The organism is Pseudomonas taiwanensis DSM 21245, assembly GCF_000425785.1.
Taxonomy (GTDB): domain Bacteria; phylum Pseudomonadota; class Gammaproteobacteria; order Pseudomonadales; family Pseudomonadaceae; genus Aquipseudomonas; species Aquipseudomonas taiwanensis.
This window is the reverse complement of sequence record NZ_AUEC01000014.1, coordinates 115,343-171,946: the sequence shown is the minus strand read 5'-3', so window position 1 is coordinate 171,946 and position 56,604 is coordinate 115,343. Positions and strand designations below refer to the sequence as shown.

Genomic DNA, 56,604 nt, shown 5'->3' with positions numbered 1-56,604 from the left:
GTGTTTTGCATATAGGTAATATGTCTGGATGCCCTGCGCCCTTAAAGCGTCTCCTACGCCCTCTACAGTCCGCCTTGAGCGGCCTTTCCTTTATATGGTATTCTTTAATATCAACAACAAGGAGTCGTTATGCCATATCTACCTTTGCCAAGTTTAGAAGTGATTCGTGCAGGCAGTACCTATCTTAAAGCTGCTCTTCTCATTGAGCAGTCTAATGACACTGAGCTTTATCGCCCTGCCTGTGTGCTATCAGGGCTGGCGATTGAACTGTTTATAAAGTCATTCTTGGCAAAAGATGATAGCACGCTGATAGCAACGATTAACGGAATTGATATGTACAGTGGTGCAGTGGCCTCTGAGCATGGTCATTTCTTAGACAAACTATTCAGTAAGATTGAGCCTAGTTTGCGTCAAGCTATCTTAGATACATCGGAGCGCCTGTATCCCGGTTATCCGCTTGAGCAGAAGCTGAAAGATTTTGCGGGCTACTTCTTCAAGGGTCGTTACGATTATGAGTCTGGTTCACTCGGCATTATGCGGATGGAAGTGTTAGACACTGCCGAACACATGGAGCGGATTTGTACAGAGCTGCTACCACAAGTAGTGAAAGCTTCTGAGTTGTAATCTATCTGACAGCCCACAGCCCAGCCCTAACAAGCTGGGCTTTCGTTTGCCCTCAAGATAGGGAGAGTAGTAGACGTTCTATTGAGACAGATTCGCCCCTAGCCCAGTAGCCATAAGGCTTACAGCCCGTTTTGAGTGACGGATTGCACATACGTGGTAGAGTCGAGCTTTGTCAGTTCTGAGGTGAAATCCATGACGTGTATTCTCGTTGCTCATCTGGGTAGTGAAGTGGTGGTAGCTGCTGACAAACGTGCAACCCGATACGAGGCTGACGGCTCACTTACAGTGCATGGAGACGATGAACAGAAGATTGTCAGAACACCTGCAGGAATTGTGACCGGCTGTGGCATGGTCGAAATGTTGAATCCTGTGAAGGATCATCTGGGCACGCAGGGATTCGCCACAACTGATGAAGTGCTTTGGCTGATCCAGCAGGCACGCATCACCTATGCGAAGGCTAACGCCAGCAACCCACAGCTAGAACGCCACTTAGCTAGAACTGGATGGCTGTTCACCTACCCAGCAACGGCTAACGGCCTAGCCGTGACAAGAGCTGTGTTCTTTCACCCGTCACTCAGCACTGAGAACTTTGCTGTTGTGGGTGAGGGCAGGGTGCTGTGTCTTCCCGGTGGCTTTAGCGATGAGCAAGCTGACAAGGTGAGGCACCAATTACAGGGAGTCGTCACATCCTCACTCAGAACAAGTCCTTACGCACAGGCCAAGCAGGAAATCATCAAGCACATGCTGCACCTGATGAATGAGGTGGCAGAGATAAGCTTGTCTGTATCCAGTGTCTGTGACATTGCGGTGATTAACGGCGGTGACGTTGAAATCGAGTATGGTGTGTCAAGCTGTGATCTGTAACGGTGAGCACCTCATAAACTGTACTGGTGTAATTTCACATAACTGTATCTTTACGGGTTTTCGCACATCACGGTATAATGATGTAAGAGCTTCTGCTTTTACCAATGCGTTTAGCATTGAGTGTTACCCAACAGAAACAAACATACAAACAACAACTACTAAGATAATGAAATCTCCTAGAATAGATACTCTCTGAACGGACGTTCAGAAGGGTATAACACTGTATCCTACGGATACGGGCTAACCCAATGACCTAGCGGTCTATCTCTGCACTGTATGAAGCAAGAGCAGGATGCTCTAGGGTATTGGTCTATTGTATGTTGTCTTAGGGTGTAATCTCTTGAACTACGTTCAAGGTGTTATCCCTCTGTGTCGGTACGACACAATATTACCCTCTGTCATTCATCATCGTGCAATCAATACCTTGTGAGGTGTTGAATGTCACCAAGATTGTCACCACTCTATTATCTGTCACCATTCTTGTTGGTGACATTTATGTACTGATTGGTACATACCCCTTGAAAGGCCGAGCAGGGCGAAGTGTTGAGAATACAGGCAGGGTGACACATAGGGGAGTTTCTGCACCTAGGGGTGTTACTAAGCAAAACGCTTTTGCTATTGCAAGATAATTTTCTAAAAATGTGAGAAAACTTAGAAAAGCATCCTGCCAGTACACATCAATACAGCTCTGTCAACCACAAATCACACAGATAGCAGAAGATTTCACCATTGCAGATGATTGCCATTCTTATGTATTGGCCATTTGTAGTGTTTCGCTGAAAGTCTTCAATTCCCTCAGTGCATACGCACTAATTGTGATTCTGCTTGACAGTGCTAGCCATCCAATATAGGTGAACGGTCAGCAACAAACACACACTGTTTTTTGACATTCTCTCAACGTCCGTTGTGTGGTTGTCACACATATATGCATCCGCTACAATGTGCCTACACACAGAATGTCTTGAAGGTGATGTGATGGATGTTGTTGCTTACTACCGTGTATCGACCAAAGGGCAGGGCGAATCAGGCTTAGGCATTGAAGCCCAACGCACCTATGTACAGATGGCAGCTAAGCAACAAGGTTGGAACGTAGTAGCCGAGTACACTGATACAGTATCCGGCTCCATAGCTCCTGTAGAGCGCCCTGAGATGGCTAAAGCGTTAGCCCATGCCCTACCCATCGTTGCTGCCAAGATCGACCGTATAAGCCGCTCTGTGCTGCACATTGCACAGTTGATGGAGAAGGTTGATTTCAAGATTGCCACAATGCCTATGGCTGACAGGTTCCAGCTCCATCTGTATGCAGCACTGGCAGAGCAGGAACGCCAGTTCATCAGCCAACGCACAAAAGACGCCCTAGGGGCACTGCAAGAGCGTGCTGATGGTGGTTGTGTAGAGAGTATTGCTAAGGTGAATCGTCGTTCTGACAACCTTGTATTGGCCCGTAAGGCTAAGCAGGCCAAGGCTGCACAGAATGTGAACAGTCCTAAAGTGCAGGGCCATCAGGCCAAGCTTGCACCATACGTCATGGCAGCTCTCTACAAGGGCGCATCAACGCTTCAAGCACTCGCTGATGTACTGAATGCTCAAGCCCTGTTCACCTCACGTGGTGGTGAATGGAGTCCTACAACTGTACGTCGCCTGATGTTGGCCCTTGATGTGACGTTCAAGAAGGCTTGAGGGTGCACGCCCCATAGTGGCCTCAGTTATTTTAGAAAAGCAAACCGTTCTCGTTTGGGCAGTTGTGTGTGGCTTAACACCTCTCGCTTGAACCCGGCTTTTCCAAAACCCTCTAGCTTATATTTCCTGCCTCAAAACCAACGCTAGCCGAAAGTGCCTCATGCCCACGGCGGGCGGGCGGTTTTTTGTGTCAGAAAAACACTTTCTCTGTTGCTGCGATCATACACTAGTGGCAATATGCCTTTTTCTTGATCAGGGATGTGATATGGCACTCATCGCGTGTAACGAATGCTCTAGAGAAATCAGTGATACGGCTCATGCGTGTCCCGGCTGTGGTGCTCCAGTTAGTTCGTCAAAAGGGGGATTCCGTCCAACGCAATCCCATCATGAGCCTCAACGTATCCCAAGCCTCCCGCTGTTTCTGGGTAACGTGTTTCTTCCATTTATCTTTGTCTGGTTTCTGCTTCGCAAAGGCTACTCGACTCGGGCTAGGGTGATCGGGTTTGGATGGCTCGCCGTTTACTTCCTTTGGCCTTCGTTCACTTCCAATACCACCAACACCTACACATCCTCGTCTACCAGCTCTTCATACTCTGCTGCTCCAGCGGTTGAGTCACGTCCCGAGAGCACAGCCACTTATTCTCAAGTAAATGCTCAGGTAGGCTGCAAGAGCACCTACAGTGATCAGAAGAAAGACGACATATTCAATGCCCAGTATAAAGACCACTGGATGACTTGGAGCGGTAAGATTGTGTTGCTTGAGTCTGATTCGGTTTCACTGAACGTAGATGGTATCGGCACTCAAGACCTACAGGTTGATTTTGCAGATAAGAATGCTGGATATGATCTTGCGAAAGGCGAACAGCTCAAAGTGCGATTCTTGATGAAGAGTGCGGGTGGGTGCTTCCTGCCCTTCGGTGGAAAACAAGCAACTGTAGTAAGATAGTCTTTTTGCAGTCCTAAGAAGCCCGCTAATAGCGGGCTTTTACATAAGAACGCATGGTGAAGTGAATGATCCAAGGAAAGAAGCTTTTTGATCCTAAGCTAACGTTGTCACAGAACGTAAGGAACACTGGTGCCCGCTGGAACCCTTTGAGAAGAATTGATACTCTCGGTCAGTTCGACTTTCCAACTGCCGTGGTAATGCTTGATTCATTGGAGACACACCACGTAAAAGGCGTATCTCTGGCTGATTTAGAGTCCGAAGAAAAGTTTGATTTAGCCACATATACACGCCTTGCAAAGTGCTTGCCATTGGCAGTTCATGAGTACACGCATTTTGTAGATTGCACTTCTACTCTCTGGGGCTTAAGACACCTTAGTATGCTCCACCGTGCATACACATGTGAAACAACAGATGAAAATAAATTTCATGTGATGCGTGCTTGCTACAACCATCTTAAGCGAATCAAGCTTCCAGATTATTACAGTATTGTTAGTGGTCAATATGACGCTTCCTTTCCGTGGAACTGGCGAGCAACTTCTGGTCGAGAATTTCGTCATGACGGTAGACCGGGGGAGCGGCCTATCTTTTTCATTCGCTTCTTCAATGAAACATGGGAGCCGATTGTTCGCTCTCCTATCTCTGCGATTTCATTGCTTGAGACTTGTGCAATGGCTGCGGAGCTGGACGCCCATGCTTCATTGCTAAAAAGAATTGAAGATGATAATGAGCGTCTTATTCAAACAAAAATATTTGAAAAAGAGAGCTTTGAGTCGATCTACAATCCAGAGCTAACGGAATATTCGGTGTGTGTACATTTGGTGGCCAATTGCTTCGGTGCGAAGGAGGCCATGCAGGCTTTCTGGGGCTCAGCGATAATTGCAAGAGTGGTTTTGAACTCTAGCAAGGATGTTTATCGACTAGTCCTCAAGAATATTAAAGTTTTCTTTGATGGCATTGGATTGCTTAATTCACAGCCGGAAGCTAAAGCGATACGTCGGGGGCTAGATAATTTTGATCCGGGTGTTCTTTTTTATGTTCTATGCCTAAGTATGGGTAGGGGGTCTTTGAATTCGCAGTCAGAGTTTGCTCTGTCTCTCATGTCAACCATGCTGCTCAAGTATGGCGTTCATTATGTGCGAGATTATGAGAGGACGATGCTTGAAGAGGCAGGCAACATACTAGCGGAGGTCGGTGCAAGCACAGTTGGTACGCTTGCTACACTCGTCGAGGCAGGACATGCAAACCTAAGCTCGATGGTTGGTAAATATGGTACTATTAATCTTCACAAAATGAACCTGCCGCCTGTCCTGCTTGGCGATAACTCTGAGTATAAATTCCACTCGGTGGATTGGAATAAGCTAAAAGATTTAGATGTTGAATTGTCCTTCCTTGAGATGTTGGATGGACAATCTAAGATGCAAACCTTTGGGGATGCGTGCATCTAATAGTCGAGTATGTAGGGGTGCTGTCTATGCACCCCCATTCTTTAAGACATGATGCTGGCTGGCAATATTGGAGACTTTGTATGGGGGATTTTACTAACAGACTGACAGAGCGGCGTATGCATACTGAGATTAAGCAAGGTTATTGCTTGATTTGTAGCACCTATGGCGGGCTCAGTTGGGATCATGTGCCGCCACGGGGAAGCATTAATATTACTAAGGTAGAACAAGTGCATTTAACTGAGGTGATGGGGGTTGACCCAGTCCCAGTTAAAGGCTTGAAGTCGCCTAACGGCAGCAAATTCAAAACCATTTGCAAAGCCTGTAATAGCAATCATCTGGGTGCTAATGACCAAGAAGTTGCGAGAGTCTATAAGGAACTCACCACACTGGTAACACATCACTTTGCTTACGCAAGCAATCACTTAAACTATGTCACGATTCCATTCGACGCTGTTCGGTTCTGTCGTGCGATGATAGGGCATGTGTTGTCGGCTACATCTGTTAACGAGTGTAAGAGGGTGCCAGTAGATACACCATACTTCACTCCGTTACAGAAGTTTGTGATGGGTGACGATGCAGCCATAGAAAATACCCACGATTTGTACTGTTGGTTCTTTCCCCATCGCCACCATCTGAGTGCTAAGATGTTTGCGTGTTTGAATGAAGGGAATCTATGCACTATCAGTGTGCTCTCTTTCTTTCCACTGGCATTTTCTATCACTGAGAAGGGCAAGGGGATTTACCCATCTGGAGCCACTAAGGTAGAACTCACTGATAATAGGCTCTTTGTAGACCTTTCGTCAGGGCATTTCCCATACTCGGGCTTCCCATTCATTGACCTATCAGGCAACCAGATGTTGGCTATGGCGAGTTCTCAAGCGATTGTCAGCTACCCAATCAAGGATTGAGAGGTTGTGTGAGGTGAGTAGTTCATTGATAATGATCCTACTCTTCTTCTATGGATTCTACACACATGGCCCGCACACATTACACAGATAGCCAGAAGGTGGCGTTCGTTAAAGCTTGGCTTGAATCCAATCAGCCTAAGAGCCGCTGGCACCGTGAGCAGGTTGCAGCGGGCAAGCTTGAGGGCCATTACAACGCCTTCAGCCAGTGGATTGAGAAGTATGAGAACGGTGAGCTTGTGGGGTCTGGGGCGGTTGCGACTGAAAGACAGCAAGCCGCACTGAGAGCAACGGTTGCTCACTTTGCCCCAGCAGCTTCGGCTAAGACCATTGGTAGTAACGCTAGCTTGATGGCAGAGTTTCAACAGTCGCTGCTGCCAGAGGATGTGCAAGCAAGGTACATCGCCTTCCTTGAGCAGAAGGTGACCAGTCTGACCAGTGAGCTTGAGGCCGTACAGGCAGAGAACACAGCACTTGAGTCTGAACTTGCGGCATTGAAGATGCCAGAACCTGAGAGCGAATGAGGAACCCCGATGAGCGACAGTGACCCGTACAACGATCCCGACAACTGGGACGAGTGGGGCTATAAGCCCGCCCAAGGCGATGAGCCAATGTCTGAGGAAGATGACGACGATTAAGGCAACACGCTATCCCCCAAGCCCAGCCTACCCGCTGGGCTTTTCATGCCCGTAAGAAACCTTGCTGAAAGCCTGCCAGTTGGGATAATGGCTCATTGCGACTAGGAAAGCAGGCATGCGAAAGACACTGAAAACACTTGGATGGTGGATGGTTGCCACCGTTGCCGCTGTACCCCTTACCAAGCTTGCTGAAAGCTCTTTGGATGTGTCCATTTTCAGCCCGTACATCATGGGGCTGTGGCATTGGATTCAAGGCTTGTGGAGTGCATTAGGTGATGACGTTTCGGTGTCTCGTTGGGTGATCCTGCTGCTATCTCTCATGAGCATCATGCTGGTGTGCTTCGCGGGTATCGCTGTGTACGTGAATGTGTTCCAAAAGGAAGAGGAAGAGGCGCCCAAGGGGGCACCACTTACGGAGGACCAGCAGAAGGCGTTTGTGGTTGTCGGAAAGGCGATTCAAGCAGGCCACAAGATTGGATTTGATGATGTCCGCCAATTCACTGGGTTGTCCAGAATCGCTACCCAGAACGCCCTTGACCACCTCTACAATGTGGGGCTAATAAAGCCCGTGCGTAGCCGCTATGGCTCAAACTATGCGGACCTTACTCCCTTAGGGCGGGATCACTACCTTGAGCTTGAAAAGCAGTACGGCTGGGAAGCAATGAACTGAGGCTATAGTGATCACTGGGCGGGTATAGCTCGCAATGGCCAAGGAGGCACATCATGCAGCACACAGATGAATTCCTGTCTCAGCGTTTTTTCGACTCCATGCATTACATCAACGATCAGCACCCTAATTGGATGCACAACGTAGCCGTGATCTTGGGCGGACCTACGGGAATAGGGCTGTTTGTTATGTTCAAAGAAGGAGAGTGGCGCCTGACTCCTGACCCACACGCTGCCTTCCCGATCAAGACGCCTGCAATGGAGCTAGCAGTGCGTGAGCAAGCGGCCAAGTTGGTGATGGATGGTGAGTCATTGGAGGTGCATAACTGGGTTTACGCTTGCCTGTTGCTGTGCCCGTCATAAGCCTGCTGAAAGTCTGATAGCCCGCCCTGTGCGGGCTTTTCTATGCGCGATGGAAAGGGAGCTTGGAAGGTGATTTAGGTGGGGGTATTATGGTGACGAACAGCAGGCAGGTCGAGAGGCTACCCCAGGCGATCATCATCGCTGCGATCCAGCGTCGCGGACCGAAGCGGTTGAGCGCCAGGTTGCTGGGCAGTCCGCAAAGGACGTAGCCGATGAAGAATATCCCGGCGCCAAGGCCATAGACGGTTTCGCTGAACTGAAGTGCATCGAGCATCTGCAGCTTGGCGAAGCCGACGTTGACGCGGTCCAGGTAGTTGAACAGGTAGCAGATGAAAATGAACGGAATCAGCCGCAGCGTGATGCGCCGGTACAGCGCATTGCGGGTGGTGTCCGTGCCTTGGTCAAGGGCGGGGCTGTGTGCCATGATTGTGATCTCTGTTGTTATGGTTGTCGCCGCGTCGCCTGTTCCGGCGCTCGCCCTGAGGAGTCTCGGGGAGTGCGAGGCGGCTGTCTTTGTGCTTTTGCACAGTGTCCTGGGCGGGCTGCTGTGCCGTCGAACAAGCGGCCAGGGCGAGAGGATCGGCCAGTGATCATTTCAGCTTGGGGGCAATCAAGGCTAGAATGTAAGAAATCCAGTTTTGCCCGGAAGTGAACAACGGAGGCAACCATGGCGGCAAAAGCCTTAAAGCACGATCTTTCAGAGAAGGCAATTGACAATCTCGAGGTCAGCATCCCTCAAACGGCTGCTTGCGCGACATATGCTGCATATGTTCGTGCCTTGGCTGCAGGCCACACGGTGTTGCGGGTTGAAGGTTCCAACATTGTCGCAGCGAGTGCTGAAGGCGTTGTCCGCGTCGTGAACAAGACCAAGCCGCGCAGGAAAGTGACTGTTGGCGAAGTGGTCAAGGTGCGTCGGTTGGAAGCCAGTGCCTAGACTACGCGTTTTCGCTGGCCCAAACGGTTCGGGCAAATCAACCATAAAGGACCAAGTACCCCCTAACTTGATTTCGACCTATGTGAATGCGGACGATATCGAGAAGGAAGTAAAAGCCAGCGGCTTGCTCGACCTGGCTCAGTTCAACATCACTCCGACCTCCGAAGAGCTCCACGGGTTCTTGGGGCCACACCCGTTGATGCGCAAGGCTGGATTGGCGGGGACAGTGCAGGACATTGAATTGCACGGCCAGAAGGTCGACTTCAGTAAAGTGGAGATGAACTCTTACTACTCCTCGGTGATTTCCGATTTCATCCGGAACAAGCTGTTGGAACTCAAGGAAAGCTTCACTTTTGAAACCGTCATGTCGAGTGCGGACAAGGTCCGCTTTATCGAGTTGGCGCGAGCCAGCGGATATCGCACCTACCTTTATTTCGTCGCAACGGATTCAGTTGACATCAACATCAGTCGTGTAGCCAACCGAGTCAGCGATGGCGGGCACCCTGTCCCCGAAGACAAGATCCGGCAACGCTACGTACGCTCGCTAGAACTTCTGCCTTCCGCGGTTGCCGCTTCTAACCGGGCGTTCATTTTCGATAACTCCAGTGAGCAGTCGATCTTGCTGGCCGAGATCACCCATGGCACCGATCTGCGGTTCAACGTCGAGGAGCTCCCAGACTGGTTCGCGCAAGCGTACGTGGACAAAGTCATCTAGGCCCTCGGCCAAGCCACGCCTAACCTGCTGAGGAGCTGGAATGTTCGAACTGGACCACGACTTGGCTCAGGATATCGTCGACCGGGCGATGGCGATTTTGCCCTGCAACGTCAACGTCATGGACAGTCAGGGGTTGATCCTGGGCAGTGGCGAGTCTGAGCGCATCAATACCCGTCACGAAGGGGCCCAGCTGGTATTGGCCAACGGGCGGATCGTGGAGTTGGACGTGGATGCGGCCAAATGCCTGAAGGGTGTGCAGCCCGGGGTGAACCTGCCACTGATGCTCGATGGGCGGCTGATCGGCGTATTGGGGCTTACGGGTGACCCACGGCAGTTGCGCACCTATGGCGAACTGGTGCGGATGACCGCCGAAATGCTGCTGGCCCAGCGGCACCAGCAGGTGGAGCAGCAATGGCGGCGCCAGCGCTGCGATGACTTGCTGGCGCTGCTGCTGGGCGGCACCGGTGACTCGCCACGGCTTCTGGACGAAGCGCAGCAGTTGGGGCTCAAGCCACAGTTGCCGCGCATACCCTACCTGTTCGAACTCAAGTCAGGCCCGCCTTCGGAGGCACTCTCGGCCTGGCTGATGAGCCGCTACCCGGACAGCTGGTGCGTAAGCCCCGCGCGCCAGTCCTTGCTGTGGTGCCGCCCCGCTGGCGTGGTTGTGGACGAATCCAGGCTGCTGGAGCGTTTGCAGCGCCATGGCTGGGAGGTCGAGCGGATGGCGCTGGGTACCGTGGCGCACAGCCTCGACCAGTTGCGCCGGGGCTACCGCCGCGTGCGGGACCTGCTGGCCTATGGACGCGAAGTCTTGCCCAATGAGCCACTGCTTAGCCTGGCGCGCTACCGGCTTCCTGCTCTGCTTTGGCGACATCGCAACGACGATGCGCTGGATGAGCTGCTGGAACCTTTGCAGCGCATACGGGCCAAGGATGTCAGTGGTCAACTGCTCGCCACGTTGCGGGCATGGTGTGCGCATGATGGGCAGAGCCAGGCCTGCGCCGACGCACTGGGTATCCACCGTAACAGTCTGCGCTACCGGCTGGAGCGCATTGCAGAGCTGAGTGAGGTCGATCCCTTGCGACTGGAAGGCATGCTAAGCCTGTACCTGGGGTTGCAATTGCTGCCCGCGGATTGACCTGGCCTCCAGGGGCAGGCATTTGCCCAATCATCCCTGCGAACGTGTTGTGCATTCGACCGAGGCCAGCCAGGCGGCCACCTGTCAGCATGCCGGTCATCTGGACAGGAGAATCCCCATGAAGATCGTCATCGCCCCCGACTCGTTCAAGGACAGCCTCGACGCGGCTGGCGTCGCCCGTGCCATCGCCGGTGGCCTGGCCGAGGTATGGCCGCATGCCGCGCTGGTTCAGTGCCCGATGGCGGACGGTGGCGAGGGCACCATGGAGGCGATCCTGGCGGCCAGCCATGGCGAGCTTCGTCGCCAGCGCGTGCGCGGCCCCCTGGGGGAACCTGTGGAAGCCGGTTGGGGGTGGTTGGCCGACAGCCGCACGGCGATTATCGAGATGGCACAGGCCAGTGGCTTGCAACTGGTCCCGCCCGGCCAGCGCGATGCCTGCCGCACTAGCACTTGGGGTACCGGCGAGCTGGTTGCCGCTGCCCTGGCAGCCGGTGCCCAGCGGATTGTCCTGGCGATTGGTGGCAGCGCTACCAACGATGGTGGCAGCGGCATGTTGAGGGCACTGGGCTTGCGTTTGCTGGACGCCGACGGCCAGGCGCTGGAGGAGGGCGGCTTGGCCCTTTCCAGGCTGGCGCGTATCGATGCCAGTGGTCTCGACCCGCGCCTGCTGGACGTACAGGTCGAAGTGGCCGCCGACGTCGACAACCCCCTGTGTGGGCCCAATGGGGCTTCGGCGATCTTCGGCCCGCAGAAAGGCGCAAGCCCGGAGCAGGTGCAGGCGCTGGATCTGGCGCTGGGCCATTTTGCCGACCACTGTTCGCGGTTGCTGGGTGAGGATGTGCGTGATCTTCCAGGCTGCGGCGCCGCTGGCGGTATGGGCTTTGCGGCCAAGGCCTTCATGGGGGCGCGGTTTTGCCCTGGCGTGGAGGTGGTAGCCGACCTGGCGGGTCTGGACGCTTTGGTGCAGGGCGCTGACCTGGTCATTACAGGCGAAGGGCGTTTCGACGCCCAGACGCTGCGCGGCAAGACGCCGATGGGCGTCGCTCGGGTCGCCAAACGCCACGGTGTGCCGGTGGTGGTGCTGGCTGGGACCTTGGGTGAAGGCTATCAGCAGCTGTATGTCCACGGTATCGACGCTGCATTCGCCCTGGCCAACGGGCCGATGAGCCTGGAGCATGCCTGTGCCAACGCCCCGGCGCTACTGCATGCCAGAGCACGTGATATCGCCCGGCTGTGGCGTATCGCCCGTCAAGCGGTTGCCCCCTCGGCATAAGCAACACCCCTGATCCGAGCCACTGCGCTGTTTTTCTGTTGGAACGGCCTGGCGCTGCGCGCGAGGCCGCTCTCACAACGACCCCAGAAATACTTAAATCATCTCTGACTGATATCCCTCCGGAAATCGGGGGCCAAACGGTCTTTGTCCATCAGCAAAAGGCACCGTTTGGTACGCAAAAGCCTACTATTTGACCCGCTTTGATACTTTTCAGCGCTCACCGCACTGTTGAATTAAGTATTTTACTTACCCTCCGCGCTCGCCAATTCTCGCCCCTGTTTTTTCCAGAGGGCGAGTCGATGCTAGTTCACAGCGACAAGGATTACGGCGTACTGAAGGACGCAGAACGCGAACTTCAGGTGCACATCGGGCGCATTCCCGACGCCGGTTTTTATGAGCGTAAATTGCAAGCCGCATGGACCAGGGCGCGCCAGAGTGCCCAGTACGCGAACATCGGCCACTACCAATTCTCGGCGTTCCAGCAACTGCCGCCGACCCCAAAAGCCTTGCTCAAAAGCCAACCGCTTCAATTCTGCACGGTGGCACTCAGCGAGGCCGCCAAGTACTACGCCACCACCGGCACCACCGGTGAGCCGACACCCACCCCACGGCTGAAACAGGACATCATCTGGAACGCCGTCAGCGTCGCCGGGCACTGGCGCGCGGTGCTGCAGCCCGGCACGCGGGTCGCCAGCCTGATGCCGTCGGATATCGTCCCGGTAGGCGACCTGATTGCCCATGTCTGTGAGTACCTGGACGTTTCCCATGTACGGCTTTACCCCTTCACCACCGGGATCACCGACTGGGAGCGGGTGTGCAAGACATTCGCCAGCTATCGCCCGACGGTGATGTTCATTGCTCCGGGCGTGCTGGTGCAACTGACACGCTTTCTGAAGCAGCGCGGGCTGCTGGAGGGTTTCGCTGAGTCGGTGCGCACGGTCATGCTGCTGGGTGAGGTCAATACCAGGCCATTGCGCGAACGCCTGGCCCGTGAATGGCGCTGCGATGTGTTCGACGCCAGTTATGGCAGTACCGAAACTGGGACGCTGGCAGTGGTGGGCGAAGATCAGCAGATGCGCCTGGCGACGGCGACCAACTATTTCGAACTGCTGCTGCCCGACGGGCAACTGGTGACGCCGGCCGAAGGCCTGACCGGGCGCTTGGTGGTCACGCCGCTCAACCTGTTCGCCCGCCCACTGTTGCGTCTGGACACCGGCGACAGCGTCACCATCACCGCGCCATGGATACCGGGCCAGGCCAGCCCGAGCGTGCTGGTCAACGGCCGGGACAGCGACACCGTGGTGGTGGCTGGTGCCGACCTGGATATCCGCGCGGTCGAAGAGGTGGTGTACGGCACTTGCAACGCCACCGGCTATGTCATCGAAATCGACCGCCAGGCCGATAGCGCCGCGCTGATCCTGGAACGTGACGTGGACTGGGACAGCGGCGCGGAACAACACCTGCAGGCTCAGTTGCTGGTGCGCTCGCAGCAGCGCATGGGGTTGCGTTGGAGCCGGGTGTTGTTCGTCAACAACCTGTCGGCCGTGAACAAGAGCGGCGCATCGCAAAAGAGTTGGAAGAAGACCAACCTGCGCTTCGTCGGAGGCCAGCCATGATCGGGGCACGGTTCCCCGAAGGGCATGGGCTGGCCAACGGTCAGCCGGACCTGTGGTGCACCTACGCAGCCATTCGCAGCCTCGCCTGGGTCGAGCGGTTGGACGCCGTGGACAGCCTCGCCCTGCAGCGCTACATCCAGTCCCGGCGCAACCGCGATGGCGGCTTTGCCTGGAGCAAAGGCATGCCGTCCGATGCATGGGCCACTTTCTATTGCACCCAGACACTCCAGGACCTGGGCATCGCCGTTGACCGATCCGAGGAAACCGCCCACTGGCTTCACAGCCTGTTCGACGGCGAGGCCTACGCCATGTGCCCAGGACAGACCGCAGACGTTTGGGCCACGCATTACGCCTTGCGCACCTTGATCGAGGTCTGTGCAGGCAAGGTGGCCGAGGTGCAGGCGCTGTACACCTGGCTGGGCGGTTTGCAGTGCGCCAATGGTGGTTTGAGCTGGTCCGCCGATTTCGCCCAACGCAACCACGCCGATACGCGGGCCTGCTTTTACGGGGTGATGGCGGCACGCGCCCTGGCAAGCCAAGGGTTGCCAGCACCTGATTGGAACATCGACAAGTTGATTGGCTGGTTGCAAGCCCAGCAGACGGATAGCGGCGGGTTTCGCTTCAGCGAGGCCGCCGACGTGCCGTGCCTGTGGGCGACCTACCGTGCCACAGCCAGCCTTGCGGTATTGCAGGCCGAGCCCTTGGGTCGCAGCGAATGCATTGCCTGGATCGCGTCCCTGGTAGGCCCGACGGGTGCTTTCGTGCGCTGGTCTGGTTACGACGGCGAGGATGTCTGGGCGGCGTTCTGCGCCGTGGGCACGCTCAAGGCCCTGAATGAACCCTTGGGACACCTTGCAGACGACGTGGCCAGGTTCATTGCCAGCCTGGCCGTGCCTGAAGGCGGCTACACCTACCGCCGTCAGGACGATGCCGCGGATGTGCTGACCACCGCGGCGGCCATACTCGGCGGCGCCTTGCCGCCTGCACGGCAAGCGGAGGCGCTGCGCTGGATCGAAGGCTGCCAGATGCCCAACGAGCCGGGGGTGATGTACATGCCCGGACGGGGTGCCGAAGTGCGTTGCAGCAACTGGGCCCTGGCGGCTGGCGCGTTCGCTGACTTGCCGGCATCGCGCGGGGCCATCGGCCAATGGCTGGCCACGCTGCAGAACCCTGACGGCGGCTTCGGTTTCTGGGAGGGGCGAGGCTCGGACATGGTCTCCACCGCATCGGCGGTGGCGGTGCTGCGGCAGCTGAACGACGACGCAGGCGTCGATCTGGCGCAGTTGGAGGCGTTCGTGGCCAGCTGCCGGAAGTCCGGCGGCCACGCAACCTACCCGCGCGGGCAGGCCACCTTGCGCGCTTCGCTGCAGGCGCTCGGTTGCCTGGCGTTCATTGGCCAGGATGTCAGGCAAGCGGTCATGCCATTGCTGGAGGCACACAAGGTACCCCAGGGCGGCTTCGCCAACCAGGGCCGGCGCATTCCGGACTTGCTCAGCACTTACCAGGCTATGGCGCTGATGAGCGATCTGGACATTACGTGCGACCTTGCGCACCTGCGCTTTTTCCTCGGCAAGATACGCAGCGAGCAGGGCTATGCCTGGTCGCCGCTGTACCTGCCTGGGCATGACGCGCTGTCGACCTGCCTGGGGCGGCTGCTGGAAGCCTTTGCCGAGGGCAAGCGCCAGCGCCTGCCCAACCTGTATTTGTCGTGAGGTGCGGCGATGCCAACCATCACCGTATCGAGCGCTGCGCTGCAACCTGTGGAACGCAAGCGTGTGGCCCTGGCGTGTACCCGGCAGCTCAAGCAGCTCGGGGCTGACCCGGCGCATTGCCTGGTGTTGTTCGAAACGTTGCCCCCGGGCCATGCCTTCAGTGCGGGCATGCCGTTGCCCAGTGCCGATCAGCACGGGGCGCCTTTGCAGTTTCACCTGCGTATCACGCTGTCGGTCGAGCGCGACCTGCAGCAACAACAGCGGTTGGCTCAGGGGCTGCACAGCTGTCTGCGCAGTGTGTACCCGAGCGCCTTCATCTACATCCACATCAACCTGATCGAGCCCGCGCAGGTGTACTACAGCGCTGGCCCGGAACTGATCAATGCCGACCACCGACAAGGAAGCACAGTCTCGTGACACACCACACCCATGAACACCGCATTCGCCAGGCCCTTGCGCAATTGCTCGGCCCGGAAGTCGAACTGATCGGTATGCGCGATAGCTTCCGCGAGTTTCTCGGCGAGCGTTTCGACAGCCTGATGGCGGTCGAGGTCGTTACCGTCATCGAGGCTACCTTTGGCTTCGAAGTGGATTACCTCAGCGACGATATTCGCTTCTGGTTCGAAACCCTGGAAAAGATGGACCAGTTCATCGGCCAGAAACTCGAAGACCAGTTGACCTTGCAGGCCGTCCAATGAGCGCCGACCACCTGTTCACGACCTCCGGCACAACCGCCGCCCCCCGTCAGTGGCTACGTAGCCAGGCGCAGATGGTCAGTGAAGCGGCGCTGATCTACGGCAAGTGGTCGCCAGCCGTTGGCGAGATCATCTCCTTCGCGCCGACCCGCCACAGCTACGGCATGATCCTCGGCCAGGTTGGCGCCCAGGTGATGAACGCACGCTTGCAAGTCTGCTCGCTCGAGCGCCAGCAGTTGCCGACGCTCGAGGGTGAAGGCGCGTGCGTGATCCTCGCCATTGCCAGCACTTGGCGGGTGTTGCCGATGTTGCTCAAGCAACTGGCCGACCGACGCCAGGTGCTGGTGGTGCACAGCGCTTCTGTACTGCCTCCAGGCGCGCTGGCCACGGTGCATCGCTTTGCGGGGCCGCAGGTCGGCTTCGTCGAGTTGTTGGGCTCTACCGAAACCGGTGCCATGGCCTACCGCGAGTTGCAGGGTACTAGCACGCCAGCGCAACCGTGGACGCTGTTGGACGATGTCACATTGTTCAGCCAGATAGGCGAGGTCGGCCCATTGGAGGTCGGCAGCTCGCGCATCGCGCGAGCGCACGGCGCCGATGCAGCCGCCGCCCGACATCGTTGCGATGACCTGGTCCAGCCGCTGGATGCCCGGCGGCTGCTGTGGGTCGGTCGCGCCAGCAGCCTGATCAAGGTCAACGGTCTGCGTCTGGACCTGGCCAGCCTGGCCAGCGACCTCAGCCAGCGCCTGGAGTGCCCGGCCTTGGCCTGCGTACCGCGGCGCGATGCACTGCGCGCCGAAACCTTCGAGGTGCTGTACAGCTCCGGCACGCTCACCGAGCAGGCGGTGCTGAACGCCTTCGATCACCTGGCCCCCGGCCACCCGCGACCGGCCGCCGTACGTCGTGTCGTCGATCTCCCCCTGTCCGCCACCGGCAAGCCCCAGGTATGGGCCGCCTCATCTTCTGTCAAGGAATGCAAGCATGACCCACGCTAATACCCAAGACACCATCGCCCATTACTTCAATCACTGCGGCGCCGATGCCGCCATCGGCCGCGAGCAGCCGGAGTACCTGGCGCTGAGCCTGCGCAAGCGGCTCGAACTGCTGGAGCGCAACCCGGCGCTGGCCGCCGATTGGGCTGCGCAATATGAACAGTGGTGTACACATGCCGACAGCGATTACCGCTGCCTGACCAGCACGCGAGCGGTCATTGCCCCGTGGTTCCGCCTGGGTGTGAAGGACACCGTGGACGTCGCCGGGCTGCCGACCCGCCTTGGCCTGCGCAGCTACCGGCACTACCCCAAGCGCACCGCTCAGGCCCTGGTGTCCCTCGACCCCCGCATCGCACTGACCAGCAAGGTCGCCACCACCGAGCTCAACATCGGCTTCGGCGCGGGTTGTCGCAATCCGCATTTCCCGACGATCGATCCGTCCGGATCGAGCACCGGTTCCGCGGTCTCGGTCGCTGCTCGATTGTGCGACATCTCGCTGGGCACCGATGTGCTTGGTTCGGTGCGCTGGCCCGCGTCCCATTGCGGCATGATCGGCTTACGCATGACGCAGAAGGCCGAAAGCCTTGGCGGGGTGTTCCCGTTGTCGCCGCGCATGGATGCCCTGGGATGGGTCACCCGCAGCGCCGATGACCTGGACCTGCTGTTCCCGTTGCTGGGCCTGGAGCCTCTGCTGGGCGAGCAACTGCCCGTCAAGCCCCGCTACCGCATCGGTGTGCTGGAGCACGCCCTGGACCCGGCGCTGACCAGCACGGCGATGCTCGAGATGCTGGCCAAGGCGTGCAGCGCATTGGCCGACCTGGGCATGCCACCTTGCGAGGTGTCCATGCCTGAACTGTGGGCCCGACGGGGTGATGCCTGGCAGTTGTGCGCGCGTGACGCCTGGTTGGCCTCGGCGGCCTGGGCACGCCAATTCGATTGCGAACTGCACTGGTCGACCAACAGTGCCCTGGCGGTCGGGGCTGGGGTCAGTGACAGCGACTACCAGCGGATTCACCAGCACATGGACCAGGTGCGCGCTGGTATTGGCCCCTGGTTCGACAACGCCAAGGTGGACTTCGTGATCTTTCCCATGGATCCGAACCGGCCCTTCGACCGCCGTAACCCTCAGCCGGGCGACTCGACCATTCCATCGCCGGCCGATGAGGGTTACGCACAGAAAATCGGTTTCACCCCGCTGGCCAGCTTCAGTGGGCTTCCCGCGATCACTGTGCCGATCTGCGTCAGCGCCGACGGCAAGGCGCCGCTGGCCGTGCAGATCATGGGCCGGCGCGATAGCGAGCGGCAGTTGGTGGATATCGCCAAGCGCCTGCAAGCGCTGGTGGGCGCACTACCTACCCGTCGTCCCGTGGTGTAAGGAGTTCGCCTATGTGTGGAATCACAGGCTGGGTGGACTACACCCGCGACCTGACACATCAAACCTGCGTCCTTGGCGCCATGACCGAAACCCTGGCGTTGCGGGGGCCGGACGCCAGTGGCCACTGGCAACACCGCCATGCGCTGCTGGGCCATCGTCGGCTGGCGATCATCGACCTGAGCGGCGGTGTGCAACCGATGACCTACCGCTTCGCCAACGGCCAGGAGGTGGCGTTGGTATACACCGGCGAGGTCTATAACCATGACGCGCTGCGGGACCGTCTGCGCAGGGCGGGTCATGTATTCGTCACACGCAGCGACACCGAAGTGGTGCTACACGCGTACCTGGAGTGGGGCGAGCGCTGCTGCGAGTACTTCAGCGGTATGTTCGCTTTCGCCCTGTTCGACGAGCGCGACGGCCACTGCCTGCTGGTACGTGACCGGCTGGGTGTCAAGCCGCTGTACTACGCGCACCACCAGCAAGGCCTGCTGTTCGGCTCCGAGAGCAAGGCGATCCTTGCCCACCCGGCATTCGAACGCGCGCTGGATGTGGTCGGCCTGGTGGACGCCCTAAGCCTGGCCCGTGGCACGCCCCGCACGGCCTTGCGCGGTATCGTCGAACTGCCGCCGGGGCACCGGTTGTCCTGGCGGCCCAACGGGCAGATGAAGGTCTGCCGCTATTGGCAATTGCAGCGACGCGAGCACCAGGACGACGTGTCGACCACCGTCGAACGCACCCGCGAGCTGCTGGCAAACGCCTTGGGCGAACAATTGCACGCGGACGTCCCGGTGTGCTCCCTGCTGTCCGGTGGGCTGGATTCCACGCTGCTCACCGCCCTGGCTCAGCAGCGCCTTTGGGCAGAGCAGGGCGGCAAGGTCAATTCGTTCTCGGTGGATTTCGTCGGCCAGGCCGAACAGTTCCAGGCCGATGCGTTTCGTCCCGAGCGCGACCAGCCCTACGCGTTGGCTGCCGCTGAGCACATCGGCAGCCGGCACCAGACCATCCTGATCGACAACCGCCAACTGGTCGCCGAGCAAGCACGTCTGGCGGTGTACCGCGCCAACGATTCGGCCGCCACGTTCGGCGACGTCGACACCTCGCTGTACCTGCTGTTCAAGGCGATTCGTGAGCACTCCACAGTGGCCATTTCCGGTGAAGCCGCGGACGAAGTATTCGGTGGTTACGCCTGGTTCCGAGACCCCCAGGCCATTGCCGCGCCGCGCTTGCCGTGGCTGTCACGCATGCAGTTGCTGCAAGCGGAGCTGATCAATCCGGAGTTCGACCGCTTGTGCAACTTCGCTGAACATCAGGACAACGTATACCGCCAGGCGCTGGAGGCGGTCGAGCACCTGACAGCGGATACGCCGCACGAGCGGCGCATGCGCGAGATCTGCCACCTGCACCTGCACCACTGGCTGCCGACTCTGCTCGACCGCAAGGACCGCCTGAGCATGGCGGCAAGCCTGGAAGTGCGTGTGCCGTTCACCGACCATGCCCTGGTGGAATACGTGTACAACGTACCCTGGTCGATCAAGGGCCATGGCGGTGAAGAGAAGTGGCTGCTCAAGCAGGCCGGTGCCGATCTGTTGCCGCCATCGGTGCTGGCCCGACGCAAGAGCCCGTACCCGACCTCGGCGAACCTGGCCTACGAGCGCTTCCTGCGGGAGCGCTCACGGCAACTGCTGAGCGACGTCGCCAGCCCGGTTTTCCAGATCATCGACCACCGTCGCCTGGCTTGCGAGCTGCAGCAGCCCCAGGGCTATTTCAACTCGCAGCTGCGTCGCAACAACCTGGAAACGGCGTTGGCACTGGACACCTGGTTGCGTGAGTACGGGTTAACGGTGTAGTTCGCGCTGGTCGATGCCATCCAGGATGATCGGGTTCTGGATGGTGTCGCTGAAGCGCCGTGGCGCGCCGACATCGAGCATGGAAATAAAACTGCCCAGGGCGGGGGAGGCGTTCTGGATGTTCCAGTTCATGTACAGGCCCATGGTCGGAACGGGCTGGTCCTTGATCGGGCGGATCGGCCGGAAGTGCACGCGGTCGCGCAAGGTCGAATAGGCAATGGATTCGGGTACCAGGGCTACACCGAAACCACAGGCTACCAGGCCGATCAGGGTATGGATCTGCGCAGCTTCCTGGACGATTTTCGGATAGAAACCCGCCGATTCGCACAGGGCGATCAACTGACTGTGATAGCCGCTGCCCAGGGCCTGTGGGGTGAACACGAAGTCGTCTTCGGCGAAGTCGCGCAGGTCGACCACCGGCTGCGTCACCCGTGGGTGACTGGCCGGCAAGGCCATCACGATCTGCTCGTTCAGCAGCAGGCGTGACTCGATGGTGTCGGGCGGCATGGGGAGCTTGCGCATGAAGCCGATGTCGGCTTCGCCAGCCATCAGTGCCTTGGCCTGGGAGGCCGAAGGCATCTCGCGAATGGTCAGGCGCACGTTGGGGTACGTTTCGCGGAATCGTCGCAGCGTACTGAGCAAGGACTCGTAGTAGGCGATGGAAATGGCGGTGATGGTCAGCTTGCCGCAGATGCCTTCGGAGACATTACGGGCGTACTCGATGCCTTGTTCCAGTTCCTTGAGCGTGCGGTAGGCCGTTTCCAGGAAGGCCATGCCCGCTGCGGTGAGCTTGACCCCGCGCTTGTTGCGCAGGAACAGGCTGAAGCCCAGTTTTTCCTCAAGTCTGTTGATCGCCTGGCTCAGGGGTGGTTGCGCCATGTGCAGGCGGATGGCTGCTTTGTGAAAGTGCAACTCCTCAGCCACGGCAATGAACTGCCTGAGCAAACGTGTCTCGATCATTCTCCGTTCCTTCATCGAGCCGAACTGGTGCCAGCGGGGCTGCACCCCCAACCCTGCGAGGCGGCAATCATAGCTCGGCGTGATATCTCGCAGATATCAAAGTTGCATGCTTTTAATATTAAGTCATTGATTTTTTTATTGTTATCGTAAAAAGGAGCATCGAAAGGGCGCGATTATGCCGTTCACAGACCCATTCAAGAATAAAGTCGCCATCATCACCGGCGCAGCCCAGGGGTTGGGCCTGGCCTATGCCAAGGCCCTGGCCGAGTGCGGCGCACGGGTGGTGATCAGCGACCTTGGCACCGACCGTTCAGGTTGCGGACAAGACCTGACAGCCGTCAAGCGGGCGCTCGAAGCCCTGCAAGCGGCAGGACACCAGGCCGTCGCCCATGTCGGGCACCTGGAAAGCGAATCTGAATGTCAGCAATTGGTGGAACTGGCCATCGAGCATTTCGGCGGGCTGGACATCCTCATCCACAATGCTGGCTGGGTTGACTACCAGGGTATAGAAGTTCAGGAAGAAGCGTTTCTGCAACGTGCGCTGGGCATCAGCGTGCATGCGCCCGTCTGGCTGGCCAAGCATGCCTGGAAGTACCTCAAGCGCTCCCACGCACCGCGGGTGGTGCTGACCACCTCGGACCGCGCCATGTACCAACGCTATGCCCAGCCGGGCCTGGTGGCGTACTCGGCGGGCAAGATGGCCCAGATTGGCATCATGAACGCCTTGAGCATGGAAGGCCTGGAGCACGGTATTCTGGTCAACGCGGTGTCTCCGGTGGCCAAGACCCGCATGTGGGGCGTAACGCAGCCACCGGAAGAACTCAAGCCCGAATGGGTTACCCCAGGCGTGCTCTACCTGGCCAGTGATCTGTGCCGCGATACCGGCTACATCCTCAGGGCCAGCAACGGCCAGTTCACCGCAACGCGATTCAGCGAGAACAGCGGTGTCAGCTACCCCAGGGACCTGGCGCGGGTCGAGGCTGCCAGCCTGGCGGAAGTGGCCGAGCGCTGGAGTCGCATCAAGGAGTGCCACTACCTGCCGGTCAAGGTCGCCAATACCCGTGCAGACCTCGGCGAAAGCCCGGTCTGGGATGCGCAAAGCGGTGCCTTGTACTATGTCGACATTTCCGACGGCTGCATCAACCGGCTGACCCGTGACGGTGAAGTGGAACGGCTCTACGAATCGGCGGCACGCATCGGCGCGCTGTCGTTGACCGACCAGGACAACCTGATCTTCACCGAGGATGCCAGCGTGGCCATCCTGGATGTGGCCGAGCGCAAGGTGCGGCGGTATTCCAGCCCCGTGCATCATCGTCCAAGCTACCGTTTCAACGATGGTGCCTGCGACCCGCAGGGGCGTTTCGTCACCGGATTGATGGATGAAGGCCCGAGCGGCAAGACCGGCGTGCTGTACCGTTTCGACCAACAGCTCAGCGCGCAGATCCTGCTCGATGGCTTGGCGCTGCCCAACGGCCTGGCCTGGTCGGAAGATGGCCGCACGGTGTATTTCGTGGACTCGGCTGCCCGGGCCATTTACCGTGCCGAGTACATGCGCGAGGGCCGCCTTGGTCAGTACACGTTGTTCGCCGAAACGCCTGCCGAGCTGGGGCGTCCGGATGGCATCGCGCTGGACCGTGAAGGCGGCTTGTGGGTGTGCCAGTTCAATGGCAGTTGCCTGCTGCACTATGACCGCGACGGTTACCTGACCGATCAGGTCAGCATGCCGGTGCCGCGTCCGACCAGTTGCTGCTTCGGCGGGGAAGACCTGGACACCCTGTACATCACCACCGCACGGTTCGGCATGACCCCGGCCGAGCTGCGGCATTACCCCGATGCCGGTGACCTTTATGCAATCCGACCGGAAGTCGGGGGCATTCGTCGTTTCACGTTCACGGAATGAGGTGGCCGAATTCGTGCAGCGTAGGTGGCCCTTTCGCGGCACAAGGGCGCTCGTGCGCGGTACTTGTAGGTGCTGGCTTGCCAGCGATGAGGCCAGCCCAAGCTTGCTTACAGGTACTGCAGCGTCTTTTCCTCCCGGCCATTGAACGGCGGGTATACGCGCAACTGCGTCGGCGACAACGGTCGACTGAAGTGGTAGCCCTGGGCGATGTCGCAGCCAGCAAGCTTAAGGCACACCACCTGTTCGCGGGTCTCGACGCCCTCGGCCACCACCTCGAGCCCCAGGCGCTTGGCGAGGATGATGGTGGAGGAAACGATCGGGCTGTCATCGTGGCTGTTGGACAATGGAGCGATCAACGAGCGGTCGATCTTGAGCTTGCTCAAGGGCAGTGACTGCAGGTGGGCGAAGCCCGCATAACCCCGTCCGAAATCATCCAGGCTGACGCCCAGGCCCGCCCGGCGCAGTCGGTGCAGGTGGTCGACTGCCGTGCCTTCGGAATCAAGCACGGTGGTTTCCGTGATTTCCAGTTCCAGCCGCTGCGGGGCAATGCCGTAGCGCTGCAGCTTGGACAGCAGGCGTGAGCTGAAATCGGGCTGGCGCAATTGCAGCGCCGATACGTTCACCGCAAGCCGCGTATCGCGACCCTGGACCATCCATTGCGCCAATGCTTCGCAGGCCAGGCGAATCACTTCCCAACCCAGTTCGACGATGAACCCGCTGCGCTCCGCCACGCCGATGAACCGGTCCGGGTAGAGCAGGCCGAATTCCGGGTGCTCCCAACGTACCAGTGCTTCGTACCCCTGCACCTGGTGTGTATCGAGACGAATTTGAGGTTGGTAGTGCAGCACGAACTGGCGCCCGGCCAATGCTGTGCCGAACGCCTGCTCCAGGGTGAAGGCCTGGATATCCGAGAGGTTCAGCGAAGGGTCGAAGAATCGGTACTGGGCGCGTCCGGCCTGCTTGGCCGAATACATCGCCGCGTCGGCGCTGCGGATCAGGCTGTCGATGTCCTGGCCATCGCGCGGGCAGATGCTGACCCCGACACTGGGGCTGGTGTTGACCTCCTGGCCGTCCAGGGCATACGTGGCCGACAGTTTCTGCACCAGGCTGCGCACCCAGGCGTCGATCTGCTCTTCACTGCGTTCACCGGCCAGTAACACCACGAACTCGTCGCCGCCGAATCGCGAGGCTTCATCCCCGGGCTCCAGCAGGCGCTGGATGCGCCCAGCCACGGCCTGCAACAAGAGGTCGCCGATCTTGTGCCCGAGCGAATCGTTGATCGACTTGAAGCGGTCCATGTCGATGAACAGGATCGCCATCAGCCGTCGCTTGCCGCGCTGGCGAGTCAGGGCCTGGCTCGCCACTTCGACGAACTGGCGGCGGTTGTGCAGGCCGCTGAGGTGGTCGGTGGCCGCTGCATGGCTGCTGCGGCGGTGTTCCTCTTCAAGGCGGCCGATCAGTTGCTGGTTGACCTGCTGGGCATGCTCCAGAGCGGTGAATGCCTCTTGGCGCTTGCGCAGCAGGCGCATGCTCCAGGCAAGGCCGGCGAGGATCATCAGGGTCATACTCATATTCAGCCAGAACTGGCGCGTATAGGCCTGTGCCGAGGGCGTGAGAATTTCATCCTCGCGCTGGGTGACCACTACGCTGAAACCCCGCTCGGCGACGCGTCGGTACAGGCTCTGGTAGGGGTGGCCGAAGGCATACTGAGTCAACTGGCCAGACTCTTGGGCAGTCTTCGGCAAGCCTGGCATCAGTGTATCGTTGGCCATCACCAACCCGCTGGTGTCGATGCGCAACCGTTCTTGTCCGTCGTCCTGGAGCAAGCGCAGCAGGCCGGTGCTGCCCAAATCGATGTGCTGGAACAATACCGCCAGGTAGCCGATATCCAGGTGAATCACCAGGATGCTGTCGATCTCGCGCCCGGGCAGGTCGGTCAGCGGTAGCAGGAAGGGCAAGCGCCAGTTGGGCATGCCGTTGGGGTCGCTGCCTGGGGTTACGCGCGGCAAAAACGGTTTGAATCCGTACTGGGCGACATGGACCTTGAGCTGTTGCAGCCAGGCCTCGGGCAACTGAGGGGGCTCGTCGGGCTGGCTGGAGGACAACAGCTGACCGCGCCGGTCGTAAAGGCTCATGCGTTTGAACACCGGGTCTTCGGCGAGGATTCGCGCCAGGCTGAAGCTCCCTTGACGCAGCGCTTTGATGTCGTCCTGGGTAACCCTGCCGACCGCTTGGGCACGGTCAACCAACTGGCGCAGGCTTTCGCTGACGATGCTGGCCAGGTTCAGGTGCTCGGCGGCCTTGGCTGACAGCGCATCCTGGCGCGAGGCTGCTTTCTGGCTGACATGCAGCCCCCAGAGGAACGCCAGTGTAGCGGCACAGAGCATCAGGATCAGCAGGCGCAACAGGCCTGCTGACGAGAGAGAACGGCGTATCACTGCTGGTAGTCCCGACCCTGGGTGAAGCTCGGAAAAATACGACAGTCAGATGACAAGCTCATGACTAGTGGCTATTGGCCTCTAGGGCTTTCCCTTGTCCGCGAGGGGCGACTGAACGCGCGCGGTCTCTTCTTCCAGGTAAGCCAGCACCGCGTCTACCTCGGCCTCGCCAAGACGCATGTTGGGCATCGCCAGGCGGTTGTATTGCTCGTACAGGAGCAGGGCCAAAGGATCCTTTTCGGCGAGCATCCGGTCGGGCTCTTTCAGCCAGCGGGCCAGCCAGCGCGGGTCGCGTTGGCGGGTCACGCCGAGCAGGTCAGGCCCGATACCGGGCAAGCCGCCGGGTTCGGCATTGCCCACCGAATGGCAGGAGGAGCAGCGTGTGCGGAATATCTGCTCACCACTGCTGGGCGGACGAACCGCCGGGGCATTGGCGTAATCGTTGTGCATGCTGCTGGCCTGCTTCCAGTTGTGCAGGCTGTTGCCCAGACGGTCGGCCAGGATGTAGGGGCTTTCGAAGGGCGAGGCTTTCATCCAGCGGCCGGTGGCCTGGTTGCCAATGATCAGGCTCAGGTTGTGGTCTTTGGAGCGACCGTTTTCCAGCCCTTCTATATACAGGCCAAGGCTGCGGCGCAGTCTTTCGATGTCCTCGGGTTGCCCGGTTAGCAGGGTCCAGCCGGGGCCGATACCGAACTTCTCGGCATAGCGCTTGAGCGTCTCGGGGGTGTCGTTGTAAGGGTCGATGCTGATGGAGTACAGGAAGATGTCCTTACCCACCCGGTCGCCAAGGATTTTCTGTACTTGGCGCAACCTGGCGGTTTCCACGGGGCAGGAGTCCGAGCAGCCGGTGAAGATGAAATTGATGGCGACCACCTTGTCCTTGATCAGGTCGTCGAAGAAGCGAACGGCCTGGCCGTCCTGGGTCACCAATAGGGTATTGGGAAAGTAGTCGGCGCCCCATGGCGTGGTGGTTTGGGCTTGAGCCTGGCGGGTAGGTTGCACGGGCCAGAAATGAACGCTGGCGGCGAACAGCGAAAGTGCGAGGAGTACACGCCATGAGCTTGTCATGATGCAGCCCTTCTTCAGTGGGAAAGGAAGTGCCTCGCGACGCTGCCTGCGGACACCGCGCGCACCTGTGCGAGCAGCCTCGTACCGCGAACGGGGCGCGAAGCGCCCCCATGCGATTAACGATTCAACGGATAATCACCGGCACCGTCACACTCTGCCCCAGTGCCGACCGCACGGTCGCCGTCGCGGGTGTGGCGGGCCCATTGCCAGTGGTTGTGACCGACACCCGCCAGCGCGCCCCCGTCCCCGAAGTGCTCAGTGTCGCTGCACCCAGGTTCAGCGGTCCGGCGGTAGTGGCGACCGACACCGTGATGCTGTTGTTGGCCGCCACCGAGGTGGTGCCGGACAGCTCCCAGGTATAGCGATTGTTGCTGCGTACTTGCACGGTTGCGCTGCTGACCTGGATCTCGTCAGCGACCGCTGGAGGGCTCACGGCAATGTTCACGGTCGCAGGCACCACCGATTCCGCCCCCTTGGCGTCACGCGCGGCATAGGTGAAGCTGGCGGTAAATGACGTGGTAACCGTGGTTGGTGGGGTGTAGGTCACCTGCGTGCCATCGGTGCTGACCGAGCCTTTGCCTGAGTCGGGCTGGCTCAGGCCGACCACCGTCAGCGGCAGATTGCCCTCAGGGTCGGTGTCATTGGCCAGGACGTTGAGCACGATAGGCTTACCAGCCGCGGTTGCAGCGCTGTCGTTCACTGCCATGGGGGGCTTGTTGCTGGTGTCATCGCCGTTGCTGCTGCTTGCGTTGCGGAAGGTTGGCAGGCCAACCGACGCGACATACTGCACACCGTCCCAACCGGGTAGCGGGGTTGGCATCACCTGGAACTGGCCCGGATGCTCGATGTCCCACCGCAGCAGCATCGAGGAGTCCTCATGCTGAGTGTTATGGCAGTGTTCCATGTAGGTGCCGGCGAACTCACGGAAACGAATGGCCATTTCCACCTCTTCCGAAGAGTCGGCGTCCGGGCCGATACGGTAAACGTCCTTACGTGCCCATTTTTCCCATTCTGGTGGCGCTTTGCCGTCGCGACTGAGAATGACGCCTTCTTCGAAGTGAACGTGTACCGGGTGGCTCCAGCCGTTGCCGCCATTCTTGATCTTCCACACCTCGAGGGTTCCGTCGCCGCTGAAGCCGCCCTGGGTCGCCTCGCTGGCCAATTGAGCGGCGGCAGTGATGCGCCGTGGGTCCATGCTGAAACCGAAGCCACCATCGGTCTTGATGGTCCATGGCTTGGTATCGGTGCCGTCGGATCGGCCGAAGATGAACTCACGGTGCCGGGCGGTCTTGATCTTGTCCTGGTCGGCGATGGCGTTGCGGTCCAGCGGCAGCGGGATCATCTTCAGGCCTTCGGCCTTGCCTGGCTTGGCCGGCTCATAGGCGGTAGGGTCCATGCTCACGTCTTGGCCGGTATACGGCAGCACCAGCAGTTGCAGGAACTTGCCGACCACAGGGTCGCCCCTGTCCCACTCAGGCCCGTTGCTGGTCTGCTTGATCACGGCCTTGTACTTCTCGGACAGCACATCGGCCAGCGAAATGGCCTGCTTGGGGCCCTTGCCGGTTTCGTGCTCCATCAGATTGACGAAGTACAGCTTGTCACCGGCCTTGATGCCGTTCCTGGCGAAGTTGATGATGATGTCGTAGCGTTCGGCGATGCCTTGCAGTGGGAGGATGCCGTTGTTGTCCTGGCGGTCGCCGTCGCCATTGAGGTCCATGGTGCCGTCGAAGGGTACGGCGTGTTCCATGATGTTGCCGTCGTTGGCGATCATGTGGAACGGCACCCGCGCGTAGGAGATGTTCGAGCCGGTCGGCCCTTTGAACTCGCCACTGGTGCCGGCGATTTCACGCACCACGGCAAACTTGAAGTAGCGAGATACCGAGCCGTTGAGGATACGGAAGCGATAACTGCGAGCGCGGACCTTGAGCTTGGGCTGGTACTGCCAGTTGACGAGGATCTGGTCACCCAGGAAACCGTCGGTGTTGAACGGGTTGAACCACAACTGGCCGTTGTCGTCCCAGGCCTTGTCGGCCACTACCAGGTTGATGTCGTAGTCACGGTTGCCCCAAGGCATGGCCGAGCCGCTGGGGAAGCGCAGGTTGACGCCGTCCTGCAAAGCCTCGTTGCCCCGGTCCAGGGCGCTGTAGTAGTTCATCATCACGGCGTTGCCTTTGTAGACGTTCTGTGCCGTGAAATCCATCATGTGGTCGTGGAACCAGTGGGTGCTCATGGTTTCACGCCAGTCACCGCGAATCTTGATGCTGCCGTTTTCGCAGGTCTTCAGGCCAGGCGATGCGTCGTTGACGAACAAGGTTTCGCCGGGCGAGCAGGGAAAAGCCGCACGTGGGTCCTGGGCGCGGGTGTTGATGGTGTCGTAGCCCGCCAACTGTATCGGCCAGCGATAGTCGTAGTACTGGCCGGGGAAGAAGTAGGCATTGGCAAAGCCGTCGCTTTCGGCCGGGGAGTGACCATTGTGCTCATGGGTCGAGATGGTGTGCAGGCCGAATCCGCCATTGGCCGACGGGTCGATCGGCAGCGCATTGTAGTGGCGCATGATGATGGGCTGCCCATACCGGACCATCAGCAGTTTCGGTGGGAAGGTACCGTCGAAGGTCCACAATGACTTGTGGTTCTGCAATGGAAAATTGGGATGAAAGCGGGTGTCGATCCCCTTGGTGGTACCGAGCGTGGTAGGGATGTCCGAGGTCTGGTAATACAGCCCGCCGGGGCCGAACTCGCCGACGGCATAATTGTGCATCTGCTTGCGGTCGCGCAGCCCCTGGTTGATACGGGCACCGGCCTGAGCAGTCTTGAAGCCAGCCTGGGGATAGAACTCGTTCCAGCGCTGGTGCGACCAGCCTTTTCCTGGTGGGCGGCCTTCAGCCGGCGAGCCGATCGGTTGGCGATTGAGAAACATCTCGATCTGCGCTTTCCAGGGGTTGCGGTCGAGGGTGTTCGAATACTGGGTGGGGAACGGGTACAGGCCTGGCTGCTTGAGGAAGGCTTCCAGGGCGTTGCCGTTCGGGCTGCTGCGGGCGACGATGTTGGGGTCCTGTGCCGGCGCCTGGCCGAGCGTGGGGACCGGAAAAGTGAGCGTCGGCGGCGGCAAGGTAGGGTCGAGTTTTTCCGGGCCGAATTCCTCGAACAGCAGTAACTGCTGGGTGAAGGGTTGGGCGCCGAACAGCGGACTTGGCTTGCCATTGGTCGGGTAGTTGCGCGAGGTCTGCTGGGCAGGCTGCAACACGTTATCGATACGTACCGTGTTGCGGTCGCCGTACATGCCGTCCTTGAGTTCAAGAGCACCTTCGTTGGCTTCCGGCATGGTGTCCAGGTTGAGCAAGGCCTGGGTAGGGTCTGCTGGCTGGTCGGTATAGGCCGAGGCGTCCGTGGGGGGCGGCTGGCTCACATCATCCATCGAAGCGGCCAGGGCCGAGGCTAGTCCGAGGCCAAGCATCAGCGCAGTGACTGATGACAGCCTGAACGCAGGGTTGCAGGGACTGACCACGGCTTGTTTTTTCATGGTGTAAAGCCTCGCTCGCGGCTAAATGGCCTGGGGCCATCGATGGCGTATTGCCTTGTCGAGAGGGCAGGAGCAACGCCTGTGCCAACCTTTGCTCAAGTAATGCTTTGTTAAACAAAACCTTGTGGCGCCTGATGCTGGCGAAATAATGGAGCGTCAAAAATGGGTATAGATCCCCACAACCGGGGAATCTGACAGCCCATTTTCGGTGGTTGGACGGATGCAAGGCGTACCGAATGACTCGCTTCAGCCCAGGGTAATCCGAGTAAGTCCGGCGACTGGTCGGGCCATCATTCGCCGGAGCAGAGCACGATAACTACCGATGAATACCCTCGAGTGGCGATCAGACGACTTCATGGGGTGAAATCAATGACGGTCACTCTCGGGGCCGGAGCAATTGAATGCGCACCAACAACAGGCGCTTTGACAAGTTCACGTATCCCACGGTTACAAACCCCGCCAAGCAAATAGATTCCAATTCAAGCAGTTAGCGCAATTTCGTAGACGATACGCAGGATTGGCAGGTCAATTGCTTTGCCTGCTGGGAAACTAAATTGAACCACAGGAAGTTTGGTCGCCGTTCTTACCGAGCTTTCCTGCGGTTCGAATCCAGCCCGGTTACCCGACAGCGGGTTGGATATTTTCCCGTCGGTTGGAGGCAGAAGGCATGATCCGGTTTTCCCATGTGTGCCGCGGTACGTTGGGTTTTTCCCTTTTGTTCGCAAGTGCCACCGCCCTTACCAGCGAGGCCCCGCCAGCCATCGACAGCGGTGACACTGCCTTCGTCGCGGTGTGTTCGCTGGTGGTGCTGCTGATGACCCTGCCAGGTCTGGCGCTGTTCTACGGTGGCATGGCGCGTACCAAGAACGTGCTGTCGATCCTGATGCAGGTGTTCTGCACCGCGGCACTGATGTCCGTGCTGTTCGCGCTCTACGGTTACAGCCTGACCTTTACCGACGGCGGTGCCTTGCAGTCGGTGCTCGGCGGCCTGGACAAGCTGTTCATGGTGGGCATCACCAAGGATTCGGTGGTTGGCACCATTCCGGAATACCTGTACTTCCTGTTCATGCTGCTGTTTGCCGCCATTACCCCGGCGATCATCGTCGGCGGCCTGGCCGAACGCATGAAGTTCGCCGCGGTGATGGTGTTCATGGTGGTGTGGCTGACCATCAACTACATCCCCATGGCGCATATGGCCTGGGGCGGTGGTTGGGTGTTCAACCTCGGCGTACAGGACTTCGCCGGGGGTAACGTGGTGCACCTGAACGTCGGCATCGCCGCGTTGGTAGGGGCCTGGTTGCTGGGGCGCCGCCGTGGTTTTGGAACGCCCTCGCTGGCACCGCACAACATGACCATGACCCTCACCGGTGGCTCGCTGCTGTGGGTGGGCTGGTTGGGCTTCTGCGGCGGTTGCGCCCTGGCCGCCAATGGCTTTGCCATGTTGGTGATGGTCAACACCATGCTCGCCAGTTGCGCCGGGGCGCTGGGCTGGATGTTGGTCGAGTGGCAGCACCGTGGCCGGCCGAGCATGTTCGGTGCGCTGTCCGGCGCCATCGCCGGGCTGGTGGCGATTACCCCGGCTTGCGGTTATGTCGGCCCCATGGGCGCCATTCTGCTTGGGCTGATCGCAGGTCCCGTGTGTGTCTGGTCGGTGGAGAAACTCAAGCCGATGATTGGCCTGGACGATGCCTTCGACGTGTTCGGCGTGCACGGCGTCGCTGGCATCCTGGGTGGGCTGCTGACCCCGGTGTTCGCACTGACGGCCATCGGTGGACAGGGCTTCGCCGACGGCCGTGGGTTGCTCGACCAAGTGTTGGTCAATGCCGGTGCGATCCTGTTCAGCGTGGCGTTCTCGGGCATTACCAGCTTGATCGCGTACAAGGTTGCCGGTGCGCTGTGCGGTGGATTGCGGGTGGATGAAGAGTCCGAAGTGGACGGGCTTGACCTCTCTGCCCACGGTGAAGTGGGCTACAAATATTCCAACTGAGGGCTGCGCCGATGAAACTGATTACCGCGATCATCAAGCCCTTCCGCCTGGACGCTGTGCGCGAGGCCCTCACCGAGGTAGGGGTGAGTGGCGTCACGGTCACCGAAGTGAAGGGTTATGGGCGGCAGAAAGGGCATACCGAGGTATACCGAGGTGCCGAGTACCTGGTGGAGTTGTTGCCCAAGGTCAAGCTTGAAATCGTGGTGAGGGATGGCGTTTGCCAGCTGGCCGTCGAAGCGATTCTGAAGGCGGCGCGCACCGGCAAGATCGGGGACGGCAAGGTCTTCATCCAGGATCTGGAGGGGGTTATCCGGATAAGGACCGCAGAGATGGGGGACGATGCGGTCTGAGCGTTGATGCGGGGCTGCGCAGCAGCCCCAAACCTCTCGAATCAGGCGCGCACGCGCGTCTTCTGTGGGTCATACGCGACGGTGCTGGACGCCACGATCGCGCGAATACGCTTCTGCTGGCCGTCCAACTTGCCGACTTCCAGCTCGGTACCCGGCTCGCCATAGGCAACGTCCAGTCGACACAAAGCGATGTTCTTGCTCAGCACCGGCGAGCGTGTGGCACTGGTGATGATGCCCACCTGTGCACGGCCGTCATAAACGCAATCGCCATGGGCTGCCACCTCGTTGCCGTCCAGCTCCAAGCCCACCAGACGCTGTTGTGGGTTGGCTGCGCGGCGCAGCAAGGCGTCCCGACCGATGAAGTCAGCCTGCTTGGTCTTCAACGGTACGCAAAAGCCGATGCCCGCCTCGAAGGGATCAGTCTGGTCGCTGAACTCGTAGCCGGCGAAGATAAGCCCGGCTTCGATGCGTAGCATGTCCAGGGCATGCAGGCCCAACGGTACCAATCCCAGCGGTTCACCCAGTTGCCACAGGCGCTGCCAGACGCGCGGTGCGTCGCTCGGATGGCACCAGACCTCGTAACCCAGCTCGCCGGTATAGCCGGTACGCGACACCATCAGTGGCGGGCCGTTGTAGTCGTCGAGCCGTCCGGTCAGAAAGCGGAACCAGCCGAGCTCCTCCAGCTTCGGTTGAGTTCCGGGCGTCCAGATCATGTCCTTGAGCAGCTCGCGCGACAGCGGTCCTTGCACCGCGACGTTATGGATCTGCTCCGAAGCGCTCTTGATCCACACCTTCATGCCGAGCTTCCGCGCTTGCTCGCGCAACCAGGTGCCGGCCTGGTCCTCGCCGCCAATCCAGCGGAACGCATCCTTGCCCAGGCGCAGCAGGGTGCCGTCGTCGAGCATACCGCCGTGCGCGTAGCACATCGCTGAGTACACCACTTGACCGACCGCCAGCTTGCGCACGTCGCGGGTCAGGCAATGGTCCAGCAGGGATTCGGCGTCCGGACCGAGCACCTCGAACTTGCGCAGCGCCGAAAGGTCCATCACCGCCACCCGGTCGCGGCAGCCATGGTATTCCTCGATGGCACCGTAGCCATCGTAATGCGTGGGTGTCCAGACACCTCGGTAGTCGCTGAACTGGCGGGTCAGTGTCGCAGTGCAGGGATGGAATCCGCTTTCGCGGGTCAATACGGGGTCGGCGTCGGGCGCCTTGCGGTTGGCCATGGCGATACTGAAACGCTCCTTGTCGCTATACACGCGTAGATGGATATCGGTGGGCTGCCAGCCGTTGGCCGGGTCGATATCGTCGGGGCAGGATGAGCTGGCGCACACCAGGTCGGTCATGGCGCGCAACAGTACATAGTCGCCGGGCCGCGACCAGGGTTCGTCGAGGGTCAGTTGCTGGTGAGCATCGACCCCGGTGTTGAAGAAAAAGTTGATCGCAGGCCAGCCACCACGCTGTTGCACGCCAAACCCGGCCAGGGCGCGGCTGATATTGTCACTGCAGTTGGCATGGCCGAAATAGCCGTGGGCTTCGTAGTAGCGTGACGTGCAGGCGAGGGCGAAGGTGTCGTGGCGGCCAACGGTGTCGCGGACCACCTCCAGCATCGGTTGCAGGTTGCGGTCGTAGAAACGGCTGAACAGGCCTGGGCCGGGATAGGCACTGCCGTTCAAGGTGCGGGTAACGGTGGGGTCGAGGTCTATTTCGCGCCCTTCGTCCAGCCCCCTCCGGTCGAAGGCTACGAAGTCAGAGCACTGGCGCCCGGCCACATCCAGGACCTGGATGTATTGGCCTCGGGCCACGCGATACGCCATCGCATTGCCGGGGGCGATGGTGAACTCGTCCACCACCTCGCCCAAAGGCGGCGGTAGCGGGGGCGTGAGAAGCGCGCGGGGGTTGGCGCGGTGAATCAGCAGGCGCAGTTCGCTCGCGCGTAACTGGCTGTCGACCGCTGCCGGTGCACCCGGCGCGGCGACGATCACCAGCAGCGCTTCGCTGGTGCGAAGGCTGCGACCAAAGCCGGCAGGTGTTTCGCGTTCCCACAGCGATGCCGCGCAGGGCAGGTGGCGGTAGTCGATGCCACGCCGCGCCAGACCCATGCTGACATGGGCGGCGCCGCGGCTGCCATCGTGGAGCAACTGGGAGATGAATCTGGCATCCAGGCTGGCGCTCAAGCCTAGGGCCGACAGCGCCGCACGACCGTCGCCGGCGAAGGCCAGCAACTCGGCGCGCTGGTCGCCCTCGAGGTCGATCACGTCGAGCCGGTCACCCGGCTCCAACGCCACTACCGTCAGTCCACCGGGGGCGACGGTGTGGCGTTCGAGGCTGGGCGCACGGGCAAACAGGGCCGGTTCTCGTGGCCTGGAAATCAAAGGAGGGTTCATGGCGAGACTCCACTCAGGGCAATGGATAGGGCCTGCCCGGTGGGTGAGCGCCCGGGCAGATCCGGGGAGGTCAGCTTGCCGTTTTCAACGGGTCGAACGTGGTGTCGGTCAGGTAGGCCGCCAGCGAATCGTCCAGTGCCTGCAGCCAGGGTGTGTGGTGCGGGGTGGCGAGGGTTCCGGTGATGAGCGAGCGATGGCACTTGTCGCGGTAACCCATGATGTCTTCGTACTTGTCGTGCTTCCACGCCAGGAAAGTACGGTTGACCTCGGCGATATCAAAGCTCGGGTAGTCGGTGGCTTCGATCAGCTGGCGTATGTACTCGCCCTGGAATTCGAACATTTGCTGTGCGGTTTCCAGGCGCTCCTCTTGCGCGCGCCAGGCGAGGTTTTCGGCGTGCATGACCGCTTGTGCAGGCAGCGCGATGCGTTCGAGAATGACATCGCGCACATACCAGGCCTGGGCGTCGAACATGTTGAAGCTGTACCACTGGTCCTGCATGCCCAGGTAGATCAGCCTAGGGTTCTGCTCCCAGAACACACCCTTGTACAGGTTCAGCGGCCACAGGCGGTTGGCGGTCTTGAGACGCAGGTCTTCGGCAAGGAAGGGGAAGTGATGCTTGTAGCCGGTGCACAGGATGATCGCATCGACAGGCTTGCTGCTGCCGTCGCGAAAGAACGCCATGTGGCCGTCGACGTGGGTGAGCAGCGGTTTCTCCTCCCAGTTGTCCGGCCACTTGTAGCCCATCGGCGCACTGCGGTAGCAACTGGTGATGGTGCGCGCACCGTACTTGAAACACTGCGAGCCGATGTCTTCAGCCGAATAGCTGCCACCGACGATAAGAACGTCCTTGCCCTTGAACTCCAGCGCGTCGCGAAAATCGTGGGCATGCAGTACCCGTCCGGCGAAGCGTTCGAAACCTTCGAAGTAGGGCACGTTGGGGGTGGAGAAGTGACCACTGGCGACCACCACGTAGTCGAAGGTCTCGCTGTAGGTCCGGTCGTCCTGGTAGCTGTGGGCGGTGACTTCGAAGGTGCCGGTGGAAGGGTCCCAGGTCACATTGCGCACGGTGGTGTCGAAGCGGATGTAGCCACGGACACCCGCTTTCTCGACCCGGCCCTTGATGTAGTCCCACAGTACTTCGCGGGGTGGGTAGGAGCCCATGGGGCGGCCAAAGTGTTCATCGAAACTGTAGTCGGCGAACTCCAGGCACTCCTTCGGCCCGTTGGACCACAGGTAGCGGTACATGCTCCCGTGCACCGGCTCGCCGTGCTGGTCCAGCCCGGTGCGCCAGGTGTAGTTCCACATGCCGCCCCAGTCCGACTGCTTCTCGAAACAGACCAGTTCAGCGATAGCGGCCCCTTTATCCTGGGCCGACTGGAAGGCACGCAACTGGGCGAGGCCGCAAGGGCCGGCGCCGATGATGGCGACGCGTTGTGTCATGCTGGAATCTCCATTGCAGGTTGGGACCGGTCGACGCTTGAATGCTGCAGACGTGCCGCGGCCAGGGTGTTCTTCATCAGCAAAGCGATGGTCATGGGACCGACGCCGCCGGGGACTGGCGTGATGGCGGCGGCGCGGGTGCAGGCGGAGTCGAAGTCGACATCACCGACCAGGCGAGCGCGCCCGCCTTCGTCGAGTCGGTTTATGCCGACGTCGATCACTACCGCGCCATCCTTGAGCCAGTCGCCCTTCACCAGGCGAGGGCGACCGACAGCGGCAACGACGATGTCCGCCAGGCGGCACAGCTCAGGCAGGTGGGTGCTTCGGGAGTGCACCACGGTTACCGTGCAGTGCGCCTTGAGCAGCAGGGCGGCCATGGGTTTGCCGACGATGTTGGAACGGCCGATCACCACGGCGTGCTTTCCGCTCAAATCGCCGCAGGTGTCTTGCAGCAGGCGCAGGCAACCGGCAGGCGTGCAGGGCGTCAGCACTTCGCGCCCCTGGGTGAGGCCTCCGACATTCGCGGCGTGGAAACCGTCGACGTCTTTGACGGGGGCGATGGCCTGCAGTACGAGGTGTTCGTCGATGTGCGCGGGCAAAGGCAGCTGGACCAGGATGCCGTGTACACTGGCATCGGCATTCAGCGTGTCGATCAAGGCCAGCAAGCGGCCAGCCTGGCACTGCGAGGGCAACTCGAACTCCAGCGAGCGGATGCCACATTCCTCGGCGCGCCGCACTTTATTGCGCACATAGACCTGGCTGGCCGGATCTTCACCGACCATCACCACGGCCAGCGCGGGGGCGATGCCGTTGGCCTTGAACACCTTGACCTCATCTGTGACTTCGGCGATTACCCGCGCGGCCGCTGCTTTGCCGTCGATCAGTGTCACGGCGCTCATCGGAAAATCACCGTCTTGTCACCGTTGAGCAGCACGCGGTGTTCAAGGTGGTACTTCAGCGCCTTGGACAAGGCGACGGTCTCGGTGTCCCTTCCGATCGCCACCAGGTCCTCTGGCAGGTAGGCATGATCGACACGCTGTACTTCCTGCTCGATGATCGGCCCTTCGTCCAGGTCGCTGGTGACGTAGTGGGCGGTGGCGCCAATCAGCTTCACACCCCGTTCGTAGGCCTGGTGATAAGGTTTGGCTCCCTTGAAGCCCGGCAGGAACGAATGATGAATGTTGATCGCCCGGCCCGACAGCTGCTTGCACAGGTCGTCGGAAAGAATCTGCATGTAGCGGGCGAGTACCACCAGTTCGGTACCCGTCTCCTCGACCAGCTTGAGCAGCGCGGCCTCTTGCTGGGCCTTGGTGTCGCGCGTCACCGGCAGGTAGATGAAGCGAATGCCTTCGCGCTCGGCCATTGGTCGCAGGTCGAGGTGATTGGATACGATGGCGGTCACCTGCATGTCCATCTCGCCTTTCTGATGCCGATAAAGCAGATCGGCCAGGCAGTGGTCATACTTGCTGACCATCAGCAGCACCCGCATGGGGCGGTCGCCCTCGAACAGCTCCCAGTCCATGGCAAAAGGCACGGCAACATCTTCGAAGCCTTGGCGCAGCGCCTCGATGTCGGCCTTCACACCGTCGTTGAAACGAAACACCGCGCGCATGAAGAAACGTCCAGTGACTTCGTCGTCGAACTGGGCCAGTTCGCTCAGGTAACACGCGCGACCGGCGAGGTAGGTGGTGACCGCTGCGACGATGCCGGAAGTGGCGGGGCAGCTGATCTTCAGTAGGTAGTGGCTCATGTGGGGTCCCCGTACAGGTCAGCCTTTGGCGGTGCGTTTTTTCTTTTCCGGGTCGTCGAATGGCAGCGTGTGGGTGATGGCGTTCACCTGCAGGCTGCCGCGTACCTGCAGCGGCACGCCTTGCTCGGCGATAGGGGGGGCGACGCGGGCGATGGCCATCGAGCGATCGGTCAGGCGCGAATACATCGCGCAGGTGATCACGCCGACCTGGCGGCCCTGATGCCACAGCGTGTCGCCGGCCTCGGCAGCGACGGCGCCTTCGAGCAGCACGCCAAAGATCCGAAAGCGCTCCTTGCCCTTGAGCCGCAGGTGCTCGCCTGCACCGCGAAACGCTTGCTTACCGGGAGAAACGGTGAAGTCCAGGCCCAGCTCCCACAGGGTGTCGCCGGCTTTCTGATCGGCGAAGGGGTACATCTGCGAGTTGTCATAGGGGAAGAACAGCAGGTAGCTCTCCACCCGCAGCCAGTCCAGTGCAGTGAACGCGCAAGGGATGATGCCGTGGGCCTTGCCCTGCTCAAGAATGCCGTCCCAAAGCATGGGAGCGTCAGCGGCCTTGCAGAAGATTTCGTAGCCACGTTCGCCGGTGTAGCCCGTACGCGAGATCATCACCGGACGGCCGAACAGGTGGGTCTGCAGGTGGTGGAAGTAGGGAAGCTCGCGTATGCCTGGTACATGCTCGGCGAGAAAGTCCACCGCGCGCGGGCCTTGCAGCGACAGGTCATGCAGGTCGTCGTCGAACAATACCGCGACCTGACGCCCCTGGGCCGAGCGGATCAGCATCTCGTGGCCGCTACCGGCGCCATGCACCACCATGAAGGCATTGGGGCCGGTGCGGTAGATGATGCAATCGTCGATGAACATGCCATCGTCGTCGAGCATGCAGGCGTATACCGACTTGCCCGGATACAGCTTGCTGACATCGCGGGTCGTGGCGTAGTCCAGCAGGCTTTCGGCGTGAGGGCCGACGTAATGCACCTTTTTCAGGCCCGACACGTCCATCAGTCCTGCTTGGGTGCGGATCGCTTCGTGGTGGTCGGCCAGGTCGCTGGCGTAGGTCCAGGCGGTGCCCATGCCGTTCCAGTCTTCCAGGTTCGAACCGAGCGCCAGGTGACGTTCGCGCAATGCACTGATGCGCCATGAGTTAGCCATGGGCAGTTCCTCTCGTTGTGGTTGTTCAGGCAAGTGATTCAGGCAGTGGCATCGAAGCGGCGCAGCCATTGGACCAGGGGCTGGCGGTAGCGGGTGATGCCTTTGTAGTCGGCGATCGGGTCGGGCAGGTCGCGCATTACCCGGTGCAGACGCTGCGCCCAGGCCGGATTGCTGACCAATTCGTCGAAGCTGATCAGGTAGGTACGGATGCCGAACAGCAGGGCGTGCGAGCGTGGCAGGCGACTCATGGTCTGCAGCTCGACGCGCAGGTGTACCAGGCGTCCGACGTTCTCGACGGTGACCTTGCCGCGGTCGCTTCCCCACTGGTGGAAGGTCTCAGGCGAGGTGTCAAGGCGCGGGTTGATGGTCAGCGTCCAGTTCAGGCGGCGCACCGGGTGGCCGACCTGGAGGTTGAGCAGGTACCTCAACGCACGATCGAACACACCCATCTGGTGCGCCATGGGCACCGGCGAGTGCCATTGCTTGAAGCTCATGCCAGCGTCGAAGCGCAATGACCAGTCCGCCGGGCAGGTGACCATGCCGGCATCCATGTAAAGGTCGCTGTCACGCTGATCGAGCACGGCGAAGTCGCCTTGCATCTGGCGGGTGACGTACTCCAGCGGCTCGCATGGCAGCGTGCTGGCATCGCCGTAGGTGAAATGCTGGTCGATGTTCAGCGCGAAGTTCTGCCAGTGCCAGGCGGCGCCGTCACGGCTCAGACGGAACACCTCGGGATAGTCCCGGGCCAGATGCTCCATGAGCATTTCCAGGGTGTCCCAGGCAGCCTGGGCCATGTGCGGCATGACCAGGCAGCGCTGCGGATCCTGCTCCAGTACCCGGGCGCGCTCGGCGATCTCCGATAGGTAGTGCTCATCGATGTCGAAACAGTGTTCGAACACCGAGCCCGGGTCGCGGGACACGGCCGGCTCCAGGTTTACCGAGTACATGTACTGGTCTTGCGCAAACGGGAAGGGAAAACGGGCGATGGCCGCCGGGCTGTTGCGGAAGCTGAAGTCGTCCCGGTAGGTTTCCAGAGGCTTGAAGGTAAGGGTCATGGGAGCGTCTCCGGTTCAGAGGTCAAGCAGGATCGGGCTGCCGCAACCGCGCGAGACGCACGGCATCAGATGGCGGGTGCGGTCTTCTGCGCTCAGGAACAGGTCGCGGTGCTCGACATCGCCCCTGAGCCAGGACGTCTGGCACTGCCCGCAGACGCCACCGCGGCAAAGATTTGGGACTTCCAACCCTGCTTCTTCGAGGGCTTCGAGCAGGCTCTGGTGGGCAGCGACCTGCAGCTGTCGGCCACTGCGCAGCAACTCGACACTGAACGGCTGGCCTGGCTCGGCAGCGGCGAAGGCTTCCCTGTGCACCCGACGGGGGCTCCAGCCTTGCTTGCGGCTGTGTGCCTGCAGGTCGGCGAGCAGTGATTGCGGGCCACAGGCATAAATGTGCGTACCCAGTGGACGGCCTTGCAGGATTGCGGCGATGTCCAGGCGGCGCGCGCCGCTCGGGTACTCGTGCAGGCGCGGCCCCAGCCATCGGCGAAGCTCGTCCAGGTAGGCATCACTGCTTGCGCAGCGGTAGGCATAGTGCAGTTCGAACTCACTGCCGTTGCGGAGCAGTTCGTGGCTGTAGGCCAGAAATGGCGTGATACCGATACCGGCTGCGATCAACACATGCTGGCGGGCTTCCCGGTGCAGCGCGAACAAGTTGGCTGGCGCGCTGATGCGCAACCGGTCGCCAATCTGCAGTTGCTGATGTATGTAGAGCGAGCCACCCCGGGAGTTGGTCTGGTGCCGCACCGCAATGCGGTAATGGTCATGCCTGGCCGGGTCGCCAAGCAACGAGTAGGCGTTGCGCCGACCGTTAGGGAGATGCAGCTGCACATGGCTGCCTGCCGAGAAGCCGGGCAGCGGTTCCCTGACTGCTTCGAGGCGGTACTCGCGGATCACTGGCGTGAGGGGCCGGATGGCGGCGACCCGTACTTCGATCAAACCGCTCATGGGTGCACCTCCTTATACGGCTGGTCGGCATCGGCGCAGACGCCGAGATAAGCGCCCAGGCGTTGGGAAAAGTGGCGGCGAACTTCCAGCACGACACCGCAATGGGAGCAGGTCAGGTGAGGTGTTGCGCCGGTGGGCTGGCAGTGCGTGCAGTGCACGCAGAACACCAGACGACTGCCTTGCGCGCTGCTGCTGATGGTTATCTCGTCCTCTTGCAGGCCGGCAGCGCGCGCTTGGGCATGCAGTGGCCAGACGAACGCCTGGTCGCCGCGCAACTCTAGGTGCAAGCCAACCTGGGCCGATGCCAGCCGTTGGGCCAAGGCGCGTTGAAGTGCAGCCATGTCGGCGTAGTCAGGCAGAGCCAGGTGGCCTGCCTGGGCATCGCCGAGTTCGCTGGCCACGGCGGCTGACTCGTCGCGCCCTGGCGCCTGGCTCACCAGCAGGTAAGTGGTCGCGGCCTGGTTAGGGTCACCGCAGGGGTAGCGCGGCACGCTGAAAGGGTGATCGGTGGCGGCACTGCTCATGCTGTCCTCGCACGGGTCGTTGTTTCCTGTTGGGGAAGATATTTTCTCTTCGGGAATCAACGTTCAATCCGCTAGGGGAGGTATGCACAAAGGGGTAGTCGTGCGCGCAAGGCATAAAAGTTGCTGTTCGAATGCGCGCCAAGCCATCGAGTGCCGCGGAGGAACAGAGGGATGCATCACGCCAGCGTGTTACCGACCGTCTTACCCCAGGCTCCCGTATGGGATGTGCTGACCGAGCGCGAGGGCCAGACCCTGGCATTGCTGACATCGGGGCTGAGCAACAAGCAGATCGCCCGCGAGCTGGGCATCAGCGACGGCACGGTCAAGATCTACGTGCGTAACCTGCTGCGCAAATTTCGCCTCAACTCTCGCTTGGAGCTGGCTACCCGCATTCACCGCAGCGGGGCGTCGTGGCGCCTGGCGGACGACCTTTCGCCGCCCAGTGAGGGTGCGCCTGCGCCTTTCGATGCACCGATTCCGTCCATGGTCGGCTTACTCGATGAGTTGCCCGGGCTGATCTATCGTGGGGACAACGACCGTACCTGGTTCATGGACTATGTCAGCGCTGGCTGCTTGAGCCTGACCGGATACCCCGCCGAATACTTGACCAGCAGCCCGCAACGCAGCTATGGCACACTGATTCTCGACGAGTATTCCGACTACATCTGGTACTGCGTGCAATGCGCGCTGCTCAAGCGCGAGCCGTATCAACTCGACTATCGCATTCGCTGTGCCGATGGGCAGGTCAAGCGGGTGTGGGAGACCGGGGTCGGTATCTATTCGAGCAACGGCGAGGTGCTGGGTGTGGAAGGGGCAATTTTCGAGCGTCGGGACTGACGACGGCACTTGCCGCGCTCCCCCTGCAAGATGTTGGCGTCTCATTCCAAGGCACGGCCGCCAGTAGGCACCGTCAAGTTGCTCATCACCGGGACATCCCGATGATGAGCACTGGCTCGATCAATGACCTGCGCTCTGACCGCCGTCGACGTGCAGAATCTCGCCGGTCACAAATGCTGCGCTGTCCAGGTAAAGAATCGCTTGAACGATGTCATCGATCTCACCCATGTGGCCGACGGGATGGAGTTGACCCAGGGCTTCGTGCGTTTCAGCGCCGTGCATCGGGGTTTTGATGATGCCAGGCGACACGGCATTGGCGCGGATGCCTCGCTTGGCGTACTCAATGGCGATCGATTTGGTCGCAGCGTTGATACCACCTTTGGTAAGCGACGCCATTACCGACGGAACGCCGTCGATAGCATGATCAACCAAGCTGGTGGTGACGCTGACTACATGCCCGCTACCCTGCTTTTCCATTTGCGCGATGGCAAGTTGCGAGATATAGAAGAAGCCGCTCATGTTTGTTGCGACGACATGCGCATAGTCTTCTTGGGTGTAGTGGGTAAAGGGCTTGGCGACGAAAATCCCTGCATTGTTGACCAGTGTATCGATGCGCCCAAAGCGGGCCACGGCCTCACTAACCACTCGCTGCGCAGTGGCCGGGTCCGCGATATCGCCTGCAACGGTCAGGATATCCGGATCCGTCGATGGCTGAATGGACCGCGAGGTGGCGACAACGTTGTGACCCAGGGCTCGGAACCCTTTGACCACCCCCGCACCGATGCCCTGAGATGCGCCAGTTACAATGATCACTTTTTTAGAGTTGCTCATGATAATTCCTCCGTTATCGATTAACGTTCTTTAGGTGGGCGACGTGATGCGTGCCGACTGTCTTATGGCCTGCTCGTAAAACTCGACAGATTGCGAGCCGGCAACGACGTGCTGTTGATTCAGGATCATTGCAGGCACCGCACTGATGCCGCGTTCCCTGTAGAAACTTTCAACTTGGCGAACTTCGTGCGTGTATTGCCCGCGCTCCAGGATTTGCAGCGCATCCTTGGCATTCAGTCCGACGTTTTGGGCCAAGGTCGTCAAGGTTGCGTGGCTGCTGGGGTTTTGTCCGTTGACGAAGTACGCCTCGATCAAGGCCTGGTGCAACTCAGTTTGAAGCCCTTTGCTGGCCGCCCAGTACAGCAGGCGATGAGCATCGTGCGTGTTGAAAAAATGAGTTCGCTTTTCAAGGTTGAACTCAACGCCGATTTCTCGTCCTCGTTCGATCATCAACTGGTTGCGCGCCGCCACCTGCTCCGCGGTTCTACCGTATTTGCGAACCATGTGTTCGAGGGCATGTTCTCCCTCGGCAGGCATCTCGGGATTGAGCTCGAACGGTTTGTAGGTCAACTGAACGTTTATCTCGTCGGCTACGTTGGCGATGGCTTGATTCAATGCCGCCGAACCGAGTGCGCACCACGGACAGACGACATCGGAAACGAAATCGATTTCTACTGTCCGTTTCATGACTTCGATTCCGACAACTGCCGCCTGTATTCAGTGGTTGTAATACCTGAGTAACCCCAGTTATCAGTGTCGACTTCTTCTATCACGATATGCGTTAACAGCGGGTCTTTATGGAGAACGCGCTCCATGGTTTCAGTGATTTCTTTTATTACCTGAGCCTTTTGCTCCCGGGTAACGCCATCACGGGTGATACGAACGCTGATAAATGGCATGGTCAGTTCCTCTATCCAATGTGCTGTGGGTAATGAGCAGCGGATGGAGAAACTTTAAGAACTCACGGCCAACTGATAAATGGGCCGTGAGTTACATCATTTGTGACGTCGTGTATCGAATGATGCATACCGCGCCTGGGTTGCCCCTCGTTATGGGCCAGAAAAGAAAGTGGCGGTAATGGCCGGGGGCGCCTATCGAGCCCCCGCGGCGGTCCTACCGTTGCAACACCAGGATGCGTGACAACAATTCATCCCGATCCACATAGCACCCCTGGAAATGCCGGTCACCGCTTGCCGGATCGAAGGCATCTCGGGCATGCAGCACGCGTCGGTTGTCGAAGCACCACAGTTGCCCCGCTTCCAGCCGGCGGGTAAAGCAAAAACGTGGCTCCCGGGTCATCTGGATGAAGCGTCGGTAGGCGAGGTAGTAGTCCGGCATTCGCTTGGCATCCATCTGGAAGGGGGCGCGCAAGAAGTTCGCCAGGCGGATCTCGCGCACTTCGCCGCTGCTGTCCAGCGCGATCACGGGGGCGGTGCAGCGGTAGTCGCTGTGACGGTCCTTGTTGCGAAACTCCACCGGCGTTTCGCAGAGTAGCCGGTAGGCGGCCGGGGCCTCGATGCGCAGCGCCTCGGCGATCGCGAAGCCATCGACGAAGGTGCTGTTTCCTCCGGTGGCGTCATTGACCAGGCAATGCAGGAACTGTAAACCCGGTTGCAATTCACGGGTCGGCAGGTCGGTGTGCAGGGGCAGGTTGAAAGCCGTGTAGGCATTGCTGTCCGCATCGGCCTTGGAGCGCACGTCGAACAATACGCCGAAGTTGCTCTCGCGAATGAACGAGATGCGCTTGGCCAAGGGAATCAGCGCGCCGGGCTCGGTGGGAACACCGTGCAACTGCGTCAGGCCCACGTCGCGCACCGCCAGCAGCCATTCGAGCAGCGTGTCGTCATCCTGCATCACCGCCCCATGATCGTAGACAGGCAACGACAGACCTTGCATCCAGCGGTGCTTGTGCGGCCTGGCCGCCTCGCGCTCGGCCAGGCTCTGGGCATCGTAGGCATGGGCGCGCAACCAGCCGGGGTGATAGGCGCTGGCATGGCCGTCGTCCCATTGCACGACCAGCCGGCCATCGTCGCCGATGGTGACGGCTTGCACCTGGATGTCTTCCGGTACGTCGGCCACCAGAAACACCTGTTCGCGGGTGACCTCGTAGACACAATCACCGCAAGGGCAGTTGTCGCGCAACCAAAGATTGTGGAACGGGCTGACCCGGCCGTCGGCCCAGGTTACCGAGACCCCGCTGGCGAAGGATGCGGCACTGGCCAAGGGGCTGATGAGCGGGAAGGTGCGGTAATCCGCGATCGCGTTCATTTCGTTGAGACTCCTTTGCGGTGGGTAGGCGCCACGCCCGAGTGGGCAGGGGCGAGAATGATGTGGATGGCGCGCGCGGTGCCAGCGAGCACCAATAGCAGGCCCGCTGTTTCCAAAGCGCTTGGTGCACGGCCGACGAACGCCAACCCCATCAGGCTGGCGAACACCGACTCCAGGGCGATCAACTGGCCAGACAGCACCATGGGCAGATGGCGGGTGGCGATGTTCCAGGCTGCGGCGCCGACCAGCGACGAGGACACGCCGATCAGCGCTGCCCAGCCATACAGGTGCAGCGCGCCCTCGGTGCTCCATTGAGCCCCCTGCCAGCGCAGCAGGTCGTAGGCACTGGCAAGGGGCGCGAGAAGGGCTGCGACCAGGCCTGCGCCAACCATCATCAGGCAAGTCCAAGCTGCGGTAGCCCGCGGCGCGAGATCGACGACCGCGTTTTGGTTGATGACGCTGAACGACAGCCAGGCGAGGATCGCCAAGCCAGCGAATATCCCGGCGAGCACACCGTCAGCAGGGGCGTAGGGGCTGGTGAACAGGTCCAGGTTGATCAGCGAAAGGCCGATGCCCAGCAGCCCGATCGGCAGCGCCAGACGTGTCCATGCCACCCGTTGCGCGTGCACATTGCCCAGCAGCGCCTGGAGCACCGGCACGCAGCCGATGAAGGCGGCGATCAGGGTCGGGCCGCCGAAGATCACGCTCCCCGCGATGCTGGCGCTGTAGACCAGATAGCCGATGACGCCCAGGGCCATGCCGGTCAGCCATTGCCGGGGCCCCAACTGGCGCAGCCGCTCGCGATACAGCAGCAGGCCAATCAGGCCCAGAGCACCAGTGAACAGGTAACGCACCAGCAACACGTCGAGAATCCCATATTCACCCGTGACGTAGGGGGTGATGAAGTTGCTGGCCCAGAACAGCGTGGCGATGACGGCAAAGACCACGCCCCGGGCGCTGGATGAGGGGGAGGCGAGCATGTTGGCTCCTGGCCGGGGGCGGTGGTGGGCTGTGCCCATGCTGCGGGCGCGCAGGCTGTGCTACAAATGATCTTTCGGTCCAGAGGGTTAACCTGAAGTCATGAATAGGCTCGGCAAGTCACTCCCCCCACTGGCCTCGCTGCTGCCGTTCGAGGCAACCGCCCGGCTCGGCAGCGTATCGCGTGCGGCCCAGGAGCTGCATATCACCCAGGCAGCGGTCAGCCGGCAGATTCGCGCGCTTGAGGCAGACCTTGGTGTCGCGCTGTTCGAGCGGCGTAACCGCGGCGTGTACCTGACCGAGTCGGGGCGCAGTCTTGCCTATATCCTGGGTAATGCATTGGCTGGGCTTGCCAACGAGGCCGACCGGCTGCGCGGCGTTGCCGGAACCAACCAAGTGGTGCTGCTGTGTCAGATGTGCGAAGCATTCCACTGGCTGATGCCTCGACTATCGAGCTTTCACCAACAATTCCCGGAGATCGAACTCAAGGTCGCGACGTTGCTGCGGCCATTGGCCGAGTACGAGGGCTATTTCGACGTGGCGATGCAGAGCAGCTGTCGGGACCGAGGGGCGCATCCGCTGCTGTTCAGCGCCAGCGATGAAGTGTTCCCTGTCTGCAGCCCCAGCTATCTGGCGCGCATGGGCAGCGATGCGCTGACGCTTGACCAGGTGCAGCGCTGCACCCTGCTGCTGCACCAGACAGTGCCGCAATACGAATTGGAATGGGACACCTGGATGGCGGCCCATGGCCTTGAGTTGCCAAGCGGCGGCAAGTCGTTGAGCTTCGATAACTACTCGTTGATGCTCCAGGCCGCTGTTGCCGGACACGGGCTGGCCATGGGCTGGCGACGCACCGCAGAGGGGATGCTCGCGCGGGGGGAACTGGTTGCGCCATTCGCCGAGACCGTCGTGCTGCAGGACGCTTTGTCGGTATGCGTGCGACACGGCCAGGAGCGCCGCCCAGAGGCACAAGCGCTTGCCGCCTGGCTGAAGGCGCAGCTCAGCTGATAGGCTTGGCGCCCGCGACTTTCGTGGTCGATGCAGGGATGGGACCGATGATGCGAAGGGGGCAGCCCTGAGCTGCACGCCATCGACGTGCGTGCTAGCGTCGCTGCCCTTCAGCCCCAGGCGCGAGTGCTCCGAGCAGCCCGGCCGCCACGGCCAGCGCGCCACCCACCGCCGCCAGGCCCGCCCATCCGGCCTGGTGCGCACCGTAGCTGCCTAGCGCCGCACCGGTCGCCCCGCCGAGGAAGTAGGTGCTCATGAACACCGTGTTCAGCCGGCTGCGCGCTTCAGCGCGCAACGCATAGACCCGCGCCTGGTTGGCCACCAAACCCGCACGATTGCCCAGGTCGAGCAGTGCCATTCCGGCCAGCAGCGCGGTCAGGCTGTGGTCGGCAAAGGCGACCAGACTGAACCCGATGACCAGCGCTGACACGCCTGTCATCACCGTACGCTGCGTGCCGATGCGGTCCGCCAGCGCGCCGATGTGTGGCGAAGCGAATATACCGAGCAGCGCCACCAGGCTCAGCAGGCCAACGGTGGCTGGGCCGAAGCTGTAGGGCTGCTGGCTCAGTAGCGAGGCCAGCGATGCCCACAGCGCGCTGAACGCGGCGAACATCAGGAACCCGCTGGCCGCGCACAGGCGCAGCACTGGCTCTTCGCGCAGCAGCGTGGCCAGAGAACGCAGCAGATGTGTGTAGCCAATCGAACCCAGGCTCGGGTTGAGCGGTAGCTGGCGGGCGACGATCCATAGCAAGCCCAGGTCGGCCACTGCCGCCATCAAGAACACCGCCTGCCAGCCCGCCTTGGCGCCGAGCAGGCCACCCACCGTGCGCGCCAGCAGCAGGCCACTGGACAGCCCACCCAGCAAGCTGCCGACCACCCGTGCGCGGCTTGCCGCCGATGCCGCGCCGGCGACGGTGGGAATGATCAACTGCGCGCTGATCGCGGTCATGCCCACGGCGAAGCTCGCCGCACACAACATGGCGAAGCTGGGGGCCCAGGCACAGGCAAGCAAGGCCACCAGGTTGGCGATGATCGCCACCGAGGCGAGCTGGCGCGGTTGACGCGCGTCGGCCAGCGGCACGATCAATAACAGGCCCAGGGCGTAGCCGAGTTGCGTCAGCGTGGCGATGGCGCTGGCGTGTGTCGCCGTCAGCCCGAAGCTTGCTGCCATCTGTGCCAGCAGGGGCTGGTGGTAGTAGAGCGCGGACACGGCCAGCGCGCAGCTTGCCGCCATCACCGCCACCAAGCGGCCGGAAGGTTCACTCACGGGCATGTACTCAACGTTCGGCCAGCGACTGCGCCAGTTCGGCGGTGGTGGCGATGCTGTGAGCGAAGGTCGGGCCATTGAGCGTGTGGGCGGCGTGCATCATTTCCGGCGTGAAGGCGGCGGTGGCATCACGCACCAATGTGACGTGGTAACCCAGTTCCATGGCGAAGCGTGCCGTCGATTCGATACAGGTGTTGGCGAGCAACCCGACCACGATCACGTGAGTGATGCCTTGCTGCTTGAGCTGGAAGTCCAGATCGGTGTTGGCGAAGCCGCTCTGGCCCCAATGCTCATGGACAATGATATCGCCTGTTTGGGGGATGAAGTCCGGGTGCCATTCGCCGCCCCAGGTGCCCTTGGCGAAGGTTTTGCGCTGCTGCACCAGGCGCTGGGTCGGGTTCGGATGGCTCCAGTTATCGTAGTCGCCGGGCTGCCAGCGGCGGTGGGGCACATAGAACACCTGCACGCCGTTGGCGCGCGCGCTGGCAACGGTGCTGCGCAGGTTGTCGAGCAGGTGCACGTGCTCGGCGACGTCCTTGAGTAGCGGGAACAGCTTGCCGCCTTCGGAAAGGAAGTCGTTGTAAGGATCGACCAGCAATAGGCCGGTGCGTGACAGGGGGTAGGCGGTGTCGGTCATGGGGGAGGCTCCGGGATAGGTGTGCCGAATATCAGCTATGAAAATCATAGTGTCAATGGTTTCGGTGGTTCTAGCCGTTTCTTTAGGTGGGCCAAAGGCTGGTTGCCGTGTTACTTTGAAAATCAAAGTGACTATGGAGAGAAACGTTGTGACACAACGGCCAGCCGATGCCTCATCCACGCTATGCCCAGTGAGCCGATCAGTGGAGCAGGTAGGCGACAAATGGACGCTCTTGGTATTGCGGGAGCTGTACATGGGCGCGACGCGCTTCGAGGATATCCAGATCCAGACCCAGGCAACCCCGCAAATGCTGACTACCCGGCTCAAGGCGCTGGAGGCCGACGGTCTGGTCGAACGCCGTCCATACAGTGACAAGCCCCGGCGACACGGCTACCACCTGACCGCCAAGGGCCAGGCGTTCTACCCGGTGATCTATGCCTTGCGTGCCTGGGGAGAGCGCTGGTGCAAAGGCGAGGGGGAGGCGGTGGCGGTACGTATGGTGCACAGGGCATGCGGGCATGACGTGGGCCTTGCGAGCATTTGTCCGCACTGCGGCGCGCCGGTGACGCGTGATGATCTCGAAGCCCACGTGAGTGAGGAGTTCGCCCACGAGCGGGCAGCCCGGCGCGAGGCATTCAAGCGAAAAGGCTAGATCGTGCAGCGAGAATCGACCCGGCGGGCTTGCGAGGGAAACCTTGAAATTGCCTTGGAACAAAGGGAAAATTCGTACGTAAATACATAGTACATACTATGGTACGAAATATCAGGAGCGGCGATGGCCCGGGTCGGAATAAATAAAGAGGTGGTGCAACAGGCACGGCAAGCGTTGCTAGCCCGTGGCGAACATCCCAGTATCGATGCGGTACGTATCGAGCTCGGGAATACCGGGTCCAAGACCACCATCCATCGTTATCTCAAGGAGCTAGAGAGCCTTCAGCCGGCCACACCAAAGGGCACGGCGGCGCTAAGCGAGCCACTGGGACGTTTGGTGGAGCAACTAGCCAGGCAATTGCAGCAGGAGGCCGACCTGCGCATCGAGGCGGCCGAAGTTGCATTCAGCCAGCAGCGTGAGCAACTTGAAGCCCGTTTTCAGCTCGCCCAGCAGGCATTGGCTGCGACCCATCAACAGCTGCAGGTTCAAACCCAGGCATTGGAGGCGGCGTCGGAAACGCTCGGCACCACGCAACGTACCCTGCAGACCGAACAGCTGCGCAACGCAAGCCTCAGCCAGTCGCTTGGCGAATTGAAGGTGCGCCTCGCCGACAAGGACGAACAGATTCTTTCATTGGAGGAAAAGCATCGTCACGCCCGCGATGCGCTAGAGCAAGAGCAGCGCCGCCATGAAGCGCAGCTGAAACAGCTGCAGGCGCAAGTGCGCCAGTTGCAGCAAGGCTTGATGTTCAAGCAAGACGAACTGACCCGGCTGCACCGGGACAATGAGCGCATGCTCGCCGAGCAGCGACAGTCAACCCGTGAACGCGAGGTTCTGGACAGCGTGCTGGAGCAGCGCGACGCCCAGATCCAGGGGCTGCGGACGATCCTGGCGCAAGCGCAGGGGGCGAGCGATGAAATGCGGCGTCAGCTGCAAAGCCAGACTCAGCAGCTGGAAGCCAAGCGCGGTACTTGCGCTGACCAGGTACGGGAACTACAGCGACTGAACGATGAGCTTAAGCAGCGCGATCAAGCGCTCGAGGCGTGCCAGCTACAGCTCAAGGGCAGGGCGCAGCCCCACAGTAAGCGCCCAGGCGCTTGACGCGCCTTGACCGGTTCAGTCAGCCGCCAGTGCCTGCGGCTGTATTTGCCAGCGCACGGCACTGACGCCCTTTTCCAGGCTGACCCGACTGACCAGGCGCTCAAGCTGCCCAGCCGCTTGCGGGTTACCCAGCAGTTCGGCGCGAACCTCCAGGCGCTTCGGGTCGGCCAGGTCTTCGCTGTGCAGCGACTGCAAGCGCAGGCCAGGGTCAGCAAGGCTATGCAGCATCAGGCTGCGTACCTGGATTTCGTCCTCGGCTCGGCAAACGATGCGCACTTCGAAATGCTGTTCGACTTCACTGGCAGGCACGACCTGTTGCTGATCCAGGCGCTGGGCGATATCACGCAGCAAAATGTTCGCGCACAACACCACCAGGCTGCCCAAGCTTGCCTCCAGCAGCAGGCCCAGGCTGCACAGCACACCGATAGCGGCAGTACACCAAAGGGTGGCGGCGGTATTGAGGCCACGCACGTTGAAACCATCACGCATGATGACGCCGCCCCCCAGGAATCCAATGCCCGAGACCACATAGGCCGCGATACGCGAGGCATCGTTGGGGGCCATGCCGGGTACCGCCTGGGTCATCAGCACGAACAAACAGGCGCCGGTACTGACCAGCGCATTGGTGCGCAGGCCGGTCATGCGTTGACGTAGTTGACGCTCGGCGCCGATCAGTGCACCGAGCAGAAGGGCAGTGCTGACGCGCAGCAGAAAGACTTTCCAATCCATAGCAAACCTCTTCGATGGGCAAATGCCCATGCGAGCGCCACCATACGGCGCGGTTGAAAAACCAGAAATGCGCAGGACCACCGGTGGTGGTACAAGAGGGAGGAATTGGCCTTGAAGAAGGAGCATTCCACTGCCTTGCCAATGGCGAGACAGTGGCAGGAATCTGCCGGACTAGCTCGCCGGGTGGGCCTGTCGCAAACGACTGGGGCTACTGTCCAATGCAGGACTCCTGTTCAGGAATGCAAAAGTGCGACGCGGACCATACGCCGCGACACCAGGGCGGTCAAGGCTAAAAACATGACAATGGCTTCATCAGGAAAACGGCTACAAACAACGCGTAAACCTGACAGTTTCGTGGAAAAAAACGGTGGCAGCCGGTACCCTTGGCCATCCGTTTTCCATCGCCCGGACCTTGACATGCTGTTCAATCTTGCCGTGCTGTTCGGCACCCTGGTGGCCATGGAGGGCGTCGGTACGCTGGCTCACAAGTACATCATGCATGGCTGGGGCTGGTGGCTGCATCGCTCGCACCATGAACCGCACCTGGGCATGCTTGAAACCAACGACCTGTACCTGCTGGCCTTGGGATTGATCGCTGCCACGCTGGTGGCGTTGGGCAAGTCAGGCTACGCGCCGCTGCAGTGGGTGGGCGGTGGCGTGGGCGGTTACGGATTGCTGTACGTGCTGGCCCACGATGGTTTCTTCCACCGGCACTGGCCCCGTAAACCGCAACCGGTCAATCGTTACCTGAAGCGTTTGCACCGCGCGCACCGCCTGCACCATGCGATCAAGGGGCGCGAAGGCTGCGTTTCGTTCGGTTTCTTCTACGCACCACCCCTGAGCAAACTGAAAAGGCAGTTGCAGCAGCGCCGTAAACGGCCGTGAATCAATTGGCCGTTTCGCCCTTGGGCGCAGGTGCCGCCGCACCATGCCCGCGGCTGACCCACCAACCGAAGCCTGCTGCGGTGAAGAACATCAGCAAGCTGTAGAGCGCTGCCGGTACGGCCATGGTCGCGTTGTTGAGCAGTGACGGGCTTAGCGCCAGCGCAATGGCCAGTGTTCCATTGTGAATACCGATTTCCATGCCGATGGCGATAGCCTGGCGCTTGGGAATGTTCAACAGCCGAGGCACCCAATAACCGACAGCCAGGCTCAGCAAGTTGAACAGTAAGGCCGCCAGGCCGACGACGGGGGCATACTCCACGACGGTCTGCCAATCCTTGGCCAGTGCCAGGACGATGGTGAAGGCCAGGAACAACGCAGCGATCAGCTTCATCGGTCTTTCCATGCGAGTGGCAAAGCGCGGTGCCCAGTGGCGAATCAACATGCCGAGGCCGACCGGTAGCAGCACGATCGCGAATACCTGCAAGACCTTGGCGAACTGCAGCGGGATGGCTTGCTCAGAAGCCATGAACCAGGCCAACGACAGGTTCACTAGCAGCGGCATGGTCAGAATGGCGATCAGCGAGTTCACTGCTGTCAATGTGATGTTCAGCGCGACATCGCCATGAGCGAGGTGACTGAACAGGTTGGCCGTGGTCCCACCCGGGGACGCGGCCAACAACATCAAGCCCACTGCCAGCGCCGACTCGAGGCCAAAGCCGTTAGCGATCAGGAAACAGACCAGTGGCAGCAGCAGAATCTGGCACGTCAGGCCAACCACCACGGGCTTGGGGTACTTCACCACGCGGGCGAAGTCTGCCAAGGTCAGCGACAGCCCAAGGCCGAGCATGATGATGCCCAAGGCCAGGGGGAGGACAGCGGTCAACAGGGGAGAGGCGGTCATCGGCGGGTTCTCGGGCGCATGATCCGAGGAGTGTAGGTCGGCTTAACTGACTCGCTAATCGCACAATGCCAGTGCTTGGTAACCTTTTGTTACTGCACCCGCTTCAGCCCAGGGCGTCCGGCAGCAAGAGGCCCCCGATACGCTCGGCCAGGTCGAGCAGTTCGGTGAATGCGGCCGGGTCTACCCGCACATCTCGGCTGGCCTCGAACTTTGCTGGCACCAACGCCTGGACGATGCGCTTGATGGCCTCTTTGGGAGCGCCGGCGATTCGCGTCGAGAAGTACTGGCCGAATATGCAGCGGCCGCTTGCCGCGTTGCGGTGAGGCCGCGGGCGCAGTAGCATTCGGGCTTTTGCCAAGGATTAGCCTGACATGCCGTATCAGCAAGGTCTGCTTGCCACGCCGGTGCCAGCCCACGCCCGTCACCTGTTTTTCGCCATCGAATCGCTCGAGGCGTTGCCCTCCGTTCTCGATGCCCTGCAACCACAGGTCGATGGACGCAGCCTGATCCTGGGTATTGGCGCACCGCTGGCCAAAGCGCTGGCTCGCGACATCGAAGGGCTGCGGCCGTTTCCGCTGCTGGACGCGGTGGTCGAGAACCCAAGTACCCAGCATGCCTTGTGGCTGTGGCTGCGGGGTGAAGAGCGCGGCGATCTGTTCCTGCGCGCCCAGCAGCTTGAACAATCGCTGAGCCCGGCCCTGCGCCTGGTGGACAGTGTCGACGGTTTCCTGCACCGCGCAGGCCATGACCTCACAGGTTATGAAGACGGTACCGAGAACCCGCGGGACGAAGCGGCGGTCGAGGCGGCCATCGTCGCTGGCGACCACGTTGGCCTGAGCGGCTCCAGTTTCGCCGCTTTCCAGCTGTGGAAGCATGACCTGAACTACTTCAAGTCGCTGCCCCAGCCTGAACAGGACGACATCATCGGTCGCCGCCTGAGCGACAATGAAGAGCTCGAAGACGCTCCGGAATCGGCCCACGTCAAGCGCACCGCCCAGGAAAGCTTCGAGCCAGAGGCCTTCATGGTCCGCCGTTCAGTGTCCTGGACCGACTCGCGTGGTGCGGGTCTGGCTTTCGTGGCCTTGGGCCGCTCGTTCGATGCTTTCGAGGTGCAGCTGCGCCGCATGAGCGGTCTCGAGGACGGTGTCATCGATGCATTGTATCGTTTCAGTCGCCCGCTCACTGGCGGCTACTACTGGTGCCCGCCGATGACCGAAGGTGCGGTGGATCTGCAGCGTTTGCTCGGCTGATCGCTAAACATCCAGATACAGAAACACCCGGCGGCCACGGATAGAGCAACTAGCCTTGGAAGTTTCCGACAGATGACGGGAGCTTTGCCATGTACGCACGTCGCGATGTCCTGCGCGCTGGGGCGACGCTTGGTCTGATGGCCGCCAGCCCCTGGCTGCGGGCGGCCAACACCGACGGGCTGATTACCCGCACCATCGCCTCTACCCAGGAAGCCTTGCCAGTGATTGGGGCGGGCACGTCAGGCAGTTTCGAGGTCCAGGCCGGCTCCGCGCAGTACCAGCAGCTCAAGGTCGTTTTGAAGGCCTTTTTCGAGGGTGGCGGCAAAGTCATCGACACCTCACCCAACTACGGCGGAGCGGATGCCATCCTTGGCCAGTTGCTGGAGGAGGGCGGATGGCGCCAGCAGTGTTTCATTGCCACCAAGATCGCTGCCAACAGCCGCGCCGATGCCCAGGAGCAATGGGCGGGTACCCTGCGCAGCCTGCGCACCGACAAGGTCGAGCTTTTGCAGGTGCACAACCTTCGCCAATGGCAGATCCAGCTGCCCTATGCCCGCGAACTCAAGCAGCAGGGCAAGACCCGTTACGTGGGCATTACCCATTACCTCAACAGCGGCCATGACGACGTGGCCGAGATCGTGCGCCGCGAGCCGCTGGACTTCATCCAGATCAATTACTCGGTCAACGCCCCGGACGCGGCGCGGACCTTGTTGCCGTTATGCCAGGAAAAAGGCGTTGCGGTGCTGATCAACCGGGCATTCGACGATGGGCGTCTGTTCGCCCGGGTCAAGGATATGCCCCTTCCGGGATGGGCTGGCGAGGCAGGCATCGGCAGTTGGGCGCAGTTGTTTCTCAAGTTCGCCATCAGCCATCCGGCGGTCACCACGGTGATCCCAGCCACCGGCCGCCCGGATCGCCAACTCGACCAACTCAAGGCCGGGCACGGGCCGCTATTGACCCAGGCGCAGCAACAGGCGCTGATCGAACAGTTCGCCTGACCCATGAACACCTGGCGGCGTCGACTGGGCAAGGGGCTGAACTGGCAACCAGGGGAAGGCGCAGCGGTGGTGGCGGGCCTAGTGCTTTTCTATCTGCTGTTCACCGGCTATTTCATGCTGCGTCCGGTGCGCGAAACCATGGGCGTGGCGGGCGGGGTGGATAACCTGCAGTGGCTGTTCACCGGGACCTTCTTCGCTACCCTAGTGAGCCTGCCTTTGTTTGGCGTGCTCGCCAGCCGGGTACGCCGACGCCATATCTTGCCTTGGACCTACGGTTTCTTCGCCAGCAACCTTCTGTTGTTCGCTGTGCTCTTTGCCCGCAATCCGGATGATATCTGGGCAGCACGGGCCTTTTACATC

At 60.6% G+C, this 56,604-nt stretch carries 53 protein-coding genes and 2 pseudogenes (1 of these 55 running past the window's edge); 32 read left to right on the top strand and 23 right to left on the bottom strand.

Features of this window, described 5'->3' with window-relative positions; genetic code table 11:
- Nucleotides 1-129 precede the first annotated feature (129 nt).
- The 9 genes from H620_RS0106415 (at nt 130) to H620_RS0106375 (ending at nt 8,131) form a co-directional block, all read left to right on the top strand.
- Nucleotides 130-624, top strand: coding sequence for a hypothetical protein (locus tag H620_RS0106415; protein WP_027906985.1), 495 nt, complete (start codon nt 130-132; stop codon nt 622-624).
- A 192-nt stretch (nt 625-816) separates the two neighbouring features.
- On the top strand, nt 817-1,488 hold the full coding sequence (locus H620_RS25575; RefSeq protein ID WP_155950770.1) for a hypothetical protein: 672 nt from the start codon (nt 817-819) through the stop codon (nt 1,486-1,488).
- Between the two features lie 975 nt (nt 1,489-2,463).
- On the top strand, nt 2,464-3,168 hold the full coding sequence (locus H620_RS0106405; RefSeq protein ID WP_027906984.1) for a recombinase family protein: 705 nt from the start codon (nt 2,464-2,466) through the stop codon (nt 3,166-3,168).
- Nucleotides 3,169-3,433: 265 nt separating this feature from the next.
- Nucleotides 3,434-4,114: a zinc ribbon domain-containing protein gene (locus H620_RS26305; RefSeq protein ID WP_155950769.1), complete on the top strand. Its 681-nt coding sequence runs from the start codon at nt 3,434-3,436 to the stop codon at nt 4,112-4,114.
- Between the two features lie 65 nt (nt 4,115-4,179).
- Complete coding sequence (locus H620_RS26870) at nt 4,180-5,559, top strand: hypothetical protein (RefSeq protein WP_155950768.1); 1,380 nt, start codon at nt 4,180-4,182, stop codon at nt 5,557-5,559.
- A 116-nt stretch (nt 5,560-5,675) separates the two neighbouring features.
- Entirely contained in the window at nt 5,676-6,467 is a 792-nt protein-coding gene (locus H620_RS0106395; protein WP_244880946.1) for a metal-binding protein, read from the top strand.
- A 65-nt stretch (nt 6,468-6,532) separates the two neighbouring features.
- Nucleotides 6,533-6,988 carry a hypothetical protein gene (locus tag H620_RS0106390; protein WP_027906981.1) on the top strand — a complete coding sequence of 152 codons (456 nt, stop codon included), beginning with the start codon at nt 6,533-6,535 and terminating at the stop codon, nt 6,986-6,988.
- A 229-nt stretch (nt 6,989-7,217) separates the two neighbouring features.
- Entirely contained in the window at nt 7,218-7,772 is a 555-nt protein-coding gene (locus tag H620_RS0106380; RefSeq protein ID WP_027906980.1) for a hypothetical protein, read from the top strand.
- Between the two features lie 53 nt (nt 7,773-7,825).
- On the top strand, nt 7,826-8,131 hold the full coding sequence (locus H620_RS0106375; protein ID WP_027906979.1) for a hypothetical protein: 306 nt from the start codon (nt 7,826-7,828) through the stop codon (nt 8,129-8,131).
- 91 nt (nt 8,132-8,222) lie between these two features.
- Here the strand turns inward: H620_RS0106375 and H620_RS0106370 are convergent.
- Nucleotides 8,223-8,555 (bottom strand): annotated as a pseudogene (locus H620_RS0106370) (MFS transporter); the annotation flags it as partial.
- A 243-nt stretch (nt 8,556-8,798) separates the two neighbouring features.
- On the opposite strand from H620_RS0106370, the gene H620_RS0106360 reads away from it, so the two are divergent.
- The 11 genes from H620_RS0106360 (at nt 8,799) to asnB (ending at nt 20,428) form a co-directional block, all read left to right on the top strand.
- A complete protein-coding gene (locus H620_RS0106360) occupies nt 8,799-9,065 on the top strand; it encodes a hypothetical protein (RefSeq protein ID WP_023380514.1) in 267 nt (88 codons plus the stop codon).
- Between the two features lie 67 nt (nt 9,066-9,132).
- A complete protein-coding gene (locus H620_RS0106355; RefSeq protein ID WP_023380515.1) occupies nt 9,133-9,780 on the top strand; it encodes an ATPase in 648 nt (215 codons plus the stop codon).
- Between the two features lie 40 nt (nt 9,781-9,820).
- Complete coding sequence (locus H620_RS0106350; RefSeq protein WP_023380517.1) at nt 9,821-10,918, top strand: sugar diacid recognition domain-containing protein; 1,098 nt, start codon at nt 9,821-9,823, stop codon at nt 10,916-10,918.
- A 118-nt stretch (nt 10,919-11,036) separates the two neighbouring features.
- Nucleotides 11,037-12,191: a glycerate kinase gene (locus H620_RS0106345; RefSeq protein WP_027906976.1), complete on the top strand. Its 1,155-nt coding sequence runs from the start codon at nt 11,037-11,039 to the stop codon at nt 12,189-12,191.
- Nucleotides 12,192-12,490: 299 nt separating this feature from the next.
- Nucleotides 12,491-13,807: an AMP-binding protein gene (locus H620_RS0106340; protein ID WP_023380520.1), complete on the top strand. Its 1,317-nt coding sequence runs from the start codon at nt 12,491-12,493 to the stop codon at nt 13,805-13,807.
- On the top strand, nt 13,804-15,519 hold the full coding sequence (locus H620_RS0106335; protein WP_027906975.1) for a prenyltransferase/squalene oxidase repeat-containing protein: 1,716 nt from the start codon (nt 13,804-13,806) through the stop codon (nt 15,517-15,519). The genes H620_RS0106340 and H620_RS0106335 overlap by 4 nt, the downstream gene beginning before the upstream one ends.
- Before the next feature lie 9 nt (nt 15,520-15,528).
- Nucleotides 15,529-15,936 carry a hypothetical protein gene (locus tag H620_RS0106330; protein ID WP_023380523.1) on the top strand — a complete coding sequence of 136 codons (408 nt, stop codon included), beginning with the start codon at nt 15,529-15,531 and terminating at the stop codon, nt 15,934-15,936.
- Nucleotides 15,933-16,217, top strand: coding sequence for an acyl carrier protein (locus tag H620_RS0106325; RefSeq protein ID WP_023380525.1), 285 nt, complete (start codon nt 15,933-15,935; stop codon nt 16,215-16,217). Before H620_RS0106330 ends, H620_RS0106325 begins: the two co-directional genes overlap by 4 nt.
- Nucleotides 16,214-17,209, top strand: coding sequence for an acyl-CoA synthetase family protein (locus H620_RS0106320; RefSeq protein ID WP_023380526.1), 996 nt, complete (start codon nt 16,214-16,216; stop codon nt 17,207-17,209). The genes H620_RS0106325 and H620_RS0106320 overlap by 4 nt, the downstream gene beginning before the upstream one ends.
- Nucleotides 17,196-18,581, top strand: coding sequence for an amidase family protein (locus H620_RS0106315; RefSeq protein WP_027906974.1), 1,386 nt, complete (start codon nt 17,196-17,198; stop codon nt 18,579-18,581). The genes H620_RS0106320 and H620_RS0106315 overlap by 14 nt, the downstream gene beginning before the upstream one ends.
- An 11-nt stretch (nt 18,582-18,592) precedes the next feature.
- Complete coding sequence (asnB, locus tag H620_RS0106310; RefSeq protein WP_027906973.1) at nt 18,593-20,428, top strand: asparagine synthase (glutamine-hydrolyzing); 1,836 nt, start codon at nt 18,593-18,595, stop codon at nt 20,426-20,428.
- On the opposite strand, the gene H620_RS0106305 is transcribed toward asnB, so the two are convergent.
- Nucleotides 20,417-21,388, bottom strand: a complete 972-nt coding sequence (locus H620_RS0106305) for a LysR family transcriptional regulator (protein WP_023380532.1) — start codon at nt 21,386-21,388, stop codon at nt 20,417-20,419. The two genes, asnB and H620_RS0106305, sit on opposite strands and share 12 nt — an antisense overlap.
- 175 nt (nt 21,389-21,563) lie before the next feature.
- Here H620_RS0106305 and H620_RS27355 point away from each other — a divergent pair.
- Together H620_RS27355 and H620_RS27350 are read left to right on the top strand one after the other, a co-directional pair.
- Nucleotides 21,564-22,202 (top strand): annotated as a pseudogene (locus H620_RS27355) (SDR family NAD(P)-dependent oxidoreductase); the annotation flags it as partial.
- Nucleotides 22,179-23,288 (top strand): SMP-30/gluconolactonase/LRE family protein, encoded by a 1,110-nt coding sequence (locus H620_RS27350; RefSeq protein WP_371919408.1) that lies wholly within the window; start codon nt 22,179-22,181, stop codon nt 23,286-23,288. The pseudogene H620_RS27355 and the gene H620_RS27350, both read left to right, overlap by 24 nt.
- Nucleotides 23,289-23,395: 107 nt before the next feature.
- Here the strand turns inward: H620_RS27350 and H620_RS0106295 are convergent, their stop codons facing one another.
- The 3 genes from H620_RS0106295 to H620_RS0106285 all read right to left on the bottom strand — a co-directional run bounded on the left by H620_RS0106295 (nt 23,396) and on the right by H620_RS0106285 (nt 30,314).
- Complete coding sequence (locus H620_RS0106295) at nt 23,396-25,726, bottom strand: putative bifunctional diguanylate cyclase/phosphodiesterase (protein WP_027906972.1); 2,331 nt, start codon at nt 25,724-25,726, stop codon at nt 23,396-23,398.
- Between the two features lie 81 nt (nt 25,727-25,807).
- A complete protein-coding gene (locus H620_RS0106290; RefSeq protein ID WP_027906971.1) occupies nt 25,808-26,794 on the bottom strand; it encodes an SCO family protein in 987 nt (328 codons plus the stop codon).
- A 124-nt stretch (nt 26,795-26,918) separates the two neighbouring features.
- The gene (locus H620_RS0106285; protein WP_049818718.1) at nt 26,919-30,314 is read right to left on the bottom strand and encodes an Ig-like domain-containing protein; all 3,396 of its coding nucleotides are present in this window, start codon (nt 30,312-30,314) and stop codon (nt 26,919-26,921) included.
- Nucleotides 30,315-30,981: 667 nt separating this feature from the next.
- On the opposite strand from H620_RS0106285, the gene H620_RS0106280 reads away from it, so the two are divergent.
- Complete coding sequence (locus H620_RS0106280; RefSeq protein WP_027906969.1) at nt 30,982-32,301, top strand: ammonium transporter; 1,320 nt, start codon at nt 30,982-30,984, stop codon at nt 32,299-32,301.
- A gap of 11 nt (nt 32,302-32,312) precedes the next feature.
- Nucleotides 32,313-32,651: a P-II family nitrogen regulator gene (locus H620_RS0106275; protein WP_027906968.1), complete on the top strand. Its 339-nt coding sequence runs from the start codon at nt 32,313-32,315 to the stop codon at nt 32,649-32,651.
- A 41-nt stretch (nt 32,652-32,692) separates the two neighbouring features.
- Here the strand turns inward: H620_RS0106275 and H620_RS0106270 are convergent, their stop codons facing one another.
- The 8 genes from H620_RS0106270 to H620_RS0106235 all read right to left on the bottom strand — a co-directional run bounded on the left by H620_RS0106270 (nt 32,693) and on the right by H620_RS0106235 (nt 41,902).
- The gene (locus H620_RS0106270; RefSeq protein ID WP_027906967.1) at nt 32,693-35,038 is read right to left on the bottom strand and encodes a trimethylamine N-oxide demethylase; all 2,346 of its coding nucleotides are present in this window, start codon (nt 35,036-35,038) and stop codon (nt 32,693-32,695) included.
- A 70-nt stretch (nt 35,039-35,108) separates the two neighbouring features.
- Nucleotides 35,109-36,479 (bottom strand): NAD(P)-binding domain-containing protein, encoded by a 1,371-nt coding sequence (locus H620_RS0106265; RefSeq protein ID WP_023380545.1) that lies wholly within the window; start codon nt 36,477-36,479, stop codon nt 35,109-35,111.
- Complete coding sequence (gene folD, locus H620_RS0106260) at nt 36,476-37,378, bottom strand: bifunctional methylenetetrahydrofolate dehydrogenase/methenyltetrahydrofolate cyclohydrolase FolD (RefSeq protein WP_027906966.1); 903 nt, start codon at nt 37,376-37,378, stop codon at nt 36,476-36,478. The genes H620_RS0106265 and folD overlap by 4 nt, the downstream gene beginning before the upstream one ends.
- On the bottom strand, nt 37,375-38,229 hold the full coding sequence (gene purU, locus H620_RS0106255; RefSeq protein ID WP_023380547.1) for a formyltetrahydrofolate deformylase: 855 nt from the start codon (nt 38,227-38,229) through the stop codon (nt 37,375-37,377). The genes folD and purU overlap by 4 nt, the downstream gene beginning before the upstream one ends.
- Before the next feature lie 18 nt (nt 38,230-38,247).
- Nucleotides 38,248-39,378, bottom strand: coding sequence for an aminomethyl transferase family protein (locus tag H620_RS0106250; protein WP_027906965.1), 1,131 nt, complete (start codon nt 39,376-39,378; stop codon nt 38,248-38,250).
- A 38-nt stretch (nt 39,379-39,416) separates the two neighbouring features.
- Nucleotides 39,417-40,433: a heme-dependent oxidative N-demethylase family protein gene (locus H620_RS0106245; protein ID WP_027906964.1), complete on the bottom strand. Its 1,017-nt coding sequence runs from the start codon at nt 40,431-40,433 to the stop codon at nt 39,417-39,419.
- 15 nt (nt 40,434-40,448) lie between these two features.
- A complete protein-coding gene (locus H620_RS0106240) occupies nt 40,449-41,378 on the bottom strand; it encodes a PDR/VanB family oxidoreductase (protein WP_027906963.1) in 930 nt (309 codons plus the stop codon).
- Complete coding sequence (locus tag H620_RS0106235) at nt 41,375-41,902, bottom strand: dimethylamine monooxygenase subunit DmmA family protein (RefSeq protein ID WP_027906962.1); 528 nt, start codon at nt 41,900-41,902, stop codon at nt 41,375-41,377. The genes H620_RS0106240 and H620_RS0106235 overlap by 4 nt, the downstream gene beginning before the upstream one ends.
- A gap of 171 nt (nt 41,903-42,073) precedes the next feature.
- Between H620_RS0106235 and H620_RS0106230 the strand changes: the two genes are divergently transcribed.
- The gene (locus H620_RS0106230; protein ID WP_027906961.1) at nt 42,074-42,739 is read left to right on the top strand and encodes a LuxR C-terminal-related transcriptional regulator; all 666 of its coding nucleotides are present in this window, start codon (nt 42,074-42,076) and stop codon (nt 42,737-42,739) included.
- 120 nt (nt 42,740-42,859) lie between these two features.
- Here H620_RS0106230 and H620_RS0106225 read toward each other — a convergent pair whose 3' ends face one another.
- The 5 genes from H620_RS0106225 to H620_RS25570 form a co-directional block, all read right to left on the bottom strand.
- Nucleotides 42,860-43,570 carry an SDR family NAD(P)-dependent oxidoreductase gene (locus H620_RS0106225; RefSeq protein WP_023380553.1) on the bottom strand — a complete coding sequence of 237 codons (711 nt, stop codon included), beginning with the start codon at nt 43,568-43,570 and terminating at the stop codon, nt 42,860-42,862.
- A 30-nt stretch (nt 43,571-43,600) separates the two neighbouring features.
- Entirely contained in the window at nt 43,601-44,257 is a 657-nt protein-coding gene (locus H620_RS0106220) for a DsbA family oxidoreductase (RefSeq protein WP_023380554.1), read from the bottom strand.
- A complete protein-coding gene (locus tag H620_RS0106215; RefSeq protein ID WP_023380555.1) occupies nt 44,254-44,469 on the bottom strand; it encodes a tautomerase family protein in 216 nt (71 codons plus the stop codon). The genes H620_RS0106220 and H620_RS0106215 overlap by 4 nt, the downstream gene beginning before the upstream one ends.
- A 214-nt stretch (nt 44,470-44,683) precedes the next feature.
- Entirely contained in the window at nt 44,684-45,838 is a 1,155-nt protein-coding gene (locus H620_RS0106210; RefSeq protein WP_027906960.1) for a gamma-butyrobetaine dioxygenase, read from the bottom strand.
- Nucleotides 45,835-46,818, bottom strand: a complete 984-nt coding sequence (locus H620_RS25570; RefSeq protein ID WP_023380557.1) for a DMT family transporter — start codon at nt 46,816-46,818, stop codon at nt 45,835-45,837. The genes H620_RS0106210 and H620_RS25570 overlap by 4 nt, the downstream gene beginning before the upstream one ends.
- A 100-nt stretch (nt 46,819-46,918) precedes the next feature.
- Between H620_RS25570 and H620_RS0106200 the strand changes: the two genes are divergently transcribed.
- Nucleotides 46,919-47,824: a LysR substrate-binding domain-containing protein gene (locus tag H620_RS0106200; protein WP_023380558.1), complete on the top strand. Its 906-nt coding sequence runs from the start codon at nt 46,919-46,921 to the stop codon at nt 47,822-47,824.
- Between the two features lie 94 nt (nt 47,825-47,918).
- Here the strand turns inward: H620_RS0106200 and H620_RS25565 are convergent, their stop codons facing one another.
- Together H620_RS25565 and H620_RS0106190 are read right to left on the bottom strand one after the other, a co-directional pair.
- On the bottom strand, nt 47,919-49,097 hold the full coding sequence (locus H620_RS25565) for an MFS transporter (protein WP_049818717.1): 1,179 nt from the start codon (nt 49,095-49,097) through the stop codon (nt 47,919-47,921).
- Nucleotides 49,098-49,101: 4 nt separating this feature from the next.
- Nucleotides 49,102-49,728: a cysteine hydrolase family protein gene (locus H620_RS0106190; RefSeq protein ID WP_023380560.1), complete on the bottom strand. Its 627-nt coding sequence runs from the start codon at nt 49,726-49,728 to the stop codon at nt 49,102-49,104.
- 133 nt (nt 49,729-49,861) lie between these two features.
- Here H620_RS0106190 and H620_RS0106185 point away from each other — a divergent pair, with 133 nt between their 5' ends.
- Nucleotides 49,862-50,380, top strand: coding sequence for a winged helix-turn-helix transcriptional regulator (locus H620_RS0106185; RefSeq protein WP_041925494.1), 519 nt, complete (start codon nt 49,862-49,864; stop codon nt 50,378-50,380).
- A 123-nt stretch (nt 50,381-50,503) separates the two neighbouring features.
- Nucleotides 50,504-51,481 (top strand): DNA-binding protein, encoded by a 978-nt coding sequence (locus tag H620_RS0106180; protein WP_027906958.1) that lies wholly within the window; start codon nt 50,504-50,506, stop codon nt 51,479-51,481.
- Nucleotides 51,482-51,496: 15 nt separating this feature from the next.
- Here H620_RS0106180 and H620_RS0106175 read toward each other — a convergent pair whose 3' ends face one another.
- Entirely contained in the window at nt 51,497-52,210 is a 714-nt protein-coding gene (locus H620_RS0106175; RefSeq protein ID WP_023380563.1) for an MgtC/SapB family protein, read from the bottom strand.
- A 417-nt stretch (nt 52,211-52,627) separates the two neighbouring features.
- Here H620_RS0106175 and H620_RS0106170 point away from each other — a divergent pair, with 417 nt between their 5' ends.
- On the top strand, nt 52,628-53,095 hold the full coding sequence (locus H620_RS0106170) for a sterol desaturase family protein (protein WP_023380564.1): 468 nt from the start codon (nt 52,628-52,630) through the stop codon (nt 53,093-53,095).
- Between the two features lies 1 nt (nt 53,096).
- On the opposite strand, the gene H620_RS0106165 is transcribed toward H620_RS0106170, so the two are convergent.
- Together H620_RS0106165 and H620_RS27345 are read right to left on the bottom strand one after the other, a co-directional pair.
- Nucleotides 53,097-53,996 carry a bile acid:sodium symporter family protein gene (locus H620_RS0106165; protein ID WP_023380565.1) on the bottom strand — a complete coding sequence of 300 codons (900 nt, stop codon included), beginning with the start codon at nt 53,994-53,996 and terminating at the stop codon, nt 53,097-53,099.
- Nucleotides 53,997-54,099: 103 nt separating this feature from the next.
- Complete coding sequence (locus H620_RS27345) at nt 54,100-54,339, bottom strand: hypothetical protein (protein WP_027906957.1); 240 nt, start codon at nt 54,337-54,339, stop codon at nt 54,100-54,102.
- 28 nt (nt 54,340-54,367) lie between these two features.
- Here H620_RS27345 and H620_RS0106155 point away from each other — a divergent pair, with 28 nt between their 5' ends.
- The 3 genes from H620_RS0106155 to H620_RS0106145 all read left to right on the top strand — a co-directional run.
- The gene (locus tag H620_RS0106155) at nt 54,368-55,246 is read left to right on the top strand and encodes a Dyp-type peroxidase (protein WP_023380567.1); all 879 of its coding nucleotides are present in this window, start codon (nt 54,368-54,370) and stop codon (nt 55,244-55,246) included.
- A gap of 89 nt (nt 55,247-55,335) precedes the next feature.
- The gene (locus H620_RS0106150) at nt 55,336-56,244 is read left to right on the top strand and encodes an aldo/keto reductase (RefSeq protein WP_027906956.1); all 909 of its coding nucleotides are present in this window, start codon (nt 55,336-55,338) and stop codon (nt 56,242-56,244) included.
- Between the two features lie 3 nt (nt 56,245-56,247).
- On the top strand, nt 56,248-56,604 hold the start of the coding sequence (locus H620_RS0106145; protein ID WP_027906955.1) for an NTP/NDP exchange transporter. The gene runs 942 nt beyond the window's last position; only the first 357 of its 1,299 coding nucleotides appear in the window; it begins with the start codon at nt 56,248-56,250; the stop codon falls past the right edge of the window.

Coding starts and splice junctions, on each gene's coding strand:
- H620_RS25575 (WP_155950770.1), top strand. CDS start 817: ATGACGTGTATTCTCGTTGCTCATCTGGGTAGTGAAGTGGTGGTAGCT.
- H620_RS26305 (WP_155950769.1), top strand. CDS start 3,434: ATGGCACTCATCGCGTGTAACGAATGCTCTAGAGAAATCAGTGATACG.
- H620_RS0106305 (WP_023380532.1), bottom strand. CDS start 21,388: ATGATCGAGACACGTTTGCTCAGGCAGTTCATTGCCGTGGCTGAGGAG.
- asnB (WP_027906973.1), top strand. CDS start 18,593: ATGTGTGGAATCACAGGCTGGGTGGACTACACCCGCGACCTGACACAT.
- H620_RS0106280 (WP_027906969.1), top strand. CDS start 30,982: ATGATCCGGTTTTCCCATGTGTGCCGCGGTACGTTGGGTTTTTCCCTT.
- H620_RS27345 (WP_027906957.1), bottom strand. CDS start 54,339: ATGCTACTGCGCCCGCGGCCTCACCGCAACGCGGCAAGCGGCCGCTGC.
- H620_RS0106330 (WP_023380523.1), top strand. CDS start 15,529: ATGCCAACCATCACCGTATCGAGCGCTGCGCTGCAACCTGTGGAACGC.
- H620_RS27350 (WP_371919408.1), top strand. CDS start 22,179: ATGTGGGGCGTAACGCAGCCACCGGAAGAACTCAAGCCCGAATGGGTT.
- H620_RS0106320 (WP_023380526.1), top strand. CDS start 16,214: ATGAGCGCCGACCACCTGTTCACGACCTCCGGCACAACCGCCGCCCCC.
- H620_RS26870 (WP_155950768.1), top strand. CDS start 4,180: ATGATCCAAGGAAAGAAGCTTTTTGATCCTAAGCTAACGTTGTCACAG.
- H620_RS0106235 (WP_027906962.1), bottom strand. CDS start 41,902: ATGAGCAGTGCCGCCACCGATCACCCTTTCAGCGTGCCGCGCTACCCC.
- H620_RS25570 (WP_023380557.1), bottom strand. CDS start 46,818: ATGCTCGCCTCCCCCTCATCCAGCGCCCGGGGCGTGGTCTTTGCCGTC.
- H620_RS0106270 (WP_027906967.1), bottom strand. CDS start 35,038: ATGAACCCTCCTTTGATTTCCAGGCCACGAGAACCGGCCCTGTTTGCC.
- H620_RS0106285 (WP_049818718.1), bottom strand. CDS start 30,314: ATGAAAAAACAAGCCGTGGTCAGTCCCTGCAACCCTGCGTTCAGGCTG.
- H620_RS25565 (WP_049818717.1), bottom strand. CDS start 49,097: ATGCCCGTGAGTGAACCTTCCGGCCGCTTGGTGGCGGTGATGGCGGCA.
- H620_RS0106190 (WP_023380560.1), bottom strand. CDS start 49,728: ATGACCGACACCGCCTACCCCCTGTCACGCACCGGCCTATTGCTGGTC.
- H620_RS0106245 (WP_027906964.1), bottom strand. CDS start 40,433: ATGACCCTTACCTTCAAGCCTCTGGAAACCTACCGGGACGACTTCAGC.
- H620_RS0106340 (WP_023380520.1), top strand. CDS start 12,491: ATGCTAGTTCACAGCGACAAGGATTACGGCGTACTGAAGGACGCAGAA.
- H620_RS0106250 (WP_027906965.1), bottom strand. CDS start 39,378: ATGGCTAACTCATGGCGCATCAGTGCATTGCGCGAACGTCACCTGGCG.
- H620_RS0106220 (WP_023380554.1), bottom strand. CDS start 44,257: ATGAAACGGACAGTAGAAATCGATTTCGTTTCCGATGTCGTCTGTCCG.
- H620_RS0106315 (WP_027906974.1), top strand. CDS start 17,196: ATGACCCACGCTAATACCCAAGACACCATCGCCCATTACTTCAATCAC.
- H620_RS0106345 (WP_027906976.1), top strand. CDS start 11,037: ATGAAGATCGTCATCGCCCCCGACTCGTTCAAGGACAGCCTCGACGCG.
- H620_RS0106155 (WP_023380567.1), top strand. CDS start 54,368: ATGCCGTATCAGCAAGGTCTGCTTGCCACGCCGGTGCCAGCCCACGCC.
- H620_RS0106230 (WP_027906961.1), top strand. CDS start 42,074: ATGCATCACGCCAGCGTGTTACCGACCGTCTTACCCCAGGCTCCCGTA.
- H620_RS0106185 (WP_041925494.1), top strand. CDS start 49,862: ATGGAGAGAAACGTTGTGACACAACGGCCAGCCGATGCCTCATCCACG.
- folD (WP_027906966.1), bottom strand. CDS start 37,378: ATGAGCGCCGTGACACTGATCGACGGCAAAGCAGCGGCCGCGCGGGTA.
- H620_RS0106210 (WP_027906960.1), bottom strand. CDS start 45,838: ATGAACGCGATCGCGGATTACCGCACCTTCCCGCTCATCAGCCCCTTG.
- H620_RS0106265 (WP_023380545.1), bottom strand. CDS start 36,479: ATGACACAACGCGTCGCCATCATCGGCGCCGGCCCTTGCGGCCTCGCC.
- H620_RS0106415 (WP_027906985.1), top strand. CDS start 130: ATGCCATATCTACCTTTGCCAAGTTTAGAAGTGATTCGTGCAGGCAGT.
- H620_RS0106170 (WP_023380564.1), top strand. CDS start 52,628: ATGCTGTTCAATCTTGCCGTGCTGTTCGGCACCCTGGTGGCCATGGAG.
- H620_RS0106175 (WP_023380563.1), bottom strand. CDS start 52,210: ATGGATTGGAAAGTCTTTCTGCTGCGCGTCAGCACTGCCCTTCTGCTC.
- H620_RS0106240 (WP_027906963.1), bottom strand. CDS start 41,378: ATGAGCGGTTTGATCGAAGTACGGGTCGCCGCCATCCGGCCCCTCACG.
- H620_RS0106335 (WP_027906975.1), top strand. CDS start 13,804: ATGATCGGGGCACGGTTCCCCGAAGGGCATGGGCTGGCCAACGGTCAG.
- H620_RS0106360 (WP_023380514.1), top strand. CDS start 8,799: ATGGCGGCAAAAGCCTTAAAGCACGATCTTTCAGAGAAGGCAATTGAC.
- H620_RS0106225 (WP_023380553.1), bottom strand. CDS start 43,570: ATGAGCAACTCTAAAAAAGTGATCATTGTAACTGGCGCATCTCAGGGC.
- H620_RS0106200 (WP_023380558.1), top strand. CDS start 46,919: ATGAATAGGCTCGGCAAGTCACTCCCCCCACTGGCCTCGCTGCTGCCG.
- H620_RS0106350 (WP_023380517.1), top strand. CDS start 9,821: ATGTTCGAACTGGACCACGACTTGGCTCAGGATATCGTCGACCGGGCG.
- H620_RS0106375 (WP_027906979.1), top strand. CDS start 7,826: ATGCAGCACACAGATGAATTCCTGTCTCAGCGTTTTTTCGACTCCATG.
- H620_RS0106150 (WP_027906956.1), top strand. CDS start 55,336: ATGTACGCACGTCGCGATGTCCTGCGCGCTGGGGCGACGCTTGGTCTG.
- H620_RS0106405 (WP_027906984.1), top strand. CDS start 2,464: ATGGATGTTGTTGCTTACTACCGTGTATCGACCAAAGGGCAGGGCGAA.
- H620_RS0106390 (WP_027906981.1), top strand. CDS start 6,533: ATGGCCCGCACACATTACACAGATAGCCAGAAGGTGGCGTTCGTTAAA.
- purU (WP_023380547.1), bottom strand. CDS start 38,229: ATGAGCCACTACCTACTGAAGATCAGCTGCCCCGCCACTTCCGGCATC.
- H620_RS0106215 (WP_023380555.1), bottom strand. CDS start 44,469: ATGCCATTTATCAGCGTTCGTATCACCCGTGATGGCGTTACCCGGGAG.
- H620_RS0106395 (WP_244880946.1), top strand. CDS start 5,676: ATGCATACTGAGATTAAGCAAGGTTATTGCTTGATTTGTAGCACCTAT.
- H620_RS0106290 (WP_027906971.1), bottom strand. CDS start 26,794: ATGACAAGCTCATGGCGTGTACTCCTCGCACTTTCGCTGTTCGCCGCC.
- H620_RS0106380 (WP_027906980.1), top strand. CDS start 7,218: ATGCGAAAGACACTGAAAACACTTGGATGGTGGATGGTTGCCACCGTT.
- H620_RS0106180 (WP_027906958.1), top strand. CDS start 50,504: ATGGCCCGGGTCGGAATAAATAAAGAGGTGGTGCAACAGGCACGGCAA.
- H620_RS0106275 (WP_027906968.1), top strand. CDS start 32,313: ATGAAACTGATTACCGCGATCATCAAGCCCTTCCGCCTGGACGCTGTG.
- H620_RS0106165 (WP_023380565.1), bottom strand. CDS start 53,996: ATGACCGCCTCTCCCCTGTTGACCGCTGTCCTCCCCCTGGCCTTGGGC.